Origin of the sequence: Streptomyces sp. NRRL S-646, assembly GCF_000720765.1 — a bacterium.
Lineage (GTDB): Bacteria > Actinomycetota > Actinomycetes > Streptomycetales > Streptomycetaceae > Streptomyces.
Genome location: NZ_JODC01000007.1, coordinates 56,993 through 113,414 on the forward strand (window position 1 = coordinate 56,993; position 56,422 = coordinate 113,414).

Here is a 56,422-nt window from a genome sequence, read left to right on the forward strand (position 1 = left end):
CGCGCTCCGGCGGCAGCAGCCGGTACGTGCCGACGACCTGGCCGGACACCTCCTCGCGCACCAGCAGATGGTCGCAGTACGCGTCGAAGGCGTCGATGTCGTAGCCCGGCTGCGGGGTGGCCAGCAGGGCCCCCATCTCGCCGGCGAAGACATCGTGCCGCAGCCGCTGCGCGGCACGCACGTCGGCCTCGTCGCGGGCGAGGGTGACGGTGTAGCGGGTGGGTGCGGCGGGCTTCGGGGGACGGTCCAGGGTGGTGACGCCGGTCATGGCTCTCTCCAGGTCGACGGCCGGGGACGGCGGAGCGGGAGCAGACCGTTGGCGCATGATCTGCCGCCCCTGTTCTTCCGATGCCGGCTGACCTTCGCGTGACAGGCGCAGAGAGAGCGGGTGTGGGCTTGTTGAACGACTCGCTCAGATGGGGCGCCGGGCGGTGCTGTTCACTTCGTGGCCACGCGGCGCTCGCAGAACTCCCCACCTTACAGACCGCACACGTGCGAGACGGGGCCGGGGAGCACCACTCCCGGCCCCGCCCGTCCGCACGTCCGGCGAACGTTCCTTGTTAGCGCTTCGCCGCCTTCCGCGCAGCCCGCAGCCACTCCTTGTTCATGCTCGTGATGGACACCAACGGAATGCCCTTCGGGCAGGCAGTGGCGCACTCCCCGGTCAAGGTGCAGCCACCGAAGCCCTCTTCGTCCATCTGCGCCACCATGTCCAGCACCCGCGTCTCGCGTTCGGGCGCGCCCTGCGGCAGCACGTTCAGGTGGTTGATCTTGGCGGAGGTGAACAGCATCGCCGCCCCGTTCGGGCAGGCCGCCACGCACGCCCCGCAGCCGATGCACTCGGCGTGCTCGAAGGCGAAGTCGGCGTCCGGCTTGGGTACGGGTGTGGCGTGGGCCTCGGGTGCCGAGCCGGTCGGGGCGGTGATGTAGCCGCCGGACTGGATGATCCGGTCGAACGCCGACCGGTCCACCACCAGGTCCTTGATCACCGGGAAGGCGGAGGCCCGCCACGGTTCGATGTCGATCGTGTCGCCGTCCTGGAAGGACCGCATGTGCAGCTGGCAGGTCGTGGTGCGCTCGGGCCCGTGCGCGTCGCCGTTGATGACGAGCGAACACGCACCGCAGATGCCCTCGCGGCAGTCGTGGTCGAAGGCGACCGGGTCCTCGCCCCTGAGGATGAGCTCCTCGTTGAGGGTGTCGAGCATCTCCAGGAACGACATGTCGGAGGAGATGCCGTCCACCTCGTACGTGGACATGGCGCCTTCGGCGTGGGCGTTCTGCTGCCGCCAGACGCGCAGGGTGAGCTTCATGCATAGCTCCGCTGAGTGGGGTGGACGTACTCGAAGACCAGGTCTTCCTTGTGCAGGGTCGGAGCCTCGCCGGTACCGGTGAACTCCCAGGCGGCCGCGTACGCGAACTCGTCGTCCCTGCGGGCCGCTTCACCGTCCGGGGTCTGGGACTCCTCGCGGAAGTGGCCGCCGCAGGACTCCGCGCGGTGCAGTGCGTCGAGGCACATGAGCTCGGCGAGCTCGAGGTAGTCGACGACACGGTTGGCCTTCTCCAGCGACTGGTTGAACTCCTCGCCGGTGCCGGGCACCTTGATGCGCCGCCAGAACTCCTCTCGGATCTGCGGGATGCGCTCCAGCGCCTTGCGCAGACCGGAGTCCGTACGGGCCATGCCGCAGAACTCCCACATCAGTTCGCCGACTTCGCGGTGGAAGGAGTCGGGGGTACGGTCGCCGTCCACGGACAACAGGAGGTTGAGACGGTCCTGTGTCTCCGCCAACACGTCCTGGACGACCGGATGTTGGACGGTGACCGGCTCGTGGTGCGGGTTGCGGGCGAGGTAGTCGTTGATGGTCGCGGGCAGTACGAAGTAGCCGTCGGCCAGGCCCTGCATCAGTGCTGAGGCGCCGAGGCGGTTCGCGCCGTGGTCGGAGAAGTTGGCCTCGCCGATCGCGAACAGGCCCGGGATGGTGGTCTGCAGGTCGTAGTCGACCCACAGTCCGCCCATCGTGTAGTGCACGGCGGGGTAGATCCGCATCGGGACGGTGTAGGGGTCCTCGGCGGTGATCCGCGCGTACATGTCGAAGAGGTTGCCGTACTTCTCCTCGACCGCCTTGCGGCCCATGCGCTTGATGGCGTCGGCGAAGTCCAGGTAGACGCCCTGCCCGCCGGGGCCCACGCCCCTGCCCTCGTCGCAGACGTTCTTGGCGGCGCGGGAGGCGATGTCGCGCGGGACCAGGTTGCCGAAGGACGGGTAGATGCGCTCGAGGTAGTAGTCGCGCTCGTCCTCGGGGATCTTGTTCGGCTGCCGGTCGTCGCCCTTGGCCTTGGGCACCCAGATCCGGCCGTCGTTGCGCAGCGACTCGCTCATCAGGGTGAGCTTGGACTGGTGGTCGCCGGTGCGCGGAATGCAGGTGGGGTGGATCTGGGTGAAGCAGGGGTTGGCGAAGTGGGCGCCGCGCCGGTGGGCCCGCCAGATGGCGGTGGCGTTGGAGTTCATGGCGTTCGTCGACAGGTAGAAGACGTTTCCGTAGCCGCCGCTGGCCAGGACGACGGCGTCCGCGAAGTACGTGTCGATGCGGCCCGTGACCAGGTCGCGCGCCACGATGCCGCGCGCCTTCCCGTCGATGACGATCAGGTCGAGCATCTCGGTGCGCGGGTGCATCTCGATGTTGCCCGCGGCGATCTGCCGGCTGAGCGCCTGGTAGGCGCCGAGCAGCAGCTGCTGGCCCGTCTGGCCGCGGGCGTAGAAGGTCCGCGAGACCTGTACGCCGCCGAAGGAGCGGGTGTCGAGCAGGCCGCCGTACTCCCGGGCGAAGGGCACGCCCTGTGCCACGCACTGGTCGATGATCTCGACGGAGATCTGCGCGAGCCGGTGCACGTTCGACTCGCGGGCGCGGAAGTCGCCGCCCTTGACGGTGTCGTAGAAGAGGCGGTGGATGGAGTCGCCGTCGTTGCGGTAGTTCTTGGCGGCGTTGATGCCGCCCTGCGCGGCGATGGAGTGGGCGCGGCGCGGGGAGTCCTGGTAGCAGAACTGGACGACGTGGTAGCCCTGTTCGGCGAGCGTGGCGCCGGCGGAGCCGCCCGCGAGACCCGTGCCCACCACGATCACCGTGTGCTTGCGCCGGTTGGCCGGGTTGACCAGCTTGGCCTCGAAACGGCGCTTGTCCCAGCGCTCGTTGATCGGTCCGGCGGGGGCCTTGGTGTCGACGACCGGCTCTCCGGTCGTGTAATCCACGTACTCAGCGGTCATGTTCAGTTCACCACTCCGGTCATGACGCCCACGGGTACGGCGATGAAGCCGGCCGTGAGCAGCAGTGCGAGGACGTTGGCGACGGTCTTGAGCGCGCGGTCGCGGCTGCGGCTGCCGACGCCGAGGGTCTGGGCTGCGCTCCAGAAGCCGTGCCGGATGTGCAGGCCGAGGGCGAGCATCGCGACGATGTAGATGACGTTGCCGTACCAGGTGGAGAAGGTGTCCACGACGTTCTGGTACGGGTGCCCCTCCTGGAAACCGCCCGAGTGCACGGTGCCGGTGGTCAGGTCGAGGATGTGCCACACGATGAACAGGCCGAGGATGATCCCGCCCCACCGCATGGTGCGCGTGGCGTAACTGGCCTTCGCCTTCTTGTGGACGTACTTGCTGGGCCGCGCCTTGATGTCGCGGCGGCTGAGCTGGTACGCCGAGACGGCGTGTGCGACGACGGCGACGATCAGCACCACGCGGACCAGCCACAGCGTCCACTCGTAGTGCATGAACGGCTCGCCCACGGTGCGCAGCCAGTGCGCGTAGTGGTTGAACTCGCCGGCCCCGAAGAAGATCTTCAGATTGCCGATCACGTGGGCGACCAGGTACAGCAGCATGATCACGCCGCTGACGGCCATCACTGTCTTCTTGCCGACGGAGCTGTCCCACACGGTGCGCGCCATCGACGGCCGTCGGTCCGTCCGCGTTGCCAGAGCCATGACTCAAGACGCTAGAGCCGAAGGTCCCGATCGGTCCAAGACATGGTCCGGCTTGATTCCATAGGAAGCAGCTATCGTACGAGGATGCAGTTCCAGCAGCTCCAGTACTTCGTGGCGGTCGCCGAGACCCGGCACTTCACCCGGGCCGCGGACCTGGTCCATGTCGCGCAGCCCTCCCTCTCCCAGCAGATCAAGGCCCTGGAGCGGGAACTCGGGGCCGATCTGTTCCTGCGGGCGCGCGGCAACATCACCCTCACCGACGCGGGCGAGGCGCTGCTGCCACTGGCCCGACGCATCCTGGCCGACGCGGACACCGCCCGGCACGAGGTGCAGGAACTGGTGCAGCTGCGCAGCGGCCGGGTCCGGCTGGGCGCGACCCCGAGCCTGTGCACGGGCCTGCTGCCCGACGTCCTGCGCTCCTTCCACGACCGCTATCCCGGCATCCGGCTGCTGATCGAGGAAGGCGGCTCCCACGATCTCGTACGGGAACTCGCCCGCGGCGCCCTCGACCTCGCCCTGGTCGTCCTGCCGCTGCCGACGCCGTCCCCGGCGCTCACGACGGTGGAGCTGCTGCGCGAGGACCTGGTGGTGGTGTCGTCCCCCGAATCACCCGCGCCCGCCGGCCCGGGCCGGCGCACGGTGCGCATCGCCGATCTGGAGAGCGAACCCCTGGTGATGTTCCGGCACGGCTACGACCTGCGCGAACTGACCGTGGCCGCCTGTCGCGCCGAGGGCTTCGAGCCGGACTTCGCGGTGGAGGGCGGCGAGATGGACGCGGTACTGGGCTTCGTGCGCGCGGGTCTCGGCGTGGCCGTCGTCCCCCGCATGGTCGCGACACGCTCCGGGCGGGGCCTACGGGTCACTCCACTGGCCCGCCCAGGCCTCCACCGCACGATCGCCCTGGCCCACCGCAGCGATGTGGCTCCGCCGCGGGCGGCTCGGGAGCTGCAGCGGATGCTGTTGGAGCGGTGAGCGGGCGTACCGCCGGCCGTATGGCCATACGTCCCTCCTTCGGCATCTCGTCCTGGGCGGTTCTGCCACGGTTTCCTTGTCGGAAGTGGGTAGCCCGGGCGGCACCGGCGTGCCCTGGTGGTAGTACATGCGCCAGCCCGTCTCCTCGTCCCGTTTGCGCCACAGGGAGCTGCGCCGGGCCCGTCGGCCCTCGAAGACCGTCTCGAACGTGAGGTGCACCAGGCCTGGGGCGAGCAGGACCCCCGTGATCTCCGACGGCTCGTAGCGCGGGCCGTCCACGGCGCTCCCCGGCTTGTCCGGCAGCCCGGCGATCGTCTCCTCGTAGGTGTACCGCCGGCCCGAGGCACCGACCTCCACGAACTCGGGGTCGATCAGGCGGGCGCCCTCGGCTGAGGAGCGGACGGCGGGATCCATCAGGCTCAGTTCACCCGCGATGGCCTGGTTCACTGCGTCGGTTTCATCGTTCACCCACGCATCCTCGCGCCCGAACCCGGCGCATCCGCAACCGGGTTGCGCGGCCGCCGGGCTACAGGTGAGCGCGGCCCGCACCGTCTTCGCCGTTGAAGGCGGGTAGAGCGGGCGGGGGCTGCGGGTCACTCCGCCGGCGCGATCCGGTCTGCATCGGACGATCGCCCTGGCGCACCGCAGTGACACGGCTCCGCCGCGGGCGGCACGGGAGTTGCAGCGGATGCTGCTGGAGCGCTGAGCGGTCTTAGCATGGGGTTCTCTCACACGGGGGTGGGCGGGGATGAAACGGCGGATCGTTGCGGTGGGCGCGGCACTGCTGGTGCTGGTGGGGTGCGCGGGGAACACCGCGTCCGGCGGACCGAACAGCCCGGCGGCCCCGTCTCCGTCCGGCGGCTCCGGGCCGACGGCGGAGACGAGCTCGACGTCCGTCTCCGGCCCGTGGCGCGCGTGGACGGCGTCCCTCTCCAGCCAGGAGGCCCACGGCAGTTGCGGCGCGACGGCGCACCAGGTGGTGTGCGCGACCAACTCCGGCGGATTCGTGGGGCGTTCGCGGGCCGACGGTCGTATCACCTGGACCGTGCCCGCGGGCGACCACGGCAAGAGCGCCGGACTGGTCGTCGACGCGGCCGACGAACGGGCCGTGACCGGGGTAGCGGGTGTGCTCCGCGCGGCGAACCTGCGGACGGGTGCGCAGGCGTGGACCCATCGACTGCCCACCGGCCGCACCTACTTCGCCATCGGCGCTGCGGAGGGAGTCGTCTACGCTCTCGAAGCGGCAGATCCCTTCACCCACACCCCCGTCCTCGACGCCGTTCGCGCGTCCGACGGCACACCCCTCTGGCACCGGACCGTGGCCTGGAGCACGGGCGAATCCCTGGCCGCCTTCCGGGGCCGCGTCTACACGGCCGACGGCACCCGGGTCACCGCCCGCGACGCCCGCACCGGCGACACCCTGGCGACCAGCCCCACGGGCGTCGAGTGCCCGCACCTCGTCACCGGCGGCCACTATCTGGTCTGCACCGGCAGTCCGTTGTCCGCCGGGGACACCTTCGCGCGCATGCGGCGCCTGGATCCGGCGACGCTTCGGCCGCTGCCGACCCCGAGGAACACGGCCGACAAGCCCGTCCACGGGGTGATCTCCGACGACGGGGTCCTGGTGCTGTACGAGGCCGGCGCCGAGGACACGAGCGCGGGCAACTGGTTCGCGTACGACCTCGAGAACGACCGCAAACTGTGGAGCACGTACGCCACCGAGGCGGACGCCACCGTGGCCGACGGCCGGTTCGTGACCTTCACCCCCGTCAACGACCGCACCACGCGGGGCCGCGTGATCACGATCGACCTGCACGCCGGTCCGCAAGGGACCGGAACCGCCGCACCCCGCATGTCCCCGGCGTACTCGCAGACCAGGGACGGCGAACACCCCGTGCTCGTCGTGCCGGGCGGGGACACGGGCCACGTCGTCGTCATGGCCCGTACCCACGGTTCCCTGCGGTCGCTGCCGCTGCCCTAGGACCGGGCGGGGCTCAGCCCGTCGCGTCCACCAGCGCCAGCTCGTGCAGCCGGTCCGGTGGGCCCGGGCGGGCGTAGTACCAGCCCTGGGCGGTGTCGCAGCCCAGGATCCGCAGCTGCTCGGCCTGGGCTCCGGTCTCCACGCCTTCGACCGTCACCGCGAGGTCGAGGGAGTGGGCGAGCGCGACGATCCCTTCGACGATCTTGAGGTCGACGGGGTCCGCGGGGAACTGCTGCATGCTCTGGGTGAAGGAGCGGTCCAGCTTGAGGATGCTGACCGGGAGGCGGCGCAGGTTCGCCAGGTTCGAGTAGCCGGTGCCGAAGTCGTCGAGGGCGATGTCGACGCCCATCTCGGCGAGCCGGCGCAGCGGCTTGAGGAGGTCGTCGTCGGCGCCGATCAGCGCCGACTCGGTGACCTCAAGGCAGAGCGCGTCCGGGTCGACTCCCGTGCGTTCCAGGATGTCGACGGTGTCCTGGACCAGGCCGGGGTGGGTGAGCTGGCAGGGCGAGAGGTTGACGTTGATGCGCAGGGGGCCCGCATCTTCGTAGCGTTCTCGCCATTCGCGGGCCTGGCGGACCGACTGTTCCAGGACCCAGCGGCCGAGCGGCACGATCAGGCCGGTGTGTTCGGCGAGCGGGATGAAGCGGTCCGGGCCGAGGATGCCGTGCTGCGGGTGCAGCCAGCGCACCAGGGCCTCGGCACCGCGCACGCTGCCGTCGCCGAGGTGGACCAGCGGCTGGTACTCGATGAAGAACTCGCCCCGGTCCAGGGCCGTCGGCAGCGCGGTGGTCAGACCGTGCCGGGTGATGGCGCGGGCGTCGGCCTCCTCGTCGGCGAGCTCGAAGCGGTTGCCGCCAGCCGACTTCGCCCGGTACATGGTGATGTCGGCGCTGCGCAGCACTTCCGCCGGGCTGCGCTCGCCCGCGGGGCCCTCGACGATGCCGATGCTGCCGCGCACGGTCAGTTCCCGGCCGTCGATGCTGATCGGGGCGATGAGGGCGTTCATGATGCGGGCGGCGAGCTCGTCGACCTCGCGCTCGGTGTCGGTGCCGGTGGTCAGCGCCACGAACTCGTCGCCGCCGAGCCGGGCGACCATCTCGCCGGGTGCCGTCGCACACCCCTGCAGCCGGTCGGCGACCTCGACGAGCAGCCGGTCGCCGGCCGCGTGGCCGAGGCTGTCGTTGATGGTCTTGAAGCCGTCCAGGTCGAGGTAGCACAGGCCGTAGCGCTGGCCCCTGCTTGCGCCCAGCGCCTTCTCCAGGCGTTCGAAGAAGAAGGTGCGGTTGGGCAAACCGGTGAGCGCGTCGTGTGTGGCCTCGTAGCGCAGTCGCAGGTTGAGCAGGCGCCGCTCGGTGGTGTCCTCCATGAGGGCGAGCTGGTACTGCGGGTTGCCGTCCGCGTCGCGCAGCAGGGAGACCGTCAGGTTGGTCCACAGGACCGTTCCGTCAGGGCGGTAGAAGGCCTTTTCGACGTGGTAGTGCTCGCGCTCGCCGCGGACGAGCTCGTCGTAGAGCTTCCAGGTCTGCGGCGCGTCCTCGGGGTGGGTCCACTCCTGGACCTTGCGGCCGTAGGCCATCGTGTCCGTGATGCCGAACATGCGCAGCAGGGCGCCGTTGACCTGGAGGATGTTGCCCTCCAGGTCGGCGATGCCGATTCCTATGGCCGCGCCCTCGAAGACCGCGCGGAAGCGGGCCTCGGTGTCGTGCAGGGCCTGCGCGACGACGCCCTGCGCCTGGAGGGCGGCCGCGGAGATCGCCTCCTGCTCGGCCAGCGTCCGCTCGCGCAGCGCCTCGGCGAACCCGGCGGCCATGGCGTGCTGCAACCGCGAGGAACGCGCCCGCAGTTCCTCCTGGTCGCCGTCCTCACCGCAGTAGAGCACCAGGTAGGCGTCGACGCAGTCCAGGGTCCGGGTCAGCGCGTCCGGGTCGGTGCAGTGGGCTGCGACCAGGGCGGCGCCGACCGCCTTGCCCGCGCCCGCGTCGAGGGTGCGGGTGTGCAGCGCCTGGCTCAACCGACGGGCCAGCGGCAGGAGTTGTTCCTCGAACTCCGGCCTGGTCAGCGACGTCGAGGTCACCGGGAACACCGCCCGGCTCCAGATCGTCGCGAACCTGCGCAGTCTGTCCGGCTGCCCGTCCGGCTCCGCGATCACGCCGTACGCCCCACGCCGGCGAACCCGGAGAAGGCATACGGATCCTCGTCCTCCGGCGCCTCCTGCGGCCGCCACAGCGGCGGCGCCACCAGTCCCGGTTCCACCATGTCGTACCCCTCGAAGAACCGCGCGATCTCGTCGCGCGAGCGCATGATCAGCGGGTTGCGGATGTCCTTGTACACGTCCACCGCGCCCTCGGCCCGCTCCGCCGGCAGCGGAATACCCTCGTACGAGGCGTGCGTGAGAACGAGCAGGCTGCCCGGCGCGAGCGCGTCACGCAACTGAGCCACCGCCTCGTACGGGTCGTCCGCGTCTTCCACGAAGTGCAGTATGGCAACGAGAAGCAGCGCCACTGGCCGGTTCAGGTCGATCAGGCGCTCCACTTCGGGGCTCGCGAGGATCTCCTGGGGCTTGCGGAGGTCGGCGGCGACGACTCCCGTGCCGTCGTTGCCCGCGAGGACGGCCTGGCTGTGCGCGACGGCGACCGGGTCGTGGTCGACGTAGACCACGCGCGCGCCGGGGTCGGCCGACTGGGCCACCTCGTGGACGTTGCCGAAGGTGGGGATGCCGGAGCCGACGTCCAGGAACTGGTCGATGCCCTCGCCGACCGCGAAGCGCACCGCGCGCCGCATGAACGCCCGGTTCGCCTGCATGATCTTCGGGAGTCCCGGCATGAACTCCATCGCCTTGCGGGCCGCCTCCCGGTCGACCTCGAAATTGTGCGAACCGCCCAGGTAGTAGTCGTAGATCCGCGAGACGCTGGGCACCGAGATGTCGATGCTCCGGGGGGCCCAGGCGGGACGCTCCATCTATCTCTCCAAGGCGTAGGCGATCCAGTGTTCGAGCTGAGGCTACTGATCGCCCGCCAACGGGGCGAGCCCAAACGGAAATTGACCGTCCGTTCCCGGTCACTGCCTGCGGCACTTGCCGCATTCGCCCGGTACTGCGCCGTCCCGGGGGGCCGACAACCGCCGTCCTCAGCTGCAGAACGCCAAAAGGTCCGCCCCCTCCGTGCGGTGCGGAGGGGGCGGACCGGGGCCGAACGCGCTGTCCGATGCAATCAACCCTGGGGAGGTGATGGCTACTTCTTCGGCGCGCCGACCGGCTTTCCGCTTGGCGCCATGGCGTACCAGGTGCCGCCCACGCCCTGACCGTTGGTGTCCCCTGGCTTGGTGTCGCCGGAGAAGGTGTACGCCGGCCAGCAGTCGACGGTCATCTGCTTGACGCCGTCGGGCCGGGTGAAGCCCATCAGGCCCTTCTTCTCGATGCCCTTGGTGTCGTCCTTCGAGACGATCCCGACCGCCGGCCACTTCTCCAGGCAGGAACCGGTGCAGTTGGAGATCGGCTTCGGCCAGGCCACGTCCTTCAGGAAGCGGTAGACCGTCATGCCGTTCTTGTCGACGACGATGTCACCCAGCTTGGGGTCCTTGCGGACGGACAGGCCGGGCAGGCTCGCCAGGGTGGCCTTCTTGCCGTCGGGGGCCAGCGCGAACCACTTGCCGCCCACACCCTGACCGGCCAGGTCCCCGGCCTTGGTGTCCTTCGCAAAGCGGTACGCCGGCCAGCCGCCGATGGTCAGCTGCTTGGTGCCGTCGGCCCGGGTGACCTCGCCGAGCAGAGCCTTGTCGATGCCCGCGCCGGCCGCGGCGTCGTCCGCGGCAACCGGCGGCCACGCCTTGGCGCAGTCGCCGTCGCAGTTGGACTTGGGCGGCTCGGCGGTGTCCTCGTCGAAGCGGTACAGGGTCATGCCGTTGCCGTCGGTCAGCACCTTGCCGAGCTCGGCGTTCTGGGTGACGGCGAGCTTGCCCGCGGCCGAGGACTGGGCCCCGGCGTTCTGGCCGTCGGCACCGTAGCCATTGCTGGGGCTGGCGCTCGCACCCGCGCCGGCTCCGGCGCCCACGCTGCCGTAATCGCCCGCCGCGGCGGTGGCGCCCACGTTCTGGCTGCCCACCGCGGACGTGCCGCTTTCCTGACCGCACGCCGTCGTCAGCGCCAGTACAGCCGCAGCGCTTGCCACGAGTGAGGCGCTCCGCCAGGAGGTCTTCATCGTCAACTCCCCATTATCGCAAAGGTGTTGCAGCGCCCTGCTGCGTCGCCGCACGAGCATGGGTACGAATGGGACCCGCGGTTGTGTTCAACCGCCTCACAAATTTCTTTTTGGATCCTGTGGCACCGGTGCGGCAGATCGCACGTACGTGCGTGTCTTCGTGCGCCGGGGTGCGCGGCGATCAAACCGCCGTACGGGCCTCGTCCCCCGTTCGAGCCAATCCCTGCGCACTGCGGCGCGCCCCGGCGTACGAGGGTTCATGATCTCCGTCGTGTATGGACCCGAACCGACTCAAACTGCCTCCGATGCAAGGGCGTTGGTGCATGGCGCTCCGCGGGATGGGGGGCGACCGGTCGTCATTCGTCTGTGGCGCCTTCGTGGCTGGTCGCGCCCCGCGGCGGAGCCGCAAATCGATGCAGCCCCGCGCCCCTACGGGGCGCGCCTGAGCTGCCTTGCGATGCTGACCTGGCTACTGGTGGGGGCGCCGGCCGGTGTCGCCGTGGCCGATGCCTGTGCGTATGCCTCGGTCGGGCCGGACGGCACTCAGGCCGTGGCGGTTGCCGGAGACCTCGCCTGGCCGACTCCGCCGATCTGCCCCCAGCCCACGCCGACACCGACGCCGACACCGACCCCTACACCGACTCCGACGCCCAGGCCCGCGCCACCCGAGCCGAAGCCGCCGCCTCCGGCGCCCGCCCCCACACCGAAGCCGACGCCCAGGCCGGAACCGCCGTTGCCTGCCCCGCCCGCTCCGAAGCCCGCGGCACCGCGCCCGCGCGTCACTCCCCCGGCCGCGCCGCCGCCGGCCCCCGCCCCGAAGCCGTCGGCCAAGCCCACCCCCCGTCCGGTCGTGACCCCGGTGACCTATCCGCACTACCGGGCGCCGGCACCCAAGCGGTCGCCGCGCGGCGGTCCTTCACCCGTCACCTTTGTCCTGCTCATCACGGTTCCCGCCGTGATCGCCGTCGCCGCGCTGCGGCCGCGCTGATTCCTGGAGGAATCTCTTGTCGGAATGGCTTGTTCTCACCCTCGCGATGCTGGCCGCCTGCGCCGTGGTGGTCATCATCACCTTCGTACGGCACCGGGCCGCACCCGTGGACGAGGACCCCAGCGAGACCCCGGACGTCATCGAGTACATGACGATGTGGATCGGAGTGGTGTACGCCATCGTCCTGGGCCTGGCCATCGCCGGGGTGTGGGAGGGCCGCAGTGCCGCCCAGGACCATGTGCAGTCGGAGGCCGTCGCGCTGCACGAGATCTCCGAGCGGGTGCGGGTCTATCCGGCCGACATCCGTGACCGCATTCGGGACGATGTCAACGCCTATGTCGGACACGTCGTGAACACGGAGTGGAAGACGATGGCCGACGACGGGCACGTCACCGCGCGCGGCGGCGAACTCTTCGACCGCATCCGCCAGGACGTCACCGACTACCAGCCGAAGTCCGACTTCGAGGCCCAGGCCTACCAGCCGCTGCTGGACCAGGTCACCGCGGCGGACCAGGCCCGCAGCGCCCGGGCCGACGCCATGGGGGCGACCATGCCGGGCGTGGTGTGGTTCGGGCTGCTCGCCGGGGCCGTGGTCACCATCGGCATGGTCTTCGCGCTGCAGATCCGGCGCACCCTGCGCGAACTGGTCCTCGCCGGGCTGTTCTCCGCCCTGATCGCGTTCCTGCTCTTCCTCATCTGGGACTTCGACGCGCCCTACACCCGGGGCATCACGGCGTCGGCGGCACCTTTCCTCACTCTCTTCCCACACATCCAGGCCTGACCGGCAGGCCGTCACACGACGGGCCACCCGGGGAAGCGCGCCACGCCGCCGCCGTCCCCTGGGTGGCCCATCCGTTTGCCCCATTCGCTCTACAGCGATCGCGCGATCGGACACCCGTTCCTAGCGTTTCGGTTATCGAGGTGCATTCAGCCCCACCGCGGAACGGGTCCGCAGCTGCCCCTCGGGGACCGGAGGAACCACCATGCGCGCGATACGCATTGCTTCGGCCGCTCTGCTGGGCGTCTGCGCCCTCGCCCTGTCCGCACCCGTCGCCGTCGCCGTCGCACGAGACGACAGCCACAACATGACGCCGTTCGGCTTCAGTGTGCTGCCGTCGACCGTCGCGGCGGGCAGCGAGGTCAAGCTGCATGTGAACCGGGACGGCGACTGCAAGGGGCCTGCGAGGGTCACATCGGTGGTGTTCGACACGGTCGTCATTCCGCCGGGACGGTCCTGGGCGACGGCGGTGGTGGACCGGGACGCGAAGCCGGGTGCCGTGTATCAGGTGACATTCTCCTGCGACGGCGCGAGCGGATCCACGGATCTGACCATCGTGGGCGGCCGCCCGCACCACCCGAGACCGGTGCCGGTCGACCCCGTCCCGGTCCCGGACCACCCCCACCGGGGTGTGCACGCCGGCGTGGGCGGCAGCATCGCCGGCTTCGACCTCAGGGAGATCGGCATGGGTCTCGCCCTCATCACGGGCTCGGTCGGCGCCGCGTACCACCTCTCGCGCCGCCGCAGCGGCGAGGAAGGTGCCTGACAAAGGGCCATCGCCCCGGCTCCTCTTGGGGAATCGGGGCGAAGGCCCTTCAACGTGCGTTCTGCTCAACGGACTTGACGTGCGATCCGCTCTGGGAATTCGTTGTGCGGTCTGCTCTCCGAAGGGGAAAGGGTCAGATCCGCTTCTCGGACCTCCGGCGCAGCCAGAACGCTCCGCCGGCGATGACGGCCGCGGCCACGAGCCCGCCGCCGATGGCCACGTCGGTCGGCGTCGCCCCGGTGGAGCTGCCGCCGCCGAACCCGCCCTGGACACCGCCGATGACGGTGAAGGCGGCGGGGTTGGTCAGGGACTTGCCGCCGCAGGTGACGGTGATGGGGTGCGAACCGTTTCTCGCGTCCCTGTTCACCGTCGCGGTGCCCCTCGCCGTGTTGCTGCCTGCGACCGTCATCAGTTGGGTGCTCGGGAACGCGTCCGAGGTCGCAGTGGCTCCGCCCGGGCAGCCGTCGACGGTGATGGTCAACTGCCCGCCACGGGCGATGACACTGGGCAGCGCGACGATGTTGCTGGGGTTGAAGTTCATGCCGTCCCGCGCGACGGCCGCCGGTGCGGCGAGGCCGAGGGCGGCGACCGCGGCGGCTGAGACCGCCAGGGCACGATGACTACTCATGTGATCCTCCGCGGAAGACGCCCCGGGTCCCGTCCCCGGCAATGTCGGCGAGAAAGCGCCTCCCAGAAAGACAGTCAGATGCAGTGGACGCGCCCGCATTTCGGCGATGGTCCGTCCTGGTGAGAGGACACGCCGAGCAATAAGCAGATAATCAGATATTTCCGCAGGTCACGGACCGTCAGAAATTTCCTGTGCGCGGCAACTCGGATGGCGCACCGCCGTCGGGCGGGCCACCCGTTCGCATCCGCCCCGTCGCCGGTTTCACACGGGCCATCTAGCGTTGCGTCATGCGCGAATTGACGCGGCGACGGCCTCGTCGAGAGGGGAAACGAATGTCTGCGTCCGAACTGGCCGAACTGGCTGAAGAGGAGGAGCGACGGAAGAAGCGCGCCCCCTGGGGCGTCATAGCGCTTGTTCTGCTGACCGGCATCGCGCTCATTCGGAACGGTTCGGGGGAGTTCGACGTGGGCCCGCCGCAGCCGGCCAGTGCGGCAGCAGCGGACAGGCACGTCCCCGCCGTCGTGGGCGCCGCCGACGCCGTTCAGCCGCTGCCGTACTCCCCGCCCGACCGGGTCAGGATCCCCACGATCCGGGTCGACGCACCGGTGCTGCCGGTCGGCCTGGCCGCGGACGGCTGGGTCGGCGCACCGCCGCCCGAGGACCCGAACCTGGCTGGCTGGTTCACCGGTGCCGTCACCCCCGGCGAGAAGGGCACCGCGGTGGTGGTCGGCCACGTCGACAACAAACAGGGCCCCGCGGTGTTCTACAACCTCGGGGCGCTGAAGAAGGGAAATCGCGTCGAGATCGCCCGCAAGGACGGAAAGACGGCCGTGTTCGAGATCTACGGCATCGAGGTCTTCGAGAAGAACAACTTCCCGGGCGACCGCGTCTATGCCTCCAAGGGCGCCGCTGAATTGCGGGTCATCACCTGCGGCGGCGGTTTCTCCAAGAAGCACGGTTACGACGGGAACGTCGTCGCCTTCGCCCGCCTGGTCGAGGTCCGCTGAGCGTGCCCCGGCCGGGCGGGCGGAGTCCGGCTATACGTGCCGCCGTCTGGGCACGGTGATGTGGTAGCCGGAATCCAGCAAGTACGGCAGATAGTGGCGCAGGGCCAGGACACTCTGGGAGCGGTTGCCCCCGGCATCGTGCGAGAGCACCACGACGCCGGGGGCTGCCCCGTCCTCGACCCGGTCGACGATGGTGCGGGTGCCGGGGGTGGACCAGTCGAGGGTGTCGACCGTCCAGGCGAGGGGCTCCATGCCCATCTCGGCGCCGAGTTGGAAGGCCGCACGGTTCCAGGCGCCGTAGGGGGCGCGGAACCACAGGGGCCGCTCGCCGTAGGCGTCCTCGATGACGTCGCTGGTGCGTTTCATCTCGGAGCGGATCTCGGACCGCTTCAGCCGGGTCAGCAGGGGATGCGTCCAGGTGTGGTTGCCGACGATGTGGCCCTCGTCGGCCATCCGGGCCAGCAGGTCCTGGTTGTCGACGGCCATCTCCCCGCACACGAAGAACATGGCGCGGACGTCGTGCTCGGCCAAGGTGTCCAGGATGTGCGGGGTGTAGCGGGGGTCGGGCCCGTCGTCGAAGGTCAGCACCATGGTGCGACCGCGTCCGTACACGCGCAGGAACGGGTGATGCCTCACCCGGGTCCTGCGGGGTGCCGGGCGCACCTGCCCGTATCCGGTCAGTGGCTGGAGGCGGTAGTCGGAGGGCTCGAGCGCAGAGCTCTCCTGGGGCGCGGGATCGGGGGCGGGGGCGGGAGCGACGGGCCGAGCCGTCTCCTCGCCCCCTCCCGACGCGAGCACCCCGGCGGTGCCGGCCGCGCCCAGAGCGGCGGCACCGGCGATCAACGCCCGGCGTCTCGTGAGCAACTGATCCTTCTTCATGACTCATCAGTCGCCCGAACCAGGTCCGGCGGTCCCCCACGACACCGCAGCGGCGGCAGGAAAACACACGCCCGGCCCAAGCCGCCTGGCGTGTCTGCGACGGGCGGGGTAGTCCGCGGCCCACGCGTCGAATTCGCTTTCCTTCATACCGACGTTGCGGATAGCGTCGGGTCCGTGCAGTGATCTCCCGCGCGGCGTCCCGGATGCCGCACAAGCGAACCGGCCCGTCTTCGTGTCCGCGGCCGTCGTCTTTCGGCCGTACACGTTTCCGCTCGGAGAGATCACCGATATGCCTGCGCTTCCTCCTGCTCCCGGCGACACCCCCGAGGCCACCTTGGCGGCCTTCGTCGCCCGGGCCGGCGCCGACCCCGCAGTCGCCGGACTGGTCCTCAGCGGCTCCCAGGTGCACGACGGGATGCCGACCGTCCACTCCGACCACGACCTGCACGTAGTGCTGCGCGACCGCGACGCCTCGCCGCTCAGCGAGCTCGACCGGTTCCGCTCGGCCCATCTGGACCTGGTGGTCATCACGCTCGCCGAGTTCCGCCGGCGTGGACTGCCCGGCGACCCGGCGGCCTTCAGCCGGTACTCCTACGTGCACGCCCGGGTGCTCCTGGACCGACTGGACGGAGAGATCGCCGCCGTCCTCGACCGCAAGCGGACCCTGCACCCCGACGAGGCGCGCACCGCCGCGGCCGGATACCTCGACGCCTACGTCAACCAGACCTACCGCTCCCTGAAGAGCTACCGCGACGGCCGCGACGCCATGGGTCACCTGGATGCGGCCGAGAGCGTGCCGTACGCGCTGGAGGTGCTCTTCGCTCTGCACCGGCGGGTACGGCCGTACAACAAGTACCTGCAGTGGGAGCTCGAGCGGCAGCCCCTCGGCGAGGACCGGTGGAGTGCCGGGCGGCTGCTGCCGGTGCTGCGCCGCATTCTGGCCGACGGCGATCCGCACACCCAGCGCGCCTTGTTCGGCGACCTCGCACGGACCGCGCGGGCCGCCGGGCACGGCGACGTCCTCGACTCCTGGGGAGACGATCTGCGGCTGCTGCTCCCGCGCCCCTGAGCCGTCAGCGGCGGCGCACCAGCGGGAACGGCAGCGTCTCACGGATCGTCAGTCCGGTGAGGAACATGACCAGCCGGTCGACGCCGATGCCCAGGCCCCCGGTGGGCGGCATGGCGTATTCGAGGGCGTCGAGGAAGTCCTCGTCCAGTTCCATCGCCTCGGGGTCTCCGCCGGCGGCCAGCAGGGACTGGGCGGTGAGGCGGCGGCGCTGCTCGACCGGGTCGGTCAACTCGGAGTACGCGGTGCCGAGTTCGGTACCGAAGGCGACCAGGTCCCAGCGCTCGGCCAGCCGTGGGTCGGTGCGGTGCTGGCGGGTCAGCGGGGAGACGTCGGTCGGGAAGTCCTTGTAGAAGGTGGGGAGCCGGGTCTTCTCCTCCACCAGGCGTTCGTACATTTCGAGTACGACGTCGCCGCGGCCGTCGTCCGGCGTGTACGGCACGCCGGCGCGGTCGCACAGCCGGTGCAGCGCCGACAGCTCCGTGTCCGCGTCGACCTCCTCCCCCAGCGCCTCCGAGATCGCGCCGTGCACCGTCTTGACCGGCCATGCGCCCGAGATGTCGTACTCCTGGCCGTCCTTGTGGGCGATCGGCGCGCCGAAGGCGGCGGTGGCCGCGCCCTGGATCAGTTCGCGGGTGAGGTCGAGCATCACGTCGTAATCGGCGAAGGCCTGGTAGGCCTCCAGCATGGTGAACTCGGGGTTGTGCTTGTAGGAGACGCCCTCGTTGCGGAAGGTGCGGCCCATCTCGAAGACCTTCTCCAGGCCGCCGACGCACAGCCGTTTCAGGTACAGCTCGGGCGCGATGCGCAGGTAGAGGTCGAGGTCGTAGGCGTTGATGTGGGTGGTGAAGGGGCGGGCGTTGGCGCCGCCGTGGATCTGCTGCAGCATGGGGGTCTCGACCTCGAGGTAGCCGCGGCTCAACAGGCCCTGGCGCAGGGCCTGTACGGCGGTGGAGCGAGCCCGGATCACCTTGCGGGCGTCGGGGCTGGAGACCAGGTCGAGGTAGCGCATGCGGACCTTGGCCTCGGGGTCGGCGAGGCCGCGGCGTTTGTCGGGCAGCGGGCGCAGGCACTTCCCGATCAGTTGCCAGGAGGTGACGAAGACGGTCGGTTCGCCCTTGTCGCTCACGCCGGCCCGGCCGGTGACGCTGATGTGGTCGCCGATGTCCGTGTCGGCGGTGAAGCGGTCGAGGGCGGGGCCCAAGTCCTCGCGGGTGAGGGCGAGTTGGTGGTCGCCGGACCAGTCGCGCAGTGTGACGAAGACAATGCCGCCGAAGTCGCGCACCAGCATGACGCGGCCCGCGACGGTGACCTGCTGGCCCTCGCGGACGTCGGCGAGGGCGTGAGTGCGCTGCGGGATGCCGACGGGGTAGGGGTCGGTGCCGTCGGCGCGCAGCCGGTCGAGGGTGCGGTGCCGGATGCGGACCTGTTCGGGCAGGCCCGCATGGGGATCGCCGGGCCCGGCCTCGCCCCCTCCGTCGAGGCCGAGCGCCGACAGCGACGGCAGGCCCTCGGTGGTCGCGGGCCTGGACGCGCCCTTCGGGTGCCCCTTTCCCCAGAGTTTGCGCAAGGACGGTACCGAAACGAAACCTTCGGCGATGCCGGAGGCCAGACCGATGCGGGCGAGGGAGCCGGCGTCGCCGTAGCAGATGAAGCGCGGGTACCACTCCGGCTGGTACTTGGCGTTGGAGCGGTACAGCGCCTCCAGCTGCCACCATCGGGAGAAGAACAGCAGCAGGCGCCGCCACAGGCGCAGCACCGGTCCGGCGCCGATGCGGGCGCCCTCCTCGAAGGCCGAGCGGAAGACCGCGAAGTTCAGCGAGATCCTGCGGATCCCCAGCTTCGCTGCCGTCGCGCACAGTTCGGCGACCATGAACTCCATGACGCCGTTGGGGGCACTGCGGTCACGGCGCATCAGGTCGAGGGAGACGCCGTCGCGGCCCCAGGGCACGAAGGAGAGCAGGGCAAGGAGGCTGCCGTCCTCGCTGAGGGCCTCCACGAGGAGACAGTCGCCGTCGGCCGGGTCGCCGAGGCGGTCCAGGGCCATGGAGAAGCCGCGTTCGGTCTCGGTGTCGCGCCAGGCGTCCGCCTTGTCGATCACCTCCTCCATCTCCTCGTCGGTGAGGGTGGCGTGGCGGCGGACGCGGCAGTGGGCGCCGGTGCGGCGCACCCGGTGCACGGCCTGTCGGGTGACCCGCATGTCGCGGCCGTCGAGGTCGAAGTCGGACACGTGCAGGATCGCCTCGTCGCCGAGTTGGAGCGCGCCGAGGCCCGCGCGGGCGAAGGCCTTGGCACCCTCCTCGGAGGCGCCCATCGCGGCGGGCGCCCAGGCGTGCCGACGGGCCACGTCCAGCCAGGCGGCGATGGCGTGCGGCCAGGCCTCCCGGTCGCCGACGGGGTCGCCGCTGGCGAGGCAGACGCCGGCCTCGACGCGGTAGGTGACGGCGGCCTTGCCGCTGGGCGAGAAGACGACGGCCTTGTCGCGGCGGGTGGCGAAGTAGCCGAGGGAGTCCTGCTCGCCGTAGGCCTTCAGCAGGGCGCGGATGCGGGGTTCCTCGTCGCCGTGCAGGGCGCCTTCCAGGCGTTGCGAACGGAACAGGGTGGCGGCGGCGTTGAGCAGGGCGAGGGCGCCGAACAGGCCGAGCAGGAAGTACAGGGCGCGGGGCGGGCGGCCGTCGAAGGAGCGGCCCGAGACCAGGCCGCCACAGACCCGGTTGGCGGCCCACAGCAGGTGCTGGCTCTCGGGCAGGGTGCCGGGGAAGAGGGCCACCAGGCCCCACCCGACGAGGATGCCGACGGCGATCCCGGCCAGCAGCACCACCAGCGCCCGGCGTACGGCGGCACGGCGGGAGGCGGCGTAGAACTCCTTGCGGGCGACGATCAGCACGGTCAGTGCGAGACCGCAGACGACGAGGGACGGGATCGACTCGACATACAGGCCCAGCGCCACGCCGAGGATGTCGTCCAGGACCAGCAGGCCGAGGTAGACGACCACCAGCCACCAGGCGATCTTCTTGCGGGCGGCGGTCGCGGCGGCGAGCAGGAAGAGGAAGACGGCGTAGGCGAGGTTGGCGCTGACCGGGACGATGAGGACGTCGAGGAAGCGGACCACCGGGCGCAGCAGGACGCGCAGCGGAGGGATGAGGGCCAGCAGGCCGCAGAGCAGGCCGAGGGCGCCGAAGAAGGCCGCGAAGACCTCGGGCACCTTGCTCATCGGACCGCTTCCGGGCGGCCGTATCGGGCCCGTGGTGTCCTTGGGCGGGGAGGCCTCCGCTGTGGCACTCATGGTTCCGACTGTAGGAAGGGCTCGGCCGCCTCGCCCGTCGAGAGGCCCCGCAGGGCGGCGGGACCTGCGGCTTCCGATAGCCTCACAGCCGTGACGGAACAGCACTCGCACCAGTTCGAGCGGGGCACGGACGGGCCCAAGGTCATCGTGGTCGGGGTGGACGGCTCGGACACCTCGATGCGCGCCGCGGCATATGCCGGTGGCCTGGCCAGGCGCCAGCACGCGCTGCTCGCCGTGGTCTATGTGCAGCCGGTGATGGCCGCGGGCGCGGCGATGGGCGCGCCAGTCGCCGAGACGACGGACGAGATCGCCGAGGACCTCAAGACCTACATCCGGGACGCCACCGAGCGGCTCAAGGGGATATTCGAGGTCCGCTGGGAGTTCCACACCTTCCGCGGCGACCCCTACAGCGGCCTGGTCAAGGCGGCTGACGAGCTGAAGGCGGACGCGGTCGTGGTGGGCGCCTCCGAGCAGGCCGGGCACCGGATCGTGGGTTCGGTGGCCGTGCGGCTGGTGAAGGCGGGGCGGTGGCCGGTGACGGTCGTTCCGTAGCCGAAGGCCGACGGGAGCGGGGGCCTGTCGGGCCGGTACCTGCCGGAACCGTGCTCACACCGTTTCTGACGTCCTCCGTACCGGGCCGGCGCGGAATCTCGCCCGGTACTCACTCGGCGTCGTGGCGAGGCGGCGGCGGAACGCACGGATCAGGGTGTCGACGGTGCCGAACCCGCAGCCGGAGGCGACGCGTTCCAAGGTGTCGTCGGTGGTCTCCAGCAGGTTGCGGGCCATCTCGACCCGGGCCGACTCGATGTAGGCGTGCGGCGTCGTGCCGAGTTCGGTCTTGAAGATCCGGGTGAGCTGGCGGTCGCTGACATGCGCGTACGCGGCCAGGTCCGGGACGGTGAGGCGCTGGTCGAGATTGCCGAGGATGTGATGCCGGAGGTCCTCGATGCGACGCGTCGTGGACACCTGCTCCAACGGCACGCTGAACTGGGACTGCCCGCCGGGCCGTTTCAGGTACATCACGAGCTCACGGGCGACGCGCAGCGCGACCGGCTCGCCGAAGTCCTCCGCGACCAGCGCGAGCGACAGGTCCAGGCAGGCACTGATCCCCGCCCCGGTCCAGACCTCACCCTGCTCGCGGATGAAGATCGGATCCGGGTCGACCCGCACCGCGGGATGGTCGGCGGCCAGCCGCTGCGCGGTCGACCAGTGGGTCGTGGCGCGCTTGCCGTCGAGGAGCCCCGCCGCGGCGAGGATGTGCGCACCGACGCACACCGAGGCCACGCGCCGGGAGCGATGGGCCAACGCCTTCACCCGGGCCACCGTGCCGGGCTCGACGACGGGCTGGACGAGCTGCTCGCCGTCGACCTCGACGGACTCCACGGAGCCGGGCACCAGCAGGGTGTCGATCGCCCTTGCACCGACCTCGTCGAAGGTGGCGTCGGGCAGGATCCGCACGCCGGCCGCCGTGGTCACCGGTTCCAGGGTCTCGGCAGCCAGGACGACCTCGTAGCCGGCTCCGTCCGTGGTCTCGTGCCGGACGAGGGAGAACACCTCCGGCGGGCCGGTGACGTCGAGGAGGTCGACGCCTTCGAACAGCACGATCACGATCAGCCGATTCACGGTCCCCATCCTGCAACCCCGCTTTCGCACCCGGCCGCGGGCGTCGTTTTCTGCAAGTAGCGCGTCATTGCCGACACCGCGGTTCGCGCCATAGCGTCGCACATGTGTTCAACAGGTCGTTGAACAACCGCTCAAGTCCCCGGAAGAACCCAGGAGAAGACCTGTGGCAAGCAAGACGCTGCGCGAACTCGACAACGCCGATCAGACCCCCGCCGCCCTCGCGTCCTCGACGCTCATCCTCGTCGACTACCAGAACACCTACACCCGCGGGGTGATGGAGCTCGACGGCTGGAAGGCCGCCCTGGACGCCGCCTCGGACCTGCTCACCCGTGCCCGCAGGGCCGGAGCCGGCATCATCCACGTCCAGCACGACGACGGCGAGGGCTCGCCCTACGACATCCGCACGGAGATCGGCCGCATCCACCCCAGTGTGGCGCCGGTCGAAGGGGAGCCCGTGGTCGTCAAGCACGCTCCCGATGCCTTCCACGGAACCGACCTCGGCACGCTCGTGGACGAGGCCGGGAACGAGAGCGTCATCGTCGCCGGTTTCATGACCCACATGTGCGTCGCGTACACGACGGCGTCCGCGGCCCTGCGCGGCAACAGGCCCACCGTGCCGGCGGACACGTGCGCCACCCGGTCGATCGTGGACGTGTCCGCGGACGAGCTGCACCGCAGTGCGCTGGCAGCCGTCGCCGACGCGTACGGCGTCGTCGTCGCCTCCGGAAAGCAGCTGGCCTGACGGCTGCAGCCGGGTTTCACAACCGGGCGGGGGACGGAACGAGGACCTGGATCCCGGGTCGGTGTACAGGCCGCTTCGGGGGCCAATGATGCTGCCGTGACTGGTCGCCCCTTCGACGTGGACTCCTTCCTGCGCCAACCGCTGACCGCACGGATCGCGACCAACGGGCCCACCGTGCGGCCGGTCTGGTTCCTGTGGGAGCAGGTCGGCGAAGAGCGGCGAGACCTCCGGGGCGCGGCGCTGCTCCGCCCCCATCCCCGGTGTGAACAGCTCATAACTGCCGTGCAGCGAGTCGGTGTTGCTCAGCAGCCGCCTGGGGCCGAACGACCGCTGGCTCGGTGTCATCGACAGGTCGTAAGGGCCGAAGAGCAGCTGGGCCGCCCGGAACGCGCCTGTGATGTGGTGCCGGTCGCGCAGGCGCAGCAGGGTGACGACGCTCAGGTGGGCGCCGGCTGATTCGCCGCCGATCAGCAGCCGCCCAGTGCCGAACTCGGCTGCGGCGTGGTCCACCAGCCATCTCGCGGCGGCCTCGCAGTCGTCGGGCCCGGCGGGGAACGGGTGCTCCGGCGCCAGGCGGTATTCCACGCTCACCACGGCCAGCCGCGCCCGGACGGCAAGCCGCCACAGCCTCTCGTCCTGCCCGCCCGCGGAGCCGAATGCCCAGCCGCCCCCGTGCAGGTGCAGATATACGCCGTCGACCTCGTCCGGCACGAACATCCGGACTCCGACCCCGCCCGCAACGACGCGGTCCTGGCCCTGCGGCAGGCGCACCGGTGGTGTGTGGCCGCCGAGCCGGTTGCGCCGCAGGAGCGCCAGCATGGTTGCGTCGGGCGCCTGTCCGCGGGCCGGGCGGTTTGCGGCAGTGGCCTCGAACTGCTCGTTGAATGCCAGGGTCTCGGCGAGGCAGTCCTCGTCTGTGATCGTCATGACGTCGACGGTCGCAGCTGTCCGCGACAACGTCCTGTCACCCTTTTCCGGTGAGCTGCGTCACGGCACTAGAGTTCTGCGTCGGCCCGGGCAACACCGGTGCGACACGGGGGGATTGAGAACTGATGGGATCAGCTGGAAGACGCGACGGGCGTGGGGCGGTCGTGGCCGCCGCGCTCGGTGTGGTGGCCGTGCTGCTGCTCGGCGGGTGCGGGACGCAGGTGGCCGGCCGGCAAGCGTCGCCGTCGGCGACCGGGCCGATCCCGTGGACCACTTTCGAGCCCTCGGGGGTCACCGGGGCCCGCCTGGCCGACGGTGGCCGTACGCTGCTGCTCGACGCGCAGGTGCCCAGCGGTGCGCGCGCGTGCGTGCGGGATTTCAAGGCGGTCCTCACCGACCCCGTGGAGAAGGACCTCGTGCGGGTCCAGCTCACGTTCTCCTCACCGTCGGCGGACCGGAGTTCCGGCTGCACCAAGGAGCGGTCGGCCACGGCGCGGGTCCGGCTGCCCGTCCCCTTGGGCAGCCGGAAGGTGGTCGTCGACCACTACGTGCAGTTCACCGCCGACGGCGCGAAGGCGCCCGCGTTGCGGCTGTGCGGGAAGCTGGGCTGCACCCCGCCGGCGACCGGCTGTACGGACGCCTCCTACGACCAGGCGCTGATGGCGGTCGACGCACCCGAGCACACCTACCGGGACTCGCAGGAGTGCGACGGCAAGTGGCTGGTGCTGGACTTCTCCTGGCGGACCGGACCGGCCTGCAGTGACGGGTCGGCGCCCGGCTGCTCGTCCCGGCTCGGTGACCGCTGGTTCTTCCGGGCCGAGAAGTCCGGGTGGGTGCCGATCGTCGAGGGGGCGGCCGGAGGCTGCCGGGTCGTACAGCTCAGGGCGCCGGCCTTTCCGGCCTCGCTGTGCAGGGACCTGGCTCCGCTTTCTTCCTCCCTGCACCCGAGTTATCCGCCCGCGTCCGCCTCTCCGAGCCCGTCCCACTCGCCGAGCCGCCCCTCCTAGAGAGCGCGGAGGAACTCCAGCAGGATCTTGCTGAAGACCTCCGGCTTCTCCATGTTCAGGTAGTGGGCGGTGTCTTCGACGGTCCGCGCACGCCCGTCGGGGACGGTACGTGCGAGGCGCTCGGCCGCGTCCAGCAACTCGGGGGGCTCCAGAGTGCCGTTGACGGTGAGCACGGGGACGTCGATCTTCGGCAGGCGGGACCAGGAGTCGGTCACGCGCACGTGCCAGTCCTTCTCGCCGGGCGTGTGCTTGGAGATCGAGTTGAAGGCCATCTCCCGCAACCGGCGCGCGATGCCCGGGTCGACGTCGTCGGCGCTGCGGTACGGGCCGGGCACCACACGCACGAACACATCGAGCCAGCCCTCGATGTCGCCGGCGCCCAGGGTGCGGGCGTACTCGGCCTGGATCTGACGGGTCCAGTCGTCCGTGTACTGGAAGTCGCCGGTCGCCGCACCGCAGGTGACCACAGCGCGCACGAGCTCGGGGTACTCCAGCACGGTGTCGGTGGCGATCACGCCGCCCATCGACAGGCCGACGAGGGCGGCGGGGCCCGCGTCGAGGTGGCGGAGCAGGGCGGCGAGGTCGTCGGCCCAGCGGAAGGGCTTGGTGGCGTTGGCGGAGGAGCCGTGGCCGCGTACGTCCGGGGCGATCACGCGGTACTCGGCGGCGAGGGCCGGTATCTGGTCGTCCCAGACGCGGTGGTCGACGTATCCGGAGTGGAGGAGGACGACGAGATCACCGGAGCCGGTGTCGAGGTAGGCGAGGTCACCGTCAGAGGACGGGAAGAGGCGAACGTCCGAAGCACCATTCATGACAACCAAGGTGTCATATTCGGAGGGTTTTGACAACCGGGATGTCATGATGGCGGGGTGAACGACATCGACAGGCCCCTCACCCCCGACGAGCTGGGCCATCGCCTGACCGAGGTGTTCGACCTGGTCGGCCCGCTGTACCGGCGTGCTCTGCGCAAGGTCGAGCAGGGCGAGGCCGTCGAGGGGGTCTCGGTCGGCGTACGCGCCGTACTGGACCTGCTGCGGCAGAGCGACCCCATGACGGTGCCTCAGATGGGCCGGATCCTGGCGCTGAGCCGGCAGTTCGTGCAGCGCATGGTCAACGACGCGGCGGCCCAGGGGTGGGTCGAGGTCACCCCCAACCCCGCTCACCAGCGGTCGTCCCTGATCCGGCTCACGGAGGAGGGCCGGGCGACCATCACGGCCGTCCTGGGCCGTGAGCACTATCTGAACCGGCAGGTCGGCGGCGATCTGACCGACGCCGAAGTCCGGGCGACCGTGCGGGTGTTGAGGGAGATCCTCAAGACCTTCGACCACGTGGACGTGGACTGACCTACTGCCCCATGGTCAGCCCGCCCTTGGCCGCGCCCCGGCTGAGCACCACGTTGCGGATCGCGTCGCGCACCGCCTTCACCTCGGCGCCCTGGGCGATGGCCTGGTTGAGGTTCACGGCCCGCCCGGCGTCGACGTCGAACATCAGCGGGACGAACTCCGCCTTGGTGACCTCCCAGCGGCCGCCCTCCCGAGCGGGCCGGGTGAAGGTGAAGCGGCCGAGCGTGGACTGGTTGCCGCGCGGGTCCTGGGCGCCCGACCTGTTGGACATCTCGCCGGCGATCTGGTCGCCCAGTCCGTAGACCACCCAGGTGCCGTTGACCTTCTCGTATGCCTGCGGGACATGGGCGCGGGTGCCGAGGACGAGGTCGACGTCGGGGCGGCCGCCGGTGCGGGAGGCCGTGAGCTGCTGGGCCAGGGCGAGTTGCTGCTGGTCGGGCGCGTCCTGCCATTCGGTGCCCCAGTGCACGGAGACGACGACCACGTCGGCGCCTGCCCGCCGGGCCGCCCGGGCGTCCTCGATGATCCGGTTCTCGTTCAGGAGGCTGACGGCCCACGGCGCGCCCTGGGGCAGCGGGATGCCGTTGGTGTCGAAGGTGTAGGCGAGGTGGGCGACCTTGGCGGGGCCTGCGCGCAGGATCGTGACGGTGTGCGCCTCGGCCTCGGTGCGGGCCGAACCGGCATGCCGTACGCCCGCGCCGTCCAGGGCGTCGAGGGTGCGGCGGACGCCGTCGGCGCCGTCGTCGAGGCTGTGGTCGGAGGCGGTGGAGCAGCCGTCGTAACCGGTGGCGGCCAGGCCCTGGGCGATCTCGGGCGGGGACTTGAACAGGGAGCGGGCCGCGTAGTGACCGTTCGCCCCGTAGACGGTGTCCATGTGACACAGCGCCAGATCGGCACGGGAGACGACGGGCTTGACGCCGGAGAACATCGGCCGGAAGTCGTAGCCGGCGCCGCCACCGTCGAAACGGGCACGGTCGATGATCGAGCTGTGCGGGATGATGTCGCCGGAGGCGACCAGCGTGAAGGCGCCATCCGCGGACGCAGCCGGGGCCCCCGGCTCTCCGATCCGCGTGGACGCCTGCCGATGCTGGGCATGGCAGGCCGCGCCCGCGGTCAGAACGGCCATCAGGGCCAGGGCAACCTGTCGTCTCCGTGCAATCATCAGCTCACCCCACTGTTGTCACATTTACGCATAAATAGGTACGAACCTGAACGCGCGGCCAAACAACCGCGCCACCCCGATTAGCCCGTCCGGTGCCCGCGAACAGACCCCCCGGACCGCTCGCGGGGCGCACGCGGGACCGTTCGTCGTACCGTTCGTCGACGCGATCGACCGTCCGCCGCAGATCCCGGTGCGGACCCTGTCCCGAGGCGGCACCCTGCGGTGCCATACGGCCATGACGGCCGGAACCACCCTCACGAACGCGACGACCGCCGAGCACGAGCTCGCCGCGCTGCAGCGCGAGCACGGCCGCCCCCTCTTTGCGCTCCTGCTGCGGCTCTGCGACGGCGACCGGCAGCGCGCCGAGGACCTGGTGCAGGAGACGCTGGTGCGCGCCTGGCAGCATCCCGAGGCACTGCGCGCCGACGACTTCGACTCCGTACGGCCGTGGCTCATGACCGTGGGGCGGCGGCTCGCGATCGACGCACGGCGGGCCCGGCAGGCGCGGCCGCCCGAGGTCGGCGACGCGGTCCTGGAGAACGCGCGGGTGATCGGCGACCACGCCGAGCGGGCCGCCGCCACCCTCGATGTCCGCGAGGCTGTGAAGACACTCACTCCGGAGCACCGTGAAGTCCTGGTGCTCGTGTATTTCCAGGGGGCGAGTGTGGCGGAAGCCGCCGAAACCCTCGGAATTCCGCCCGGTACGGTGAAGTCCCGCGCGTACTACGCGCTGCGCGCCCTGCGCCGGGTGCTTCCGGGTTATGCGGCCGACCTGCGGTGAAACCGACGGCTGAGTCAAACCTCCGTAAAGCGCCTTGCTGAGGACCCCGGTTGAGCAATCAGCTGTCCTCATCCGTGTTCCGGACTGGGGGCTCGGGGCCCCGCGACCGGGGCCCGGAGTCGGGCGACGCGCACGCACCGGAGGAAGGCAGGAAGGGATGCTGCACAGAGGTCAAGAGAGCACGGACGGCACCGGCGGCGGTGAACTGGTCGTCCCGATGGCCTGGCTGTACGCCGAGTACATTGCCGACGAGCTGCTGCGGACGGGCGACCTGATGCCGCCGACGTCCATGGAGTTCCGCGCCGGGCGCGACGCCCTGGCGCTGACCGTCTTCCTCTCGGACACGGACGGCGAACTCCCGGGGATCCGGGTGGTCTCCCAGCTGGAGACCTGGCTGTCGCTGACGGCGTACGACCAGCCGTGGCAGGACTGGGTGCGCGAGCGGATGGCGAAGCTGGTCGCCCAGGCGGCCGAATCCGGCGGCCCCGCTCCCGACGTGGAACTGGCCCGGGCGGCCTGGCGCTGGCTGGAGGAGACCGAGCTGCTCGCGCCGGACCTCAACGCGGTGCCTGGCGGCGCGGCGATGGTCGGCGAGGACGAGGGTCCGAAGGTGTGGACGAAGGCGTGGCAACTGGGCCTGCCCCTGGGCCACCTCGCCATCCACCTTTTTTAGACTCGTTTTGATTTGGACCAATCCGCGGGCCGGGCGGCTCCGAATCCGTTGGTTGCGATTCTCCGCATGCCTTGAGTGATTCGACTGTCTGGTGCGTACCGGTGGGAGCAAGGAGTAACCCCACCCGCACCCAACGGCACGAGGATTCGGCATGAGGTCCCAGGAGAGGCATCGCGACGTCGCCGCGTACGCGCTCGGCGTGCTGGACGAGGCGGACGCCTTCCGCTTCGAGGACCACCTCATGGAGTGCGCGCGCTGCGCCGCTCACGTGACCGAATTCGGGCCCATCACCCGGCAGATGATGCTGTACCGCCGGTCGACGCCACGGTTCGTGAGCCCCATGACCAGGCCCGGCCCGCAGCTGCTCGACCGGCTGCTCGGCGCGGTCGCGGCCCGGCACCGGGCCGGCCGGCGGCGCTTCCTGTACGCCGTGGCCGCGTCCCTGGCGATCGGGGTGGCCGGGCCCGGAATCGCGATGACGGTGGCCGGCGGCGGCACCGCCGACACGGTGCGGATCGCGGCGACCGACGCGAAGTCGGGCGTGTGGGCGCAGGTGACCACCCAGGACGAGTATTCGGGCAGCCAGGTCAAGCTCGAGGTGAAGGACGGTGCGGGCCCGCGCCCCTGTCGTCTGATCGCCGTCGGCCGCGACGGCTCCGAGCAGATCCTGACCAGCTGGACCGTCCCCAGCCACGACGCCCGCCCGATCACGATGCAGGGCAGTTCCTCCATGCGCACAGGCGAGATCGCCCGCTACGAGCTCCGCACGTCCGCCGGGGAGCATCTCGTCACGCTCCAGTCCCGCTAGCACCACCGCCGCAACGCCTCACCACCAGGTGTGACACCCCCGCCCGACGCTGCGCTGTAGGCAGTGGCGATGTCGGAATTCGGGATGGGTGTGCACGTGCTGCTGGCGGACCGCTATCAGCTGGAGGAACTGCTGGGAAGCGGCGCGATGGGCGAGGTGTGGCGCGCGGCCGACCAGGTCCTGGGCCGTCCGGTGGCCATCAAGCTGCTGAAGGCGGCGGACACCGCCGACATCGAGCGGTTTCGCATGGAGGCGCAGACCACGGCCCGCCTCAACCATCCACATGTGGTGGGCGTGTACGACTTCGGCTCCGATCACGGCCGGCTCCATCTGGTGATGGAACTCGTGGACGGCTGGACCCTGGCCCGGGAGAGGTCCCAGCGCGGGACCCTGGCAGCACAGGAAGCGGCCGCCATCGCCGCGCAGGTGGCGCAGGGGCTGTCCGCCGCGCACCGCCAGGGTGTGATCCACCGGGACATCAAGCCCGCCAACGTCATGCTGACCACCGACCGCACCGTGAAGATCACGGACTTCGGCATCGCCCGCTTCACCGACGAGAGCGCCGGCACCGCGACCGGCACCGGGAAGATCCTCGGCACCGCCGACTATCTTGCTCCCGAGCGGGCCCTCGGGCGGTCCGCGCAGCCCGCCTCCGACGTCTACTCCCTCGGCTGCGTGCTGTACGAACTGCTCACCGGCCGGCCGCCGTTCACCGGCACGACCTCGCTCGCCGTGGTGCAGCAGCACGTCGACGCCGCACCGCCGCCGCCCCACCGGTTGAGCGCGGGGATACCCCGGCAGCTCTCCGACTACGTGCTGCGTCTGCTGGCCAAGGACCCCGCGCAGCGGCCGACCGCGGAGGGGGCGGCCGAGTGGCTGGGCGCGCAGGAATGGGAAGCAAACCCGACAGAACCGACGGAGCCGCTGGACCCGGTGGACCCTGCGGAACCGGAGAGCGTGACTCTCAGCCCCACGTCTGCACCACCGCCCCGAACCCGCACCCCCGCCACGCATTCCCGCCGCCGCAACCGGCGAAGGCAGGCGTCCAAGGCCCTGCTCGGTGGCGCGGCCGTCGCGCTGTTCGCCGCGGCGACGGCCCTCGGGGCCGCGCTGAACTCCGGCGGCGACAACCCTGCCTCGACCGTCTCGCCGAGTCCGGCGCCGACTCGGACACCGTCCTCGACACCTACGGCCGTCACCTCGCGACCCGCGAGCGGGACCGCCACCGCCCCCGCCACGCCGCCCTCTGCCGTCCCGTCCACGAGGCCGACTCCGCCGAAGCCGAAGGACCACAAAGACAAGCAGCACGACGGGAAGGACAAGCACGGCAAGGACAGGACGAAGGGCCGGAAGGGGCCGGCCGGCTGAGCCGGGCGGCTACTTCAGCAGCCGCGACATTCTGCGGTCCGCGAGCGGTTTGCCGCCCGTCTGGCAGGTCGGGCAGTACTGGAGCGAGGAGTCGCTGAAGGAGACCTCGCGGATGGTGTCGCCGCACACCGGGCAAGCCTCGCCGGTGCGGCCGTGGACGCGCAGGCCGCTCTTCTTCTCCGCCTTCAGACGGCCGGCCGCCAGGCCCCGGGAGCGCTCGACCGCCTCGGTGAGCGTGCTGCGCAGAGCCTCGTAGAGGCGCGCGGTGTCCTCGGGGGTAAGGGTCGCGGCCAGTTTGAAGGGGGACATCTTCGCCGCGTGCAGGATCTCGTCGCTGTAGGCATTGCCCACGCCGGCGATCAGGCTCTGGTCTCGCAGGGCGCCCTTGAGCTGGCGGCGTTCAGGTCTGAGGAGCACCGCGAGGCGGCTTTCGTCGAAGTCGTGCGCGAGCGGGTCGGGACCGAGGCGGGCGACGCCCGGGATCTCCTGGGGGTCGTGGACGACGTAGACGGCGAGGCGTTTCTGGGTGCCCGCCTCGGTGAGGTCGAAGCCCTCGCCCGTCTCCAGGGCCACGCGCAGGGCGAGGGGGCCCTTGCCGGGGCGGGGCGGGCCGTCCGGGAGCCGGTCCTTCCAGTGCAGCCAGCCCGCGCGGGCCAGATGGGTGACGAGGTGCGGGCCGCCGTCCGTCTCCAGGTCGAGGAACTTGCCGTGCCGGTGCACGGCGGTGACCTCGCGGCCCTCGACGGCAGTCAGCGGGGGGTCGTACGTCTTGAGGACGCTGATCGCGACGGGCAGCACCCGCACGATCTCGTGACCGACCAGGTGCTCGGTGAGGAAGTCCTTGAGCGCTTCGACCTCGGGGAGTTCCGGCATACGTCCAGAGTGCCACCCGGCACCGACAGTGGCGGGCGGGACCGGTGGCAGCGGATTCAGTCGCCTTCGGGGACCACGAACTCGCACCACACACACTTGCCGCCGCCGCGCGCCTCCACGCCCCACACGTCCGTCAGCAGGTCGACCAGCAGCAGGCCCCGCCCGGACACCCCCGACTCCCCCGCCTCGCGGCGGCGCGGCAGGGCGCTGGAGGAGTCCTCGACCTCGACGCGCAGCCGCCGCTCGCTGCCGCCGAGGACCCGGAGGGTGACGATGGCGGATCCCTCGGTGTGCATCAGCGCATTGGTGATCATTTCGTCGGCGACCAGCTCGATCTCGTCGGCACGCTCCTTCGCGCCCCAGGCGCGGACGGCGGCCCGGATCATGTGCCGGGCCTCGGTGAGGGCCTCGGGGTCACCGGGGGCCACATGCTGCTGGAGCCGGCCGCCGGACCGCTGGGCGTCCAGGCCGCGGCGGCGCAGCAGGAGCAGGGCCACGTCGTCGTCGCCGCCGCGTTCCTCGGCCACGGAGATGAGACAGTCCGCGAGATCCCGTACGTCGTCCGGGCCGCCGGTGATGAGGGCGGTGAGGGCGCGCATGCCGTCGTCGAGGTCGGCGCCAGGCTGTTCGACCAGGCCGTCGGTGCACAGCAGGAGCGTGTGGCCGGGATCGAGTTCGAGGGTGCCGACCGGGTACTCAAGGCGCCCGAACTCGGCGGACAGACCGAGCGGCAGTCCGCCCGGCAGGGAGATACGGCGGCAGCTGCCGTCGGCGGCCCGGATCAGCGGGTCGATGTGACCGGCCCGGACCACCTGGACCACTCCGGTGGCCAGGTCGGCCTCCGCGTACAGGCAGGTCGCGAAGCGGTCGGTGTCGAGCTCGTGGAGGAATACGGAGGCACGGGCCATCACGGTGGCGGGCGTGTGGCCCTCGGCGGCGTAGGCGCGCAGCACGATGCGCAGCTGGCCCATGACGGCGGCCGCGTGGGTGTCATGGCCCTGGACGTCGCCGATGACGGCGCCGACCCGGCCGCCGGGCAGCGGGATCAGGTCGTACCAGTCACCGCCGATGTCCCGGCCCAGGGAGCCCGCTGCGGAACCGGACCGGTAGCGGACAGCGACGTCGGCGCCGCGGACGCTGGGGATGGTGCGCGGCAGCATCGCCTGCTGGAGGCCGGTGGCGAGGTCCTTCTCCTGCTCGTAGAACATGGCGCGCTGCATGCTCTGCGCGATGCTGCTGCCGAGGGCGAGCAGGACGTTGCGCTCCTCGGGCGAGAAGCCGCGCCGGTCGCTGTAGAGCAGGCCCATGGCGCCGATCGGCCGGGCCTGGACGATCAGCGGCAGATAGGCGGCCGCCGTGATGTTCAGGCCGGTGAGGTGCGGCCACAGCAGGGGGTAGCTCCCGGCGAACTCCTCCGGCGACTCGATGAAGCGGGGCGTGAGGGTCCGTACGACCTCGCTCATCGGGTACGGCTCGTCGATGCGGGTGAGGTCGGTGCCGGGGACGAAGCTGCCCGCGGGGCCCTCGGCTATCAGCCGGATGCGGCCGGCCTCGACCAGGCCCACGACCAGGCTGGTGGCGCCGAGGTGGGTGAGGCCGTGGGTGTCCTTGAGGACGTCGATGACGTCCTGGACGGTGCGGGCGTGCGCGAGGGCGGCCGTGGTGAGCTGGACGACGTTGGTCTGCTCGCGCCGCGCCGCGTCCTCGGCGGCCTCCTCGCGGCGGTCCTGGCTCTCGCTCAGCTCCTGGGTCGCGTCCCGGACGATGCCGATGATCCGGCGTGGGCGGCCCGTCTCGTCACGCCGGATGTAGCCCTGGGTGTGGGTCCAGCGCAGGGTGCCGTCGCGGCGGCGGATGCGGAAGTAGGCGCCGTAGTTCTCGCTGCCGTCCTTCAGGGCCTGGGCGACCAGGCCGTCGAGCCGGTAGGCCTCGGGTCTGGGGACCCGGACGGCGAGTGTCTCGGGATGGTCGTCGTATTCGTCGGGGCGCAGGTCGAAGACCTCGTGGGCCTGGGCGTCCATGTGGAACAGACCGGTGTCCAGGTCCCAGTCGAAGCTGCCCATGCGGTTGAGCGCCAGGATCGGATCCGGGTGGGCGGGCCAGTCGTCCGGGAGAGACAGGGCGCTCACGCCCCGATCAACCATGGGCCCACCTTGCCAGGGTTCACGCGATTCTTCGACCGGGATGCGACGAGGAATTCCCGGCTCTCCGGTGGCCGTCGAGGTCGGTGGCGGCGCAGGAGTCGGCGCCGGGGTCGCGCAGCCGGTGGCGGTGGAGCGTGTGAGGGCCTCGACTCCTGGCCTCTGTCATCACTTGGAGTAATTCCTCACCATTGTCTGCGTTACAGCCGTTTGGCCTGGGACTCGAGGGAGAGGCGTCATGATGGAAGCAACGAATACCGCAGCCATCCATTGCGGAACGACGACGGCGAGCAACCACGTCCGCGAGAGCGGCGGCGGTTCAGTGGCAAAGAGGGGCGCGCACGGCCGTGGAGTGGTTCATCGCACCCGAGTACTGGTGGAGCCGGCTGGTCTTCCAGCGGGCCTTGGCCGGGCTGTACCTCGTGGCGTTCCTGACGGCAGCCCTGCAGTTCCGTGCGCTGATCGGCGAGCGGGGCATGCTGCCGGTCCCCCGCTTCGTCGGCCGGGTGCGCTTCAGGCAGGCCCCCAGCCTGTTCCAACTCCACTACTCGGACCGCTTCTTCGCGGCCTGCGCCTGGACGGGCTGCGCGGTCTCGGCGGCGCTGATCGCCGGACTGGACTCCCAACTCCCGCTCTGGGCAGGGATGTTGCTGTGGCTCATCCCTTGGGTGCTGTATCTGTCGATCGTCAACGTCGGCCAGACCTGGTACGCCTTCGGATGGGAGTCGCTGCTGCTGGAGGTGGGCTTCCTGGCGGTCTTCCTCGGCAACGACGAGGTGGCCCCGCCGATCGTGGTCGTCTTCCTGCTGCGCTGGATCCTGTTCCGGGTGGAGTTCGGTGCCGGCCTGATCAAGATGCGCGGCGACGCATGCTGGCGGAAGCTGACCTGCCTGTACTACCACCATGAGACACAGCCGATGCCGGGCCCCCTGAGCTGGTTCTTCCACCATCTCCCCCGGCCCCTGCACCGCATCGAGGTGGCCGCCAACCACGTCACCCAACTCGTCGTCCCCGTGCTGTTGTTCACCCCTCAGCCGGTCGCCACGGCCGCCGCCTCGCTGATGATCGTCACCCAGTTGTGGCTGGTCCTGTCGGGCAACTTCGCCTGGCTGAACTGGATCACCATCGTGCTCGCCGTCTCCGCGCTCGAGCTCCCGGCCGGCGCACCTTCCCCCGTGCCCGGCGCCCCGCTCTGGTACGAGGTCGTGGTCCTCGCGGTCGCCGCACTGCTCCTCGGGCTCAGCTACCACCCGGTCACGAACATGATCTCCCGCCGCCAGATCATGAACCGCTCCTTCGACCCCCTCCACCTGGTCAACACCTACGGCGCATTCGGCAGCGTCAGCCGGATCCGCTACGAGGTGGTCGTCGAGGGCACGGACGACGCCGTACCGCACGAGGACTCGGACTGGCGGGAGTACGAGTTCAAGGGCAAGCCGGGCGATCCACGGCGCTGGCCCCGCCAGTTCGCGCCCTACCATCTGCGCCTCGACTGGCTGATGTGGTTCGCCGCGCTCTCGCCCTCGTACGCCGGCGCATGGTTCGGCGCCCTGGTGGAGCGGCTCCTGGAGAACGACCGCGACACACTGCGCCTGTTGCGCCGCTCCCCGTTCCCGCCCGACGCCCCGCCGCGCTACGTCCGGGCCCGCCTCTTCCGCTACGAGTACACGAGCTGGCGGGAGCTGCGGGAGACGGGAGCGTGCTGGGAGCGGACGTATGTGCGGGAGTATCTGCCGCCCACCCGGCTGGCGGGGGTGGCTCAGAGGTCCTGAGCGGGGGATTGCACCGCCCCGGCTTCACCCGGATGGCCTGCGCGGGCTGCCGCCGCCGACAGCTCCTCCTGGTGTCGGGGCAGCGGCGTCCGCAGACCGCCGAGGAGCACTGCCATGGGCCAGGTCTGGTGGTACGGCGACCCCGCCAAGAAGGTGCTTGCCCCCGTGCAGGACTACGCCGCAGGTCAGGTGGGCATGCGGTGACCCGTCCGGAAGGCTCCTCGAGGTCGCCGGGCAGGCCTTCGGGCCATCGGCCACCGGCCTGTCCCAGCACCTCGTGCGCGGAGGGCACTTCACTGCTGGGTGTGACGACGGCGTCGGGCCGCCTGGCCTGTCTGCCCGATCCGGTGGTCGTCGACCGCGCTCTCGCCGATCGTCTGAAGGCATCCGGGCGGCCCGAGAGCCGCTACCGGTTCACCGGGTCGTGCACGGAGGAGGGATGCGCACAGTGGACCGGCCGGCGGTGCGGTGTCGTCGACCACATCCTTGACGATCCACCGGACCCGGGCCGCGGTCCGCAGCACCCAGAGACCCCGAACGTCGGGCCCTTGCCCGTCTGCGGCATCCGGGCGGACTGCCGCTGGTTCGCGCAGCGTGGTGCGGCCGCATGCCGGGTCTGTCCCACGGTCGTCGCCGATGTCGGCGGCAACGCCACCTACCGTTCCACCCGTCCTGATCAGAGTCCGTAGACGCGGATGGCCGTCCCCTCGAGGATCGCGAGGCGATCCTTCTCGGCAAGGTGGGCGGTCAACTCGCCTGTGGTGGACAGGACTTCACCATAGGTCGCCTTTTCCGTGCAGACCGGCCAGTCCGAGCCGAACATCAGGCGGGCGGGGCCGAAGGCCTCCAGGGCGGTGTCGGTGTACGGGCCTAGGTCGTCGACGGTCCATGAGTCGGGGGCGGCCTCGGTGACCAGGCCGGAGAGTTTGGCGACCGTGTTGGGCAGGGCGGCGAGGGCGTGGAGGTCGGCCGCCCAGGGTTTCAGGGCGCCGGAGGCGATGGGCGGCTTGCCCAAGTGGTCGAGGACGAAGGTGAGTTGGGGGAGGGCGGCGGCCGCCTTGGTGCAGGCCGGCAGTTGGTGCGGGAGGACGACGAGGTCGTAGACCAGGCCCGCTTCGGCCACGGCCGCCAAGCCCCTGCGTACGTCAGGGCGCAGCAGCCACTCGGGGTCGGGTTCGCCCTGGACCTGGTGGCGGATGCCCTTGAGATAGTGGCCGCCGGGGAGTTCGCGCAGGCGGGAGAGTTCGTCGGTGATGTCCGGGCGGGTGAGGTCGGTCCAGCCGACGACCGCGGCGATCAGGTCGTGGGCGGCGGCGAGTTGCAGGAACTCCGGGGTTTCCTCCGGCACCGTGATCGTCTGTACCAGCACGGTGCGGTCGACCCCGGCCGCGTGCGCCTCGGGAGTGAGGTCGTCGAGGCTGAAGTTCCGGCGGAGCGGGCTGTGTTCGGGGATCCAGTCCTGGTCCCGGACGGAGAGGTCCCACACGTGGTGGTGGGCGTCCACCGTCATGGCAGCTCCCAGACCACCGGCAGGCCCGCGGCCGCGCCCTCGTCGGAGTAGTCGTGCACGACGTCCAGCAGTTCGGCCATACGGGCCTGCCAGGCGATGTTGACCGGGAGTTTCTCCAGTTCGGCGAGGAGTCGGGCGTAGTCCTCGCACTCCAGGACGTGGAAGAGGTCGGTGCCGCTGCGCCAGATCGTCCAGGAGGTGGCTCCGGCTGCGCGGATCGCGTCCGTGAGTTCCCCGGGGACCTCGCGGTGGGCGGCCTCGTACTCGGCGATGCGGTCCGCGCGGACCTTGGTGTGCAGGGCGACTCTCATGACGGTTCCTCGGCGGGTACGGGAGCTTCGGGCGGCAGGAGCCCTTCCGCGCGCAGCTGCTGCCAGAAGGCGGCGGGAGGGGGTGCCGCGAACTGCTCGGCGCAGTCGCGTACTTCCGCAGCCGAGCGAGCTCCTACGAGGACGCTTGCGACTGCCGGATGGGCGGCGCAGAAGGCGAGGGCGGCGGCGCGCAGCGTGGTGCCGTGCCGGTCCGCAACCGCCTTCAGGTGCAGGGCGCGGTCCAGCAACTCGGCCGGAGCGGCCGCGTAGTTGTACGTCGCGCCGGGCTTCGGGTCGGCGAGCAGACCGGAGTTGAAGGCGCCACCGATGACCACCGACGTGCCGCGTTCCTGTGCCGCGGGCAGGAGCTCGGTGAGCGCCGGCTGCTCCAGGAGCGTGTAGCGGCCGGCGCACAGGACGACGTCGACGTCGGTGTCGCGGACGAAACGGGTGAGCATCCCGGCCTGGTTCATGCCCGCGCCGATGGCGCCCACGACGCCTTCCGAGCGCAGCTTCTCCAGCGCCGGGTAGCCCTCGTGGAAGGCCTGTTCGGCGTGGTCGTCGGGGTCGTGGAGGTAGACGACGTCGACGCGGTCGAGGCCGAGCCGCTCCAGGCTGGCTTCGATGCTGCGGCGTACGCCGTCGGCGCTGAAGTCCCACACGCGGCGATGGGTGGCAGGCACGGCGAAGCCGTTCGAGAGGTCGTCGCCGCCCTCGCCGGAGGGCTCCAGGACACGGCCGACCTTCGTGGAGATCGTGTAGGCCGTACGGGGGTGTTCGCGCAGGGCGGCACCGAGGCGGCGTTCGGACAGGCCGAGGCCGTAGTGCGGGGCGGTGTCGAAGTAGCGGATGCCGTGCTGCCAGGCGGTGGCCACGGCCTCGTGCGCCTGTTCCTCGCTGACCTCGGTGTAGAGGTTGCCGATGACGGCGCCGCCGAAGGCCAGGGCGCTGACCTCGACGCCGCTGCCGCCGAGCCGGTTCACTGGCTCACCGGCCTCAGGCGCAGGCCCTGCATGCCGCCGTCCACGGCGAGCGAGGTGCCGGTGGTGGCGCCGGACAGGGGGCTGGCCAAGTAGGCGATGGCGCCCGCGACTTCGGCCGCGCTGACGAGTCGGCCGGTGGGCTGGCGGGCCTCCAGCGCGGCGCGCTCGGCGGCGGGGTCGTCGGCCGCGTCCAGCAGGCGGCCGATCCATGGGGTGTCCGCCGTACCGGGGTTGACGCAGTTGACGCGGATGCCCTCGCGGACGTGGTCGGCGGCCATGGCGAGGGTCAGCGAATACACCGCGCCCTTGCTCGCGCAGTACAGGGCGCGCTGCGGCAGACCCGCGGTGGCGCCGATGGAACAGGTGTTGACGATCGCCGCGTGCTGCGACCGGCGCAGGTGGGGCAGGGCGGCGCGGGCGACGCGGACCATGCCGACGACGTTGACGTCGAGGACGCGGTGCCACTCGTCGTCGTCGTTGTCCTCGATGGTGCCCTGTGCGCCGATGCCCGCGTTGTTGATCACGATGTCGAGGCCGCCGAGCTCGGCGACCGCGGCGGCGACCGCCTCCCGTACGGACGTGTCGTCGGTGACGTCGGCCCGGTGGGCCAGCAGCGGTTTGCCGACCGAGGCGGGGTCGCGGTCGAGGACGGCGACCTGGGCGCCGCGAGCGGCGAGGAGTTCGGCCGTGGCCCGTCCGATACCGGAGGCTCCGCCTGTGACAAGGGCCCTCAGGCCCTCGAAGTCGGTCATGCCGCCCGTCCTTTCTTCTCTTCGAGGTCGGCGACCCAGAAGTCGCCGTCGGGGAAGGTGTACCGCGCGATCGACTCCGGACGCATGGCGGCCGAGAAACCGGGCGCGATCGGTGCCGTGTAGTGACCCTCGCGGATCACCACCGGATCGAGGAAGTGGTCGTGCAGATGATCGACGTACTCGATCACCCGGTCCTCGGTGGTGCCGGAGACCGCCACGTAGTCGAACATCGACAGGTGCTGGACGAGTTCGCACAGGCCGACGCCGCCCGCGTGCGGGCACACCGGCACCCCGAACTTGGCTGCGAGCAGCAGGATCGCGAGGTTCTCGTTGACGCCGCCGACACGGGCCGCGTCCATCTGGAGGACGTCGAGCGCACCCGCCTGCAGGAGCTGTTTGAAGACGATCCGGTTCTGGACGTGCTCGCCGGTCGCCACCTTCACCGGAGCCACCGCCGTGCGGATGGCCGCGTGGCCGAGGACGTCGTCGGGGCTGGTGGGCTCCTCGATCCAGTACGGGTCGAACTCGGCGAGGGCCTTGGTCCAGCGGATCGCCTCGTCGACGTCCCAGCGCTGGTTGGCGTCGATGGCCATACGGATGTCGGGGCCGAGGACCGCGCGGGCGACCCGGCAGCGCCGGACGTCGTCGTCGAGGTCCGCGCCCACCTTGAGCTTGATCTGGGTGAACCCGTCGGCGACCGCCTGCGCGGCCAGCCGGCTGAGCTTCTCGTCGCTGTAGCCGAGCCAGCCGGCGGAGGTGGTGTAGCCGGGGTAGCCGCGCTCCAGCAGTCGTGCCGTGCGCTCTTCGGAGCCGGCGCGGCCCCGGCGCAGGATCTCCAGCGCCTCCTCGGGGGTGAGCGCGTCCGTGAGGTACCGGAAGTCGATCTGCCCGACCAGCCACTCCGGGTCGGCGTCGGCGAGCAGCCGCCACAGCGGCTTGTCGGCGCGCTTGGCCGCCAGGTCCCACACGGCGTTGACGACCGCGCCGATCGCCATGTGCATCACGCCCTTCTCGGGACCCAGCCAGCGCAGCTGGCTGTCCCCGATCAGGTCGCGGTAGACGACTCCCGGGTCGGCACACACCTCGTCGACGGACCGTCCCACCACGTGGTGACGCAGCGCGTGGATCGCGGCGACCTGGACATCGTTGCCACGCCCGATGGTGAAGGTGAATCCGTGCCCCTCCTGCCCGTCCTCGCAGTCGGTGCGCAGCACGACGTACGCGGCCGAGTAGTCGGGGTCCGGATTCATCGCGTCGGAGCCGTCGAGCTCGCGCGAGGTCGGGAACCGGATGTCGTAGGTGTCGACCGCGGTGATGCGGCAGAGGGGGCCGGGCGTCGAAGACACGGAGGGCCTTTCGGTCGGGGGCAGGGGCGGAAGTCAGTCCTGGGCGCGGCCCGTGGTGAGGCGGGCCAGGATGAGCGCGAGCAGGATGATTCCGCCGTAGATGGCGTCGATCCAGAACGACGGCACCTGGGCCATGGTCAGCATGGTCTTGACCACGCCCAGCAGGAGTACGCCGGTCAGGGCGCCGAACATGGTGCCCTTGCCGCCGTCGAGGCTGATACCCCCGATCACGGCGGCGGCGAACACGGTGAAGATCATGTTCTGGCCCTGGTTGGCGCCGATGGCGCCGACGTACCCGGTGTACATGAGACCGCCGATCGAGGCGAGGACACCGGCGACGACGTAGACGCCGAGCCGGACGCGGTCGACGCGGATGCCGGCGGCGCGGGCCGCCTCGAGGTTGCCGCCGATCGCGTACAACGAACGGCCCACACGGTGGTACTTGAGCACCAGCCCGGCGATCGCGAAGGCCGCGGCGGCCACCCACACGGAGATCGGAATGCGCAGGAACGTGGTGGTGGCCAGCGAGAAGAACGCGTCGGGCATGCCGAACAGCGTCTTGCCCTTGGTGGCGCCGACCAGCAGCCCGCGCAGGATGATCAGCATGGCGAGGGTGACGATGAACGCGTTGAGCTTCACCTTCACGACGAGGATGCCGTTGAAGGCGCCGATGGCCGCACCCACCAGGGGGATGGCCAGCAGGGCGAGCCCGGCGGGGAGTTCCGTGCCCCAGCCGGCCTGGGCGGCCGGCAGCACCAGGAGCGCCGCCACCGCCGGCGCTATGCCGACCACCGACTCCAGCGACAGGTCGAACTTGCCGGTGATCAGGACCAGCGACTCGGCCAGCACCACCATCGCCAGCGACGCCGACGAGGCCAGAATGGAGATCAGGGTGGCCTCGGTGAAGAAGGAGTCGTTCAGGACGGCACCGAGCAGAAGCAGCAGCAACAGCGCCGGTACCAGGGCGAGTTCGCGGGCGCGGCGCAGCAGCACCGCCCTCGCCGCCCGGGCGTCGGGCATGCTCACCGGCTTCACCGGCGGAGCCTTGGTGTCAGCCATGGTCCACTCCTTCGATGGAGGCGATCAGCTCATGGTCGCGCCAGCCCGCCGGGTGCTCGGCGACGACGCGGCCGTGGAAAAGAACGAGGACGCGGTCGCAGCGCCGCAGGTCGTCGAGTTCGTCGGAGACGACCAGGACCGCGGTGCCGTCCTCACGGGCGCTGTCCACGCGGGCCAGCAGTGACTCCTTGGACTTCACGTCGACGCCCGCGGTGGGGTTGATCAGGACGAGCAGCCGCGGGTCGGAGGCGAGGGCGCGGGCCATGACGACCTTCTGCGCGTTGCCGCCGGACAGGTCGGAGACGGGCTGCTCGGGGCCCTCGGTGTGGATGTCGAGGCGGTCGATCAGCTCGGTGGCGAAGCCGCGTTTGCGGTCGGTGCCGATGAAGCCGAATCGGCCCAGCCGGTCCAGGACGCTCATGGTGGCGTTGTCGCCGATGGTCATCCCGGCGACCAGGCCCTGGTCGTGCCGGTCGCGCGGGACACAGCCGACACCGGCCTTCAGGGCGGCCTGCACCGACCCGAACTGCAGCCGCTCACCGTCCAGTCGGGCGGTTCCGCGGGTGGGTGTGCGCAGGCCGGCGATGGCCTCCGCCAGCTCGGTCTTGCCGCTGGCGCTGGATCCGGCGAGTCCGACGACCTCGCCCCGCCGCACAGTCAGGTCGACGTCCTCGTACGCGTCCGAGGTGAGCCCGCGGGCGTCGAGCAGGACGGGCGCGTGATCGTCGACGAGCCTTTCCTGTACGGCCTGTTCCGCGATCACCTCGATGGACTCCCCCGCCATGGCCTCCACCAGTGCCGCCCTCGGCAGGTCGGCGACGGGGGCGGTCGTGATCCAGCGGGCGTCGCGCAGCACAGTGACGGTCTGGCAGACCTCGTACACCTCCTGGAGGTGGTGGGAGATGAACAGGAACGTGACACCGGAGTCCTGGAGCGCGCGCATCCGGCTGAAGAGCCGCTCGATCTCGCGCTTGTCCAGCTGGGCGGTCGGCTCGTCGAGGACGATGAAGCGGGCGCCGAAGCTGAGCGCCCGGGCGATCTCCACCATCTGGCGGTCCTCGACCTTGAGGTCGGCCGTGCGCGCCTCCGGGTCGACGTGCACGTCCCAGGTGTCGAGGAGCCGGGCCGCCTCCGCCTTCAGCCGGCGCCAGCTGATGAAGCCCCGTTGCAGCGGCTGCCGGTTGATGAAGAGGTTCTCGGCGACCGTCAACTCGGGGACGACCGTGGGGTGTTGATAGACGCAGGCCACCTTGCGACGCCAGGCGTCGCGGTCGGCGAGCGGGGGCGCGGGTTCGCTGTCGAAGCGGACCGTGCCCTCGTCCGGCGCCTGGAGTCCGGTGAGGATGTTGACCAGGGTCGACTTGCCGGCGCCGTTGCGGCCGACGAGGGCATGGGACTCGCCGGACAGCACGGTGAGCCGGCCGTCCGCGAGGGCGGTGGTGGGGCCGTAGCGCTTGACGATGCCCCGCGCCTCGACGAGGGGCACGGGCGGGTTGTCCTGGACGCTCACTTGACCGTGTTCCCCCACAGCTTGGGGTCGTCCACGTTGTCCTTCGTCACCAGCGGGGCGGGCAGCTGGTCCTCGAGGATGCCGCTGGGCAGCTTGACGATGGTCGAGTCGTGGTCGGTAGGGCCCGGCTTGAAGGTCTTCCCCTCCATCGCCGCCTTGATGTAGTACATGCCGTACTTGGCGTAGGCGTCGGCGGGCTGGGAGACGGTCGCGTCGATCTCGCCCTTGCGGATGGCGTCGAACTCCTGCGGGATGCCGTCGTTGGAGACGATGGTGATGTGGCCCGCGGCGCCGGCCTTCTTCAGCATGCCTTTGGACTTGAGGGTCTGCAGGGTCGGGGCGAGGTAGACGCCGCCGGCCTGCATGTAGATGCCCTTGATGTCGGGGTTGGCGTTGAGGAGGGTGTTCAGCTGGGAGGCCGCGGTGTCGGACTCCCACTTGGCGGGGATCTCCAGCACCTTCAGCTTGGGGTACTTCTGCTTCACACAGGACCGGAAGGCCTCGGATCGGTCGCGGCCGTTGACCGAGGCGAGGTCGCCCATGATCTGCACGACCTTGCCGCTGGTGATGTGCCGGCCGAGGTAGTCGCAGGCCTTGGTGCCGTAGGCGACGTTGTCGGCACGTACGACCATGGCGACCTTGCCCTTGTCGGGCGCCACGTCGACCGCGACGACCGGCACGCCCTTGCGGTCGGCCTGGTCGAGGCCGGCCTCGATGGCGGCGCTGTCCAGCGGGGCGACGACCAGGCCCTTCACGCCTTGGTTGAGCTGGTTGTTGATGTCGGTGATCTGCTGGGAGGGATCACTGTTGGAGTTGACCGTCTTGAGCGCCTCGACGCCTTCGGACTTCGCCATCTTCGGCACGTAGTCGTTGTACGACTGCCAGAACGGCGAGGTCAGCAGGGGCAGGATCACCCCGACCTTGCCGGTGCCGCCGCCTCCGGCGCTGCCGGAGCCGCCGGTGTCCTTGGTGCTGCCGCACGCGGCGAGCGCGAGCGAGGCGCTCGCGGCCACGGCCAGCACACCGACCATTCGAAAACTGTTCCGCTTCCCCACTGTCCTGCCGGGCATCTGGCGGCTCCTCGTTGAGCGTGTTCGAGCAGATGCCCGCATATTTATCAGACCACTTCCCCGGAACAACACCCTCCGACGGCAGATTTTCGCCGTTCCTGACAGTATTGGTAGGACCACCCCCGCGGTTAGACTGCGGCGCACCGGGTGACAGGAGGAACGGCGTGGACGAGACCGCCCCGCAGAAGGGCACGGTGACGCAGCGCGCCATCGAGCGGATCAAGGCGATGATCGCGGAGGGCCGTCTGGAGCCCGGCCAGCGGCTGCCCACCGAACGCGACCTCGCCGTCCAGCTGGGCATCTCCCGCAGCTCGATGCGCGAGGCGATCCGCGCGCTCACGGTGCTCGGCGTCCTGGAGGCCCGGCACGGCTCCGGTATCTACGTCACCCAACTGGAGGCCGGTGACCTGCTGGAGACGTTCGGCGTGGTCGCCGACCTGTCCCGGGGCCCACGCCTGGTGGAGCTCCTGGAGGTGCGCCGCATCCTGGAGTCGACGGCGACCGCACTGGCGGCGGCCCGCATCACACCGGACCAGCTCGCCGAGGTCGAGAAACACCTCACGGCGATGAACGCCACCGACGACCCGGAGGAGATCCTCGCCCACGACCTCGCCTTCCACCGCGAGATCGCGGTCGCCGCCGGCAACGACACCATGGCCGCCATCCTGGAGGGCCTGTCCTCCCGCACCTTCCGCGCCCGCGTGTGGCGCGGCTACCAGGAGGAGGGCGCCTTCGCCCGCACCCGGCGGGAGCACGCGGCGATCCACCGGGCACTGGTGGCCCACGACCCGGAGGCGGCACGGGCGGCGGCGGCCGCGCATGTGGGCGAGGTGGAGGAGTGGCTGCGGGCGCAGCTCGGAAGGTGACCGCTGCTGCGCCGGGCGCTTGACTCCGACCCCTCAGGCGTTCGGCGGAGCCGCGCCCTGCCCCGGGGCCGGCGCCTGTGTCTGACCCTGTGTGTCCGACCACTCCCGCAGTTCGTGATTGCCCACCTCCTCGATGGTCGCCTGCAGCGCGGCCTGTGCGGCCGCGTCGCGTTGCGCGGGGGGCAGCAGCCGGTAGCGGTCGACAGCGCGTCGCAACGTCTCGTGGGACTGCCCGCACACGACCCATCGCGCGGCGGGGCTGAACAGCTGGCGCACCCCAGTGAAGAAGACGGCACCGCCCGCGATCAGGGCGGTCAGCCACGCCGGAGCATGCAGCCCCGCCGCCACCACCGTCGAGGAGGTGGCGGCGAGGGCACCCAGTTCCGTCGCGTAGTGCATCCGTCGCGACCGGTCCCGGGTGCGGGCGTAGAACGCCAAGTCCTGCTGCGCGAGGGCCAGTACGGGATCCGGTGCGGCGGCCCAGTCCCGGTCGGTCACCGTTCTTCTTCTCATCGGCACATCATGCCTGCGCCGGGCCGCCTCAGGCCCGCCGGAACCGCAAGGTCACCAGCTGGAAGGGGCGCAGCCGCACAGCGACCCGGCCGCCCTCCCTCCGCTCGATCGCCGCTTCGGGCACCGGGCGTTCCAGCAGATCCGTCTCCGTCACGCCGGCCACCTCGAATCCGGCCGTGAGCATGGCCCGGGCGCGTCCCCCGTGGGCCTCGTGGAAGCGGACCACCACGTCGCCGCTGCCGTCGTCGGCCAGCTTGACCGCGGTGACCACGACCGCCTCGCGATCGACGGTCACCAACGGGGCGACCTGCGCTGCCCCGTTGATCCGCCTCTCCCGCACATTGATCCGCCACCCTTCGCGCACCGCGTCCCCGATCCCCGCCCCCGGCACCAGCGCATGCCGGAAGCGGTGGACGCCCTGGTCGGTCTCCGGGTCCGGGAAGCGCGGGGCCCGCAGCAGTGACACCCGGACCGTGGTGGTCGTACCGCGATCGCCGTCGGTGCGGACCGTGCGGGTCACATCATGGCCGTAGGTGGAGTCGTTGACGACCGCCACCCCCCAGCCGGGCTCCTCGAAGTGGACGAAGCGGTGGTTGCAGGCCTCGAACTTGGCCGCCTCCCAGGAGGTGTTGGTGTGCGTGGGCCGGTGGAAGTGCCCGAACTGGGTCTCCGACGCATACCGTTCGGCGTGCACGTCGAGCGGGAAGGCGAGCTTGAGGAACTTCTCCGTCTCGTGCCAGTCCACCTCCGTGTCCAGCACCAGCCGCCGCTCCCCCGGCGGCAGCGACAGCACCTGTGTGACGCGCGACGCGCCGGAGGACCGCACGATCCGCACCGACACGCCGTCCTCACCGGGGACCACCTCATCGGCGTCCGTGAGATCGGTGACCGTGTTGCGGTAGAACTCGTCCACGTCCCAGGCGTCCCACATGTTGGGGAAGTCGGGATGGATCTGGAGGAGGTTCGCGGCGCGCCCCGGAGCGATCGTCTCCCGGTCGGCTGCGATGTCGTAGGCCGATACGACGAGGCCCTCGGCGTCGATCTCGATGCGCAGCAGGCCGTTGTGGAGGGCGAATCCGCCGGCTGGGCGCGGGGTCACCGTCGTCCTGCCGTCGGTGACCGCCGTCCCCGCGCCGCCCGCCGGGATCCCGTGACGGGTGTGCGGCGCCGAGTTGAAGACGAGGGGCGTCGATCCCTCGCCGGCCAGGGCGCGCTGGGCCGCATCGATGATCGCGTCCAGTTCGGCCGCCACCCGCTCATACGTCGCCCGCGCCTCCCGGTGCACCCACGCGATCGACGAGCCCGGCAGGATGTCGTGGAACTGGTGCAGCAGCACCGTTTTCCAGATGCGGTCCAACTCCTCGTAGGGGTACGGGAATCCGGTGCGTACGGCGGCCGTGGCGGCCCAGAGTTCGGCCTCGCGCAGGAGGTGTTCGCTGCGCCGGTTGCCCTGCTTGGTCCTCGCCTGACTGGTGAGGGTGGCGCGGTGGAGTTCGAGGTAGAGCTCGCCGACCCAGACGGGGGGCTCGGGATACTCGGCCTCGGCCTTCTCGAAGAACTCCTGCGGGGTCTCCCACGCGACCCGCGCCGAGCCCTCCAGGTCCCGAAGCCGCGCCGCCTTCGCGACCATCTCCCGGGTGGTGCCGCCGCCTCCGTCGCCCCAGCCGGTCGGGGCGAGGGAGTGCCGGGCGACTCCCTTGTCCTTGAAGTTGCCTGCCGCGTGGGCGATCTCGCTGCCCTTCATGGAGCAGTTGTAGGTGTCGACCGGCGGGAAGTGCGTGAAGATCCGGGTGCCGTCGATGCCCTCCCAACGGAAGGTGTGGTGCGGGAACTTGTTGGTCTGGGACCAGGAGATCTTCTGCGTCAGCAGCCACTTGGAACCGGCGGCCTTGATGATCTGCGGGAGCCCGGCGGCGAAGCCGAAGGTGTCGGGCAGCCATGCCTCCTCGTTCTCGATGCCGAACTCGTCGAGGAAGAACCGCTTGCCGTGCACGAACTGGCGGGCCATCGCCTCCGAACCGGGCATGTTGGTGTCCGACTCCACCCACATCCCGCCGGCCGGCACGAACCGTCCGTCCGCCACCGCCTTCTTCACCCGCGCCCACACCTCGGGCCGGTGCTCCTTCACCCACGCCCACTGCTGGGCCTGCGACATGGCGAACACGAAATCGGGCTCGTCGTCGAGGAGCGCGGTCATGTTGGAGGTCGTACGGGCGACCTTGCGGACCGTCTCGCGCAGCGGCCACAGCCAGGCCGAGTCGATGTGGGCGTGACCGACGGCGCTGATGCGGTGGGCGGAGGGGGTGGCGGGCGCGGACAGGACGTCGGCCAGGTGTGAACGGGCCTCCTCTGCCGTGCCGTTGACGTCCTGCAGGTCGATCGCGTCGAGTGACCGCTCCACCGCGCGCAGGATCTCCCAGCGACGCGCCGACTCCACGGGCAGCTCGGCCATCAGCTCGCCGAGCACCTCCAGGTCGATCACCAGCTGCCACACCGTCTCGTCGAAGACGGCAAGATCCATACGGGTGAGGGTGTACTGCGGTTCGCTGCCCGCCGTCTCCTTGTCGCCCAGCTGGGTGGGCAGGAAGGGGTGGTAGTCGAGGATGACGGGGTTGGAGGCCGCCTCGACGTGCAGGCGCACCTGTTCGCCGCCTTCGACCGGGGCGCCGATCCGTACCCACTGGTTGCGCGGGTTGAGGCCCTTCACCGGGGTGCCGTCGGGCCGGTAGACCAGGCCCTCGCACTGGAATCCGGGCATGTTCTCGTCGAAGCCGAGGTCGAGGATCGCCTCGACGGTCCTGCCGGCCCACACCTCAGGGACCGTCCCGGTGACGCGGAACCAGCTGGTGCCCCACGGAGCACCCCACCGGGCGCCGACCGCGATCGGCTCGGGCTCGGCCGCCAGGGCCTCGGCCACCGGCACCGGCTCGCCGGGCGCGTGCCACACCGCCACCTCCAGCGGTACGGACTCGGGGTACACGGCGGGGCGGATACGCTCGTCGAGGACTCGCTTGAGACGGGCTTCGACCAGGCTGCGGTCGTCATGCATACGGGGTGCTCCGTAGGTCTACCGGGGCTTCCGGTGGCGGGTGGTTACCAGGGGTGGGTCACGGTGACGGGGGCCGACGCGGTGTACAGCTCCCCTACTGCGCGCAGCTCGAACCGGGCCGCCTGCTCTCCCTGTTCGGGCTGCAGGCCACCGAGGAAGTAGGCGCGCTGGCCGGTGGCCCCGACAAAGCGCCGGGTGCCGTCGGGCATGAGGCGGTGCAGCGTGTAGTGGCGTACCGCGCCCGGGGCGGGGTTCCAGGCCAGGCGCAGATCGCCACCGGAGGCCGCGGTGATCCGCAGCCCGGAGGGAGCGGCGGGCGTGTCGACGGTGTCGCGCACCGCCAGCCCGCCGAGCCGCCACTTCACCGGGCCGTCGGTGGCGGTGAGGCGCACACCGATCGCATGGAGCGTTCCGGAGAGGCCTGTGAGCGGGACGGTCACGGTCTCCCAGCCGTTGACCGACTTCACAGTCGCGCCATGCCTCCTGTTGACCGAGTTCACAGGCAGATAGCTGTACGGCGGTGTCGCAGCCGGAGCGCTCGGATCGGCGGTGGCCACGGCGAGCTCCACGTTCACACCGCCCGCCTCGGTCCGGTGCGTCAGCTCGACAACCGTGTCAACAGCGATCGGCAGCCGTGTCGCGTACAACTCCACGGTCGTGGGTTCGTCCAGTTCACCGTTGACCAGCACACTGCTGCCGCCACGCCACGCATCCGCGAAGTCGAACGACACAACGGGCCGCTCCCCCGCCGTCCGCACCACCCACCGCCGCGAGGGCAGCCGGTCCTGCAGCCCGAGGTGATTCCAGGGCGCATCCGAGGTGACCGCCCCGTCCTCGTACCACCGCAGCCCGTGCCCGGTGTTGAACACGCTCGCGAACGGCACGGTGGACACCGTGGAGCGGTCGGCGACCGACACCGCGGGTGCCCGCCACGGGTCGGAGGCGTCGGGCTGCGACGGATCGAGCGAACGGCCGGTCCAGAACCGGTCGTCGGCGGCGTGGAAGTCTGCCGGAGTCCGGGAGGCCGGCAGGTGGTTGCGGGTCCACTCGGGCCGGTAGAAGCCGATCGACGTGACGTGGGCCTTGGTGGTCGGCACGATGGCCTCCCAGCTCACGCTCGTGTTCGACCCGTTGGACTCGACATCGACACCGGCCCACAGTTCGTAGCGGCTGCGGCCAAGTTGCTCGGCCTTCCGTCCGGACGAGGCGAGGGTGCCCGCGCTCCACCGGAAATCCACGAACATGTCGTCGGCGGCCTGGAAGAACGCCTGGTTCTGGCTGTCGAGCGCCCCCTGCCAGCTCACCGTGCCGTTCACGGTCATCGCGTCGTACCAGGTCACCCGCTGCCCACGGGCGGCCGCAAGCGACTTCAGCTCCTTGACGAAACCGAGCATGTCGGCGCCGAGCGCCGCATTCCCGCCACCGGTCTCGGCGTTGACGAACCACCCGTCGAACCCGTACGCCGCCGCGACGGCGACGAGTTGGGCGGCGAGCGGACAGTGCCCGGCGGAGTCCTTCTGCACCAGGTCCCGTGTCCACTGCAACTGCCCGCCGTAGGCGGTGGGCGGCAGGAAGATGTTGCCGAGGACCGGGACGCCGTGCCGGTGGGCGGTGTCCACGATCGGCGCGTTCGGGGCGAGGATCAGCCCCTCGCCGGACGAGCCGCCCCAGAACACAAGCTCGTCCACGTACGCCCAGTGCGTGAGCGCGTAGTAGTCGGCGGTGGCAGAGCCCTGGGAGGGGTTGCCGGAAGTCGGGCCGAAGGACACCAGCGACTGGATGCGGGCCTGTCCGGAGCGGGCGGTGGCGTTAGCCGGCGTCGGGGTGAAGCGGGGAGCCAGCGGCACGGACGCGGTGTTGAAAGGGAGGTCGGTGTCGTCGGCGGCGCGCCAGGCCTTCAGGCTGCGCCAGGTGATGCCGGTACCGGGGCTGCCGGAGGGCAGGGAGTCCGGGTACCAGTAGGAGGCGTACGGCGGGGTCGCGGCGGCGGCCTTCGGCGCGGCGAAGGCGGGCAGCGGCGGCACCAAAGCGGCCGCGGCGCCCGCGCCGGTGAGCAGGACTGTGCGTCTGGTGGGGTTCACGAGCTGGCTCCTCCTTGTGGGGTGCGGAGTACCTGTTCGGGAGTGACGACTTCCGTGATGCCGCGTGCGGCGAGGTGGTCCTTGTCGTCCGCGCGGCTGTCCAGGACGGCCGTGGGGCGGGAGCCGTCGGCGGTCAGCCGGAAGAAGGCGTCGAAGACCGGCCCGCCGGGGGCGCACAGCGAGCGCGTGGCCGGATAGGCGGGGACGACGAGCGCGGTGGTGCGGGCGGCGGGAGGCGTGTGCTCGCGCGCTGCCGCCTGCGCCAGCACCCGTGCCGTGTCCTTGGGCCGCCGGTCGTTCGTCAACAGACCGAGCCCGTATTCGAGTTCGGGGAAGTCCGCCAGGTCCCGGGACACGTCGTGCGAGCACCACCAGGTGATGCCCCACAGGTCGGGGCAGTCCAGGGCGCCTGCGACGGTGGCCTGGGTGAAGGCGGCGGCGTGCTCGGGCGGGATGAGGGGGGCGGGTGCGCCGACTTCCTGGAGCCAGACGGGGCGATGCGGGTCGTCGGACCAGGCCTTGCTGAGTTCGACGAGGTAGGCGGCGTGGTGTTCGGTCGGGACGGCGGTGCGGCCGTGGCGCTGGGCGGTGCCGTTGAAGACCCAGGAGTGCACGGCGGTGACGGCGCCGTGGTGGGCGGCCTGGGCCGGGGTGAAGGGCATGTCGTCCTGGTACCAGGTGGCGTCGTACTCGGCGTGCAGGTGCAGTTTGCCGGGGGCGCCCTCGTCGCAGGCGGCGAGCATGCGCGCGAGCCACGCGTCGATCTCGCGGGAGGTGGCTCGGTCCGGATCGGGATGCGGTCCTGCCGAGAACTGGTTGACCTCGTTGCCGAGGGTCATGCCGAGGAAATTCGGCCGGTCGGCGAGGGCGGCGGCGAGCGTGCGCAGGTAGGCGGCCTGGCCGTCGAGCACGTCCGGGTCGGTGAACAGGTTTCGGCGGTGCCAGGTGCGTGTCCAGGCGGGCAGGAAGTCGAAGCTGCTCAGGTGCCCTTGCAGACCGTCCACGTTGACGTCGAGCCCACGCTCGGCCGCGGCGTCCACCAGTGCGACGAGCTGCTCGACGGCGCGGGGCCGGATGAGCGTGCGGTTGGGCTGGAAGTACGGCCACAGCGGGAAGACCCGGATGTGGTCCAGGCCGAGCGCGGCGATGGAGTCGAGGTCGGCCCGTACGGAGTCGAGGTCGAAGTCGAGCCAGTGGTGGAACCACCCTTCGCTGGGGGTGTAGTTGACGCCGAAGCGCACGGCAGCAGGCATGCGGAGGTCCTTGAACTCGATGGCGGCGGTCAGCCCTTGACGGCCCCCTCGCCGACGCCGCGGAAGAAGTACCGCTGCAGACAGGCGAAGAGGGCGATCAGCGGTGCGACGGCGATGACCGTGCCCGCGGCGACGAGCCGTTCGTCGCCTGCGAAGGTGCCGTGCAGATAGTTGAGGCCGATGGTCAGTGTGAACTTGGAGGGGTCGCTCAGCACGATCAGCGGCCACAGGAAGTCGTCCCAGGCGCCCATGAAGGCGAAGATGGCGACGACGGCGATCGTGCCCTTCACCGCGGGCAGCGCGATGCGCAGGAACCGCTGCCAGACGTTGGCGCCGTCGACGTAGGCCGCCTCCTCGATCTCGTAGGGCAGATTGAGGAAGGCGTTGCGCATCAGCAGCACGTTCATGGCGCCGATGCAGCCCGGCAGCACCACGCCGACCAGGGTGTTGTTGAGGCCCAGCTCCCGCATGGTGGTGAACTGGGCGATGATGATGCCCTCCACCGGCACGAGCATCGCCAGGATGAAGGCGAGGGTGGCCACCCGGCGGCCCCGGTAGCGCAACCGGGCCAGGGCGTAGCCGGCGAGGGCCGATCCGACGCAGTTGGTGACGACGTTGGCGGTGGCCACCTTCAGCGAGTTGAACGCGTAGTCCCAGACGGGGATGGTGTCGGCGACCCGCTCGTAGTTGTGCAGGGTGGGGTGGCCGGGCAGGAAGGTCGGCGGGGAGCTGTAGATGTCCTCGGTGGGCCCCTTGAGCGAGGTGGACAGCTGCCACAGGAACGGGCCGACGGTCAGGGCGAGTACGGCGAGCAGGAGCACGTAGCGCAGGGCGAGTTCCCACGCCCGGATGCGGCGGCCGTGCTCGTCGGTGACGCGGACTCGGGGCTCCCGTGCCGGAGCCGGCGCCTGCACGGGTCGTACCTTCTCGACGACGCTCACCCCTCCTCCCTCCGGTCGGCGCGCAGCACGAGCAGCATCAGGGCGACGGTGACGACGAAGACGACGACCGAGATCGCGGAGGCGTAGCCGACGCGGCCGGTGAGGCCGGTGCCGGTGCGCTGGACCAGCATGACGAGGGTGGTGTCCTCGCCGGCCGGTCCGCCGCTCGGGCCGGCCATCAGGTACACCTCGGAGAACACCTTGAAGGCGGCGACCGAGGAGAGCGCGCCGACCAGGACCATGGTGGAGCGGACGGCGGGCACGGTGACGGTGCGGAAGCGGCGGACCGCGCCCGCGCCGTCGACGGCGGCGGCCTCGTGGAGTTCGCGTGGCACGTTGGCCAGCGCCGCCAGGTAAATGATCATGTAGTAGCCGAGGCCCTTCCAGACCGTGACGGCCATGGCGCTCAGCAGAAGCAGCCACTGGTCGCTGAGGAAGCCGACCTGTCCGACCCCGATGGTCTCCAACAGGGAGTTGATCAGCCCGCGTTCGTCGAGCAGCCACACCCAGATCAGCCCGACGACGACGATCGAGGCGACGACCGGGGTGTAGAAGGCGGACCGGAAGAAGGTGATGCCGGGGATGTTCTTCTGCACCAGCAGCGCGAGCAGCAGGGGCAGGACGACGAGGGCGGGTACGACGCCCAGGACGTACAGCGTGCTGTTGCGCAGGCCGATCCAGAACATGTCGTCGTGGAGCAGTTCGCGGAAGTTGGCGAGGCCCACGAACTCGCCCGGGATCAGGGTGCGGCGATCGGTGAAGGCGTTGATCAGGGTGGAGACGAACGGGTACAGGATGAACGCGCCGGTGATCAGCAGTCCGGGTGCGGCGAACAGCCAGGGGCTGGTGGGCAGTTGGCGCCGCACACGTTGCACGCCCCGCTCCTGGGACACGGCAGAGGTGGCCATGGCGGGCTAGCCCTGCTGCTGGAGGAGCGTGTTGCAGGCCTTGACAGCGTTGTCGAGCGCCGTCTTGGGGCTCTCCTTGCCCTGCAGAGCCCTGGCGACCTCGTTGCGCAGTGCCGTCTTCATCTGCTCGCTGAACAGGACGGGCGTGTAGTTGACCGCGTTCTTCAGCGACTTGGCGGCGGCGATGCGCACGCGTGTCTCGTCGGTCCCGTCCTCCTTGGTGAAGTACGGGTCGTCCAGCGAGCCGGCGGTGCTCGGGAAGATGGCGACCTTCTTGGCGAAGGACATCTGGTGCTCGGCGTCGGTGACCCAGTGCGCGAAGGCGACCGAGGCGGCTGTGTGCTTGGTCCTGGAGTTGACCATCACGCCCATCACGTACATGTTGACGTGGCCGGTGCTGGTGATCTGGTCGGTGATGCCGATGTTCTTGTACAGGTTGGGCGCCTGCTTCTTGAAGTTGCCGAGGTCGAGGGCGCTGCCGGGGTTCATGGCGACGGCCTCGGTGAGGAACTTCTTGCCGGACGACTCGGGCGTCGCGGTGAGCGCCTGCGGGTCGAGGGCCTTCGCGTCGTACAACTCCTTGTACTTGGCCAGGAGTTGTACGCCCTTGGCGTCGTTGAAGGTGAAGGCGGTGCCCTGCTTGTTCATGAGCTCGACGCCGTAGCGGCCGAAGTCCTCGATGGTGGGCACGTTGGCGAGGGTGGCGACCTTGCCGTTGCTCTTCTTCGCCAACTCCAGGGCGTCGGCGAAGAGTTCGTCGTACGTCTTCGGTGGGGTGTTCGGGTCCAGCCCGGCCTTCTTGAACAGGGACTTGTTGTAGAACAGCGGGCCGGTGTTGAGGTACCAGGGGAAGGCGTACGTGCCGGTCATGCCCGGTATCCGGTGGCTGGCCCAGGCGCCCGCCAGGTACTCCTTCTTGTACTTCCCGGCGGTCTTGTCGAGGTCGAGGGCGAGTCCGGCCTTGGCGAGCGGGGCGACGAGGTCCGGGGAGACGTTGACGACGTCGGGCAGGGTGCCGCCGGCCGCATCGGCGCTGATCTTGTCGGCGTAGCCCTCGGCGGGCTGGTCGACCCACTTCACATGAGTGCCCGGGTGCTTCTTCTCGAAGTCGGCGATCACGCCCTCGAAGTAGTCCTTGAAGTTGGCGCGCAGGTTCCAGGTCTGGAAGGTGATGTCGCCCTCGATCTTGCCCGAGGTGTCGCCCGAGCCCCCGCCGTCGCTCCCGGAGCCGCAGGCGCTCAGCGGCAGGAGGAAGGCGGAGACGGCGACTGCGGCGAATGTTCTGCGGGATGTGGGCACGGTGACACGGCTCCCTTGGCGGCGTCGGCGGCTGGGACGCCAGCGACCATGCCCGCGGCTCTCGGGGAAAGTCAATGGACTGATCCCAGCTAAAGAAATTCAGCCGACATTAGTGCAGGTCAGAGATGTTTGGCCGGAAACTTGCCAGCCATGACTAATGCGCTTTAGGGTTCTCGCACTTAAGCGCATTAGCTACTGACCCGGAAGAAATGGGGAGCAACGTGCCGGCCAAGCGTTCCCCGGCCCGTCGGCCGACGATGAAGGACATCGCGCAGCGCGCAGGTGTCTCCGAGAGCGCGGTCTCCTTCGCCCTCAACGGCCGCCCCGGAGTCTCCGAGGTCACCCGCGACCGCGTGCGCCGGGTCGCCGAACAGCTGGGCTGGCGGCCCAGCACCGCGGCACGCCAGCTGTCCGGGGAGGGCGCGGCCACGGTCGGCTTCGTGCTCGCCCGCCCCGCGGACACGCTCGGCGTGGACTCGTTCTTCCTCCAACTCGTCTCGGGCATACAGGAGGTGCTGGCGGAGCGTCATCTCGGCCTGCTCTTCCAGGTGGTGGAGGAGGTCGCCGACGAGTGCGCGGTCTACCGGCGCTGGTGGGCCGAGCACCGCGTGGACGGCGTCCTGGTCGTCGACCCGCGCACCGACGACCCGCGCCCCGACCTGCTGGACGAACTCGGCCTGCCCGCCGTGGTGATCGGCGGCGCCCCCGACGAACGCCACCCCGGCCTGTCCACGGTGTGGGCGGACGACGCGGGCGCGATGGCCTCGGTGGTGGACGAGCTGTACGCGCTGGGTCACCGGCGGATCGTGCACATCGCGGGCCTGCCGGGCCTCGCCCACACCGAGCGCCGCATCCGCACCCTGCGCGCCGAGGCCGAACGCCGGGGCCTGACCGAGGTGGAGTCCGTCACCACCGACTACTCGGACGCGGAGGGCGCGGCCGTCACCCGGCGGGTCCTCGGGCGGCCCGCTCCCCCGACCGCCCTGATCTACGACAACGACGTGATGGCCGTCGCCGGGGTGGCCACCGCGACCGAACTCGGCTTCTCGGTACCGGCCGACGTGTCGGTGGTGGCCTGGGAGGACTCGGCCCTGTGCCGCATGGTCAAGCCCTGGCTGTCCGCCCTGTCCCGGGACAGCGTGGAGTTCGGGCGCACGGCCGCCAGGGAGCTGACCGCGCTGGTGGACGGCGGACCGGCGCGGACGGTACGGGTGCCGGTGCCCCGGGTGATCGTG

At 70.6% G+C, this 56,422-nt stretch carries 50 protein-coding genes and 4 pseudogenes (2 of these 54 cut by a window edge); 21 read left to right on the top strand and 33 right to left on the bottom strand.

From position 1 onward, the window contains the following. The 4 genes from IH68_RS0115795 to IH68_RS0115810 form a co-directional block, all read right to left on the bottom strand. On the bottom strand, positions 1-268 hold the 5' end (the start) of the coding sequence (locus IH68_RS0115795) for a GNAT family N-acetyltransferase (RefSeq protein WP_030935081.1). Its footprint begins 506 nt before the window's first position; only the first 268 of its 774 coding nucleotides appear in the window; the start codon lies at positions 266-268; the stop codon falls past the left edge of the window. Between the two features lie 292 nt (positions 269-560). Beyond that, the gene (locus IH68_RS0115800) at positions 561-1,310 is read right to left on the bottom strand and encodes a succinate dehydrogenase/fumarate reductase iron-sulfur subunit (RefSeq protein ID WP_030935084.1); all 750 of its coding nucleotides are present in this window, start codon (positions 1,308-1,310) and stop codon (positions 561-563) included. Continuing rightward, positions 1,307-3,259 (bottom strand): fumarate reductase/succinate dehydrogenase flavoprotein subunit, encoded by a 1,953-nt coding sequence (locus IH68_RS0115805; RefSeq protein ID WP_030935085.1) that lies wholly within the window; start codon positions 3,257-3,259, stop codon positions 1,307-1,309. The genes IH68_RS0115800 and IH68_RS0115805 overlap by 4 nt, the downstream gene beginning before the upstream one ends. A 2-nt stretch (positions 3,260-3,261) precedes the next feature. After that, positions 3,262-3,933 (bottom strand): succinate dehydrogenase, encoded by a 672-nt coding sequence (locus tag IH68_RS0115810; protein WP_030935099.1) that lies wholly within the window; start codon positions 3,931-3,933, stop codon positions 3,262-3,264. A gap of 120 nt (positions 3,934-4,053) precedes the next feature. Here IH68_RS0115810 and IH68_RS0115815 point away from each other — a divergent pair, with 120 nt between their 5' ends. Beyond that, positions 4,054-4,941, top strand: coding sequence for a LysR family transcriptional regulator (locus IH68_RS0115815; protein ID WP_030935103.1), 888 nt, complete (start codon positions 4,054-4,056; stop codon positions 4,939-4,941). A 93-nt stretch (positions 4,942-5,034) separates the two neighbouring features. On the opposite strand, the pseudogene IH68_RS53100 reads toward IH68_RS0115815, so the two are convergent. Then, positions 5,035-5,355, bottom strand: a pseudogene (locus IH68_RS53100) (DUF4440 domain-containing protein); the annotation flags it as partial. A 160-nt stretch (positions 5,356-5,515) separates the two neighbouring features. Between IH68_RS53100 and IH68_RS55195 the strand changes: the two are divergent. Together IH68_RS55195 and IH68_RS0115820 are read left to right on the top strand one after the other, a co-directional pair. Continuing rightward, a pseudogene (locus tag IH68_RS55195) lies at positions 5,516-5,647 on the top strand (LysR family transcriptional regulator); the annotation flags it as partial. Positions 5,648-5,689: 42 nt separating this feature from the next. After that, on the top strand, positions 5,690-6,922 hold the full coding sequence (locus IH68_RS0115820) for a PQQ-binding-like beta-propeller repeat protein (protein WP_030935106.1): 1,233 nt from the start codon (positions 5,690-5,692) through the stop codon (positions 6,920-6,922). A 13-nt stretch (positions 6,923-6,935) separates the two neighbouring features. Here IH68_RS0115820 and IH68_RS0115825 read toward each other — a convergent pair whose 3' ends face one another. The 4 genes from IH68_RS0115825 to IH68_RS57100 form a co-directional block, all read right to left on the bottom strand. Next, positions 6,936-9,071: a putative bifunctional diguanylate cyclase/phosphodiesterase gene (locus IH68_RS0115825; protein WP_030935109.1), complete on the bottom strand. Its 2,136-nt coding sequence runs from the start codon at positions 9,069-9,071 to the stop codon at positions 6,936-6,938. Then, positions 9,068-9,880, bottom strand: coding sequence for an SAM-dependent methyltransferase (locus tag IH68_RS0115830; protein ID WP_030935110.1), 813 nt, complete (start codon positions 9,878-9,880; stop codon positions 9,068-9,070). Before IH68_RS0115830 ends, IH68_RS0115825 begins: the two co-directional genes overlap by 4 nt. A 272-nt stretch (positions 9,881-10,152) precedes the next feature. Further along, positions 10,153-11,118, bottom strand: a complete 966-nt coding sequence (locus tag IH68_RS0115835) for an SCO0930 family lipoprotein (protein WP_030935112.1) — start codon at positions 11,116-11,118, stop codon at positions 10,153-10,155. Positions 11,119-11,661: 543 nt separating this feature from the next. After that, a complete protein-coding gene (locus IH68_RS57100) occupies positions 11,662-11,949 on the bottom strand; it encodes a hypothetical protein (RefSeq protein ID WP_199931882.1) in 288 nt (95 codons plus the stop codon). A 19-nt stretch (positions 11,950-11,968) separates the two neighbouring features. Here IH68_RS57100 and IH68_RS57105 point away from each other — a divergent pair, with 19 nt between their 5' ends. The 3 genes from IH68_RS57105 to IH68_RS0115855 all read left to right on the top strand — a co-directional run bounded on the left by IH68_RS57105 (position 11,969) and on the right by IH68_RS0115855 (position 13,650). After that, complete coding sequence (locus tag IH68_RS57105) at positions 11,969-12,106, top strand: hypothetical protein (RefSeq protein WP_199931883.1); 138 nt, start codon at positions 11,969-11,971, stop codon at positions 12,104-12,106. A 16-nt stretch (positions 12,107-12,122) separates the two neighbouring features. After that, complete coding sequence (locus IH68_RS0115850) at positions 12,123-12,887, top strand: DUF4239 domain-containing protein (protein ID WP_078912474.1); 765 nt, start codon at positions 12,123-12,125, stop codon at positions 12,885-12,887. 202 nt (positions 12,888-13,089) lie between these two features. Then, positions 13,090-13,650, top strand: a complete 561-nt coding sequence (locus IH68_RS0115855) for a hypothetical protein (protein WP_030935126.1) — start codon at positions 13,090-13,092, stop codon at positions 13,648-13,650. 133 nt (positions 13,651-13,783) lie between these two features. On the opposite strand, the gene IH68_RS0115860 is transcribed toward IH68_RS0115855, so the two are convergent. After that, complete coding sequence (locus IH68_RS0115860; protein WP_030935128.1) at positions 13,784-14,278, bottom strand: hypothetical protein; 495 nt, start codon at positions 14,276-14,278, stop codon at positions 13,784-13,786. 332 nt (positions 14,279-14,610) lie between these two features. Here IH68_RS0115860 and IH68_RS0115865 point away from each other — a divergent pair, with 332 nt between their 5' ends. Continuing rightward, positions 14,611-15,285, top strand: coding sequence for a class F sortase (locus IH68_RS0115865; RefSeq protein ID WP_030935129.1), 675 nt, complete (start codon positions 14,611-14,613; stop codon positions 15,283-15,285). Positions 15,286-15,315: 30 nt separating this feature from the next. On the opposite strand, the gene IH68_RS0115870 is transcribed toward IH68_RS0115865, so the two are convergent. Continuing rightward, positions 15,316-16,164 carry a polysaccharide deacetylase family protein gene (locus IH68_RS0115870; protein WP_030935132.1) on the bottom strand — a complete coding sequence of 283 codons (849 nt, stop codon included), beginning with the start codon at positions 16,162-16,164 and terminating at the stop codon, positions 15,316-15,318. A gap of 289 nt (positions 16,165-16,453) precedes the next feature. Between IH68_RS0115870 and IH68_RS0115875 the strand changes: the two genes are divergently transcribed. Continuing rightward, positions 16,454-17,233, top strand: a complete 780-nt coding sequence (locus IH68_RS0115875) for a hypothetical protein (RefSeq protein WP_051833466.1) — start codon at positions 16,454-16,456, stop codon at positions 17,231-17,233. Between the two features lie 4 nt (positions 17,234-17,237). Here IH68_RS0115875 and lysX read toward each other — a convergent pair whose 3' ends face one another. Then, positions 17,238-20,516, bottom strand: a complete 3,279-nt coding sequence (gene lysX, locus IH68_RS0115880) for a bifunctional lysylphosphatidylglycerol synthetase/lysine--tRNA ligase LysX (protein WP_030935138.1) — start codon at positions 20,514-20,516, stop codon at positions 17,238-17,240. 90 nt (positions 20,517-20,606) lie between these two features. On the opposite strand from lysX, the gene IH68_RS0115885 reads away from it, so the two are divergent. After that, complete coding sequence (locus tag IH68_RS0115885) at positions 20,607-21,068, top strand: universal stress protein (protein ID WP_030935141.1); 462 nt, start codon at positions 20,607-20,609, stop codon at positions 21,066-21,068. 54 nt (positions 21,069-21,122) lie between these two features. On the opposite strand, the gene IH68_RS0115890 is transcribed toward IH68_RS0115885, so the two are convergent. Further along, entirely contained in the window at positions 21,123-22,148 is a 1,026-nt protein-coding gene (locus tag IH68_RS0115890) for a GlxA family transcriptional regulator (RefSeq protein WP_030935143.1), read from the bottom strand. Positions 22,149-22,302: 154 nt separating this feature from the next. Between IH68_RS0115890 and IH68_RS0115895 the strand changes: the two genes are divergently transcribed. Together IH68_RS0115895 and IH68_RS53110 are read left to right on the top strand one after the other, a co-directional pair. Next, on the top strand, positions 22,303-22,881 hold the full coding sequence (locus tag IH68_RS0115895; protein ID WP_030935146.1) for a cysteine hydrolase family protein: 579 nt from the start codon (positions 22,303-22,305) through the stop codon (positions 22,879-22,881). 117 nt (positions 22,882-22,998) lie between these two features. After that, a pseudogene (locus IH68_RS53110) lies at positions 22,999-23,082 on the top strand (pyridoxamine 5'-phosphate oxidase family protein); the annotation flags it as partial. Between the two features lie 60 nt (positions 23,083-23,142). On the opposite strand, the pseudogene IH68_RS58000 reads toward IH68_RS53110, so the two are convergent. Then, positions 23,143-23,808: pseudogene (locus IH68_RS58000) on the bottom strand (alpha/beta hydrolase); the annotation flags it as partial. 125 nt (positions 23,809-23,933) lie between these two features. Between IH68_RS58000 and IH68_RS0115905 the strand changes: the two are divergent. Continuing rightward, positions 23,934-24,815 carry a hypothetical protein gene (locus IH68_RS0115905; RefSeq protein ID WP_199931884.1) on the top strand — a complete coding sequence of 294 codons (882 nt, stop codon included), beginning with the start codon at positions 23,934-23,936 and terminating at the stop codon, positions 24,813-24,815. Here the strand turns inward: IH68_RS0115905 and IH68_RS0115910 are convergent. Beyond that, positions 24,812-25,627 (bottom strand): alpha/beta fold hydrolase, encoded by an 816-nt coding sequence (locus IH68_RS0115910; protein WP_030935154.1) that lies wholly within the window; start codon positions 25,625-25,627, stop codon positions 24,812-24,814. The two genes, IH68_RS0115905 and IH68_RS0115910, sit on opposite strands and share 4 nt — an antisense overlap. A 57-nt stretch (positions 25,628-25,684) precedes the next feature. Here IH68_RS0115910 and IH68_RS0115915 point away from each other — a divergent pair, with 57 nt between their 5' ends. Continuing rightward, positions 25,685-26,158, top strand: a complete 474-nt coding sequence (locus IH68_RS0115915; RefSeq protein WP_030935156.1) for a MarR family winged helix-turn-helix transcriptional regulator — start codon at positions 25,685-25,687, stop codon at positions 26,156-26,158. Between the two features lies 1 nt (position 26,159). Here the strand turns inward: IH68_RS0115915 and IH68_RS0115920 are convergent, their stop codons facing one another. Further along, positions 26,160-27,320, bottom strand: coding sequence for a CapA family protein (locus tag IH68_RS0115920; protein ID WP_030935158.1), 1,161 nt, complete (start codon positions 27,318-27,320; stop codon positions 26,160-26,162). Positions 27,321-27,555: 235 nt separating this feature from the next. Between IH68_RS0115920 and IH68_RS0115925 the strand changes: the two genes are divergently transcribed. The 4 genes from IH68_RS0115925 (at position 27,556) to IH68_RS0115940 (ending at position 30,950) form a co-directional block, all read left to right on the top strand. Continuing rightward, positions 27,556-28,101 carry a sigma-70 family RNA polymerase sigma factor gene (locus IH68_RS0115925; protein ID WP_030935160.1) on the top strand — a complete coding sequence of 182 codons (546 nt, stop codon included), beginning with the start codon at positions 27,556-27,558 and terminating at the stop codon, positions 28,099-28,101. A 157-nt stretch (positions 28,102-28,258) separates the two neighbouring features. Further along, positions 28,259-28,774, top strand: a complete 516-nt coding sequence (locus IH68_RS0115930; protein ID WP_030935162.1) for a hypothetical protein — start codon at positions 28,259-28,261, stop codon at positions 28,772-28,774. Positions 28,775-28,925: 151 nt separating this feature from the next. Beyond that, a complete protein-coding gene (locus IH68_RS0115935; protein WP_030935163.1) occupies positions 28,926-29,582 on the top strand; it encodes an anti-sigma factor family protein in 657 nt (218 codons plus the stop codon). Between the two features lie 69 nt (positions 29,583-29,651). Then, a complete protein-coding gene (locus tag IH68_RS0115940; RefSeq protein ID WP_037884931.1) occupies positions 29,652-30,950 on the top strand; it encodes a serine/threonine-protein kinase in 1,299 nt (432 codons plus the stop codon). Between the two features lie 9 nt (positions 30,951-30,959). On the opposite strand, the gene IH68_RS0115945 is transcribed toward IH68_RS0115940, so the two are convergent. Both IH68_RS0115945 and IH68_RS0115950 read right to left on the bottom strand, forming a co-directional pair. Then, a complete protein-coding gene (locus IH68_RS0115945; protein WP_030935166.1) occupies positions 30,960-31,823 on the bottom strand; it encodes an Fpg/Nei family DNA glycosylase in 864 nt (287 codons plus the stop codon). 56 nt (positions 31,824-31,879) lie between these two features. Beyond that, positions 31,880-33,967: a SpoIIE family protein phosphatase gene (locus tag IH68_RS0115950; RefSeq protein WP_030935169.1), complete on the bottom strand. Its 2,088-nt coding sequence runs from the start codon at positions 33,965-33,967 to the stop codon at positions 31,880-31,882. 344 nt (positions 33,968-34,311) lie between these two features. Here IH68_RS0115950 and IH68_RS0115955 point away from each other — a divergent pair, with 344 nt between their 5' ends. Further along, positions 34,312-35,736: a lipase maturation factor family protein gene (locus tag IH68_RS0115955; RefSeq protein ID WP_030935172.1), complete on the top strand. Its 1,425-nt coding sequence runs from the start codon at positions 34,312-34,314 to the stop codon at positions 35,734-35,736. A 305-nt stretch (positions 35,737-36,041) separates the two neighbouring features. Next, positions 36,042-36,425 carry a hypothetical protein gene (locus IH68_RS0115965; protein WP_051833467.1) on the top strand — a complete coding sequence of 128 codons (384 nt, stop codon included), beginning with the start codon at positions 36,042-36,044 and terminating at the stop codon, positions 36,423-36,425. Here IH68_RS0115965 and IH68_RS0115970 read toward each other — a convergent pair. The 8 genes from IH68_RS0115970 to IH68_RS0116005 are packed head-to-tail and all read right to left on the bottom strand — an operon-like array spanning position 36,413 to position 44,277. Further along, on the bottom strand, positions 36,413-37,246 hold the full coding sequence (locus tag IH68_RS0115970) for an amidohydrolase family protein (protein ID WP_030935176.1): 834 nt from the start codon (positions 37,244-37,246) through the stop codon (positions 36,413-36,415). The genes IH68_RS0115965 and IH68_RS0115970 overlap by 13 nt on opposite strands. Further along, positions 37,243-37,557 carry an L-rhamnose mutarotase gene (locus IH68_RS0115975; RefSeq protein ID WP_030935178.1) on the bottom strand — a complete coding sequence of 105 codons (315 nt, stop codon included), beginning with the start codon at positions 37,555-37,557 and terminating at the stop codon, positions 37,243-37,245. The genes IH68_RS0115970 and IH68_RS0115975 overlap by 4 nt, the downstream gene beginning before the upstream one ends. After that, on the bottom strand, positions 37,554-38,540 hold the full coding sequence (locus tag IH68_RS0115980; RefSeq protein ID WP_030935180.1) for an aldo/keto reductase: 987 nt from the start codon (positions 38,538-38,540) through the stop codon (positions 37,554-37,556). The genes IH68_RS0115975 and IH68_RS0115980 overlap by 4 nt, the downstream gene beginning before the upstream one ends. Beyond that, positions 38,537-39,292: an SDR family NAD(P)-dependent oxidoreductase gene (locus IH68_RS0115985; protein WP_030935186.1), complete on the bottom strand. Its 756-nt coding sequence runs from the start codon at positions 39,290-39,292 to the stop codon at positions 38,537-38,539. Before IH68_RS0115985 ends, IH68_RS0115980 begins: the two co-directional genes overlap by 4 nt. Next, positions 39,289-40,638 (bottom strand): L-fuconate dehydratase, encoded by a 1,350-nt coding sequence (locus tag IH68_RS0115990; protein ID WP_030935190.1) that lies wholly within the window; start codon positions 40,636-40,638, stop codon positions 39,289-39,291. The genes IH68_RS0115985 and IH68_RS0115990 overlap by 4 nt, the downstream gene beginning before the upstream one ends. Before the next feature lie 33 nt (positions 40,639-40,671). Further along, complete coding sequence (locus IH68_RS0115995; RefSeq protein ID WP_030935193.1) at positions 40,672-41,697, bottom strand: ABC transporter permease; 1,026 nt, start codon at positions 41,695-41,697, stop codon at positions 40,672-40,674. After that, positions 41,690-43,207, bottom strand: a complete 1,518-nt coding sequence (locus IH68_RS0116000) for a sugar ABC transporter ATP-binding protein (protein ID WP_030935196.1) — start codon at positions 43,205-43,207, stop codon at positions 41,690-41,692. The genes IH68_RS0115995 and IH68_RS0116000 overlap by 8 nt, the downstream gene beginning before the upstream one ends. Then, positions 43,204-44,277 (bottom strand): sugar ABC transporter substrate-binding protein, encoded by a 1,074-nt coding sequence (locus tag IH68_RS0116005; RefSeq protein WP_030935202.1) that lies wholly within the window; start codon positions 44,275-44,277, stop codon positions 43,204-43,206. The genes IH68_RS0116000 and IH68_RS0116005 overlap by 4 nt, the downstream gene beginning before the upstream one ends. Positions 44,278-44,441: 164 nt before the next feature. Between IH68_RS0116005 and IH68_RS0116010 the strand changes: the two genes are divergently transcribed. Further along, positions 44,442-45,143, top strand: a complete 702-nt coding sequence (locus tag IH68_RS0116010; protein ID WP_030935205.1) for a FadR/GntR family transcriptional regulator — start codon at positions 44,442-44,444, stop codon at positions 45,141-45,143. Positions 45,144-45,176: 33 nt separating this feature from the next. Here IH68_RS0116010 and IH68_RS0116015 read toward each other — a convergent pair whose 3' ends face one another. From IH68_RS0116015 to IH68_RS0116045, 7 genes are read right to left on the bottom strand one after another with little or no spacing between them, the layout of a single operon-like run. Further along, positions 45,177-45,656 carry a DUF4231 domain-containing protein gene (locus IH68_RS0116015; RefSeq protein WP_030935208.1) on the bottom strand — a complete coding sequence of 160 codons (480 nt, stop codon included), beginning with the start codon at positions 45,654-45,656 and terminating at the stop codon, positions 45,177-45,179. A 28-nt stretch (positions 45,657-45,684) separates the two neighbouring features. Beyond that, entirely contained in the window at positions 45,685-48,705 is a 3,021-nt protein-coding gene (locus IH68_RS0116020; protein ID WP_030935213.1) for an alpha-mannosidase, read from the bottom strand. Between the two features lie 44 nt (positions 48,706-48,749). Beyond that, complete coding sequence (locus tag IH68_RS0116025) at positions 48,750-50,786, bottom strand: endo-beta-N-acetylglucosaminidase (RefSeq protein ID WP_030935217.1); 2,037 nt, start codon at positions 50,784-50,786, stop codon at positions 48,750-48,752. Then, positions 50,783-52,039, bottom strand: coding sequence for a glycoside hydrolase 5 family protein (locus IH68_RS0116030; RefSeq protein WP_030935220.1), 1,257 nt, complete (start codon positions 52,037-52,039; stop codon positions 50,783-50,785). Before IH68_RS0116030 ends, IH68_RS0116025 begins: the two co-directional genes overlap by 4 nt. Before the next feature lie 29 nt (positions 52,040-52,068). Continuing rightward, entirely contained in the window at positions 52,069-52,980 is a 912-nt protein-coding gene (locus tag IH68_RS0116035; RefSeq protein WP_030935224.1) for a carbohydrate ABC transporter permease, read from the bottom strand. Continuing rightward, positions 52,977-53,888, bottom strand: a complete 912-nt coding sequence (locus IH68_RS0116040; protein ID WP_030935227.1) for a carbohydrate ABC transporter permease — start codon at positions 53,886-53,888, stop codon at positions 52,977-52,979. Before IH68_RS0116040 ends, IH68_RS0116035 begins: the two co-directional genes overlap by 4 nt. A 6-nt stretch (positions 53,889-53,894) precedes the next feature. Next, the gene (locus tag IH68_RS0116045; protein WP_030935230.1) at positions 53,895-55,187 is read right to left on the bottom strand and encodes an ABC transporter substrate-binding protein; all 1,293 of its coding nucleotides are present in this window, start codon (positions 55,185-55,187) and stop codon (positions 53,895-53,897) included. A 221-nt stretch (positions 55,188-55,408) separates the two neighbouring features. Between IH68_RS0116045 and IH68_RS0116050 the strand changes: the two genes are divergently transcribed. Further along, positions 55,409-56,422: the 5' portion of a LacI family DNA-binding transcriptional regulator gene (locus tag IH68_RS0116050; protein WP_030935233.1), read on the top strand. Its footprint extends 57 nt past the window's final position; only the first 1,014 of its 1,071 coding nucleotides appear in the window; it begins with the start codon at positions 55,409-55,411; the stop codon falls past the right edge of the window.

Bases quoted from the DNA above. Each gene is read 5' to 3' on its own strand.
- IH68_RS0115800 (WP_030935084.1), bottom strand. From the start codon at position 1,310: ATGAAGCTCACCCTGCGCGTCTGGCGGCAGCAGAACGCCCACGCCGAA.
- IH68_RS0115805 (WP_030935085.1), bottom strand. From the start codon at position 3,259: ATGACCGCTGAGTACGTGGATTACACGACCGGAGAGCCGGTCGTCGAC.
- IH68_RS0115810 (WP_030935099.1), bottom strand. From the start codon at position 3,933: ATGGCGCGCACCGTGTGGGACAGCTCCGTCGGCAAGAAGACAGTGATG.
- IH68_RS0115815 (WP_030935103.1), top strand. From the start codon at position 4,054: ATGCAGTTCCAGCAGCTCCAGTACTTCGTGGCGGTCGCCGAGACCCGG.
- IH68_RS0115820 (WP_030935106.1), top strand. From the start codon at position 5,690: ATGAAACGGCGGATCGTTGCGGTGGGCGCGGCACTGCTGGTGCTGGTG.
- IH68_RS0115830 (WP_030935110.1), bottom strand. From the start codon at position 9,880: ATGGAGCGTCCCGCCTGGGCCCCCCGGAGCATCGACATCTCGGTGCCC.
- IH68_RS0115835 (WP_030935112.1), bottom strand. From the start codon at position 11,118: ATGAAGACCTCCTGGCGGAGCGCCTCACTCGTGGCAAGCGCTGCGGCT.
- IH68_RS0115855 (WP_030935126.1), top strand. From the start codon at position 13,090: ATGCGCGCGATACGCATTGCTTCGGCCGCTCTGCTGGGCGTCTGCGCC.
- IH68_RS0115860 (WP_030935128.1), bottom strand. From the start codon at position 14,278: ATGAGTAGTCATCGTGCCCTGGCGGTCTCAGCCGCCGCGGTCGCCGCC.
- IH68_RS0115865 (WP_030935129.1), top strand. From the start codon at position 14,611: ATGTCTGCGTCCGAACTGGCCGAACTGGCTGAAGAGGAGGAGCGACGG.
- IH68_RS0115870 (WP_030935132.1), bottom strand. From the start codon at position 16,164: ATGAAGAAGGATCAGTTGCTCACGAGACGCCGGGCGTTGATCGCCGGT.
- IH68_RS0115875 (WP_051833466.1), top strand. From the start codon at position 16,454: ATGCCTGCGCTTCCTCCTGCTCCCGGCGACACCCCCGAGGCCACCTTG.
- lysX (WP_030935138.1), bottom strand. From the start codon at position 20,516: ATGAGTGCCACAGCGGAGGCCTCCCCGCCCAAGGACACCACGGGCCCG.
- IH68_RS0115890 (WP_030935143.1), bottom strand. From the start codon at position 22,148: ATGGGGACCGTGAATCGGCTGATCGTGATCGTGCTGTTCGAAGGCGTC.
- IH68_RS0115905 (WP_199931884.1), top strand. From the start codon at position 23,934: ATGGGATCAGCTGGAAGACGCGACGGGCGTGGGGCGGTCGTGGCCGCC.
- IH68_RS0115910 (WP_030935154.1), bottom strand. From the start codon at position 25,627: ATGAATGGTGCTTCGGACGTTCGCCTCTTCCCGTCCTCTGACGGTGAC.
- IH68_RS0115920 (WP_030935158.1), bottom strand. From the start codon at position 27,320: ATGATTGCACGGAGACGACAGGTTGCCCTGGCCCTGATGGCCGTTCTG.
- IH68_RS0115925 (WP_030935160.1), top strand. From the start codon at position 27,556: ATGACGGCCGGAACCACCCTCACGAACGCGACGACCGCCGAGCACGAG.
- IH68_RS0115930 (WP_030935162.1), top strand. From the start codon at position 28,259: ATGCTGCACAGAGGTCAAGAGAGCACGGACGGCACCGGCGGCGGTGAA.
- IH68_RS0115935 (WP_030935163.1), top strand. From the start codon at position 28,926: ATGAGGTCCCAGGAGAGGCATCGCGACGTCGCCGCGTACGCGCTCGGC.
- IH68_RS0115940 (WP_037884931.1), top strand. From the start codon at position 29,652: ATGTCGGAATTCGGGATGGGTGTGCACGTGCTGCTGGCGGACCGCTAT.
- IH68_RS0115945 (WP_030935166.1), bottom strand. From the start codon at position 31,823: ATGCCGGAACTCCCCGAGGTCGAAGCGCTCAAGGACTTCCTCACCGAG.
- IH68_RS0115950 (WP_030935169.1), bottom strand. From the start codon at position 33,967: ATGGTTGATCGGGGCGTGAGCGCCCTGTCTCTCCCGGACGACTGGCCC.
- IH68_RS0115970 (WP_030935176.1), bottom strand. From the start codon at position 37,246: ATGACGGTGGACGCCCACCACCACGTGTGGGACCTCTCCGTCCGGGAC.
- IH68_RS0115975 (WP_030935178.1), bottom strand. From the start codon at position 37,557: ATGAGAGTCGCCCTGCACACCAAGGTCCGCGCGGACCGCATCGCCGAG.
- IH68_RS0115985 (WP_030935186.1), bottom strand. From the start codon at position 39,292: ATGACCGACTTCGAGGGCCTGAGGGCCCTTGTCACAGGCGGAGCCTCC.
- IH68_RS0115995 (WP_030935193.1), bottom strand. From the start codon at position 41,697: ATGGCTGACACCAAGGCTCCGCCGGTGAAGCCGGTGAGCATGCCCGAC.
- IH68_RS0116005 (WP_030935202.1), bottom strand. From the start codon at position 44,277: ATGCCCGGCAGGACAGTGGGGAAGCGGAACAGTTTTCGAATGGTCGGT.
- IH68_RS0116015 (WP_030935208.1), bottom strand. From the start codon at position 45,656: ATGAGAAGAAGAACGGTGACCGACCGGGACTGGGCCGCCGCACCGGAT.
- IH68_RS0116020 (WP_030935213.1), bottom strand. From the start codon at position 48,705: ATGCATGACGACCGCAGCCTGGTCGAAGCCCGTCTCAAGCGAGTCCTC.
- IH68_RS0116030 (WP_030935220.1), bottom strand. From the start codon at position 52,039: ATGCCTGCTGCCGTGCGCTTCGGCGTCAACTACACCCCCAGCGAAGGG.
- IH68_RS0116040 (WP_030935227.1), bottom strand. From the start codon at position 53,888: ATGGCCACCTCTGCCGTGTCCCAGGAGCGGGGCGTGCAACGTGTGCGG.